This is a genomic window from Pantoea sp. T14 (assembly GCF_036663535.1).
GTDB lineage: Bacteria > Pseudomonadota > Gammaproteobacteria > Enterobacterales > Enterobacteriaceae > Pantoea > Pantoea phytostimulans.
Genome location: NZ_JAWUEB010000002.1, coordinates 1 through 56,843 on the forward strand (window position 1 = coordinate 1; position 56,843 = coordinate 56,843).

General features: G+C 51.8%; 57 protein-coding genes (1 of these 57 running past the window's edge). 28 read left to right on the forward strand and 29 right to left on the reverse strand.

Translation table 11 applies throughout. The annotated features are described in order from the left end of the window. Nucleotides 1-189 precede the first annotated feature (189 nt). Together SC127_RS00280 and SC127_RS00285 are read right to left on the reverse strand one after the other, a co-directional pair. Nucleotides 190-681 (reverse strand): Hcp family type VI secretion system effector, encoded by a 492-nt coding sequence (locus SC127_RS00280; protein ID WP_215845620.1) that lies wholly within the window; start codon nt 679-681, stop codon nt 190-192. A gap of 247 nt (nt 682-928) precedes the next feature. After that, nucleotides 929-1,450, reverse strand: coding sequence for a DUF2778 domain-containing protein (locus SC127_RS00285; RefSeq protein ID WP_243078971.1), 522 nt, complete (start codon nt 1,448-1,450; stop codon nt 929-931). 437 nt (nt 1,451-1,887) lie between these two features. Here SC127_RS00285 and SC127_RS00290 point away from each other — a divergent pair, with 437 nt between their 5' ends. Continuing rightward, on the forward strand, nt 1,888-2,925 hold the full coding sequence (locus tag SC127_RS00290; RefSeq protein ID WP_332624854.1) for a sensor domain-containing diguanylate cyclase: 1,038 nt from the start codon (nt 1,888-1,890) through the stop codon (nt 2,923-2,925). Between the two features lie 65 nt (nt 2,926-2,990). Here SC127_RS00290 and SC127_RS00295 read toward each other — a convergent pair whose 3' ends face one another. Further along, entirely contained in the window at nt 2,991-3,548 is a 558-nt protein-coding gene (locus tag SC127_RS00295; RefSeq protein ID WP_332624855.1) for an antibiotic biosynthesis monooxygenase, read from the reverse strand. Nucleotides 3,549-3,687: 139 nt separating this feature from the next. Here SC127_RS00295 and SC127_RS00300 point away from each other — a divergent pair, with 139 nt between their 5' ends. The 4 genes from SC127_RS00300 (at nt 3,688) to SC127_RS00315 (ending at nt 7,334) form a co-directional block, all read left to right on the forward strand. Continuing rightward, complete coding sequence (locus tag SC127_RS00300; RefSeq protein WP_332624856.1) at nt 3,688-4,596, forward strand: LysR substrate-binding domain-containing protein; 909 nt, start codon at nt 3,688-3,690, stop codon at nt 4,594-4,596. A gap of 1,039 nt (nt 4,597-5,635) precedes the next feature. Then, entirely contained in the window at nt 5,636-5,800 is a 165-nt protein-coding gene (locus tag SC127_RS00305; protein ID WP_215845624.1) for a general stress protein, read from the forward strand. Nucleotides 5,801-6,321: 521 nt separating this feature from the next. Then, nucleotides 6,322-6,807, forward strand: a complete 486-nt coding sequence (locus SC127_RS00310) for a YciE/YciF ferroxidase family protein (RefSeq protein ID WP_243078975.1) — start codon at nt 6,322-6,324, stop codon at nt 6,805-6,807. Between the two features lie 14 nt (nt 6,808-6,821). Further along, nucleotides 6,822-7,334, forward strand: a complete 513-nt coding sequence (locus tag SC127_RS00315; protein WP_215845626.1) for a ferritin-like domain-containing protein — start codon at nt 6,822-6,824, stop codon at nt 7,332-7,334. 47 nt (nt 7,335-7,381) lie between these two features. Here SC127_RS00315 and SC127_RS00320 read toward each other — a convergent pair whose 3' ends face one another. From SC127_RS00320 to SC127_RS00330, 3 genes are all read right to left on the reverse strand, one after another. After that, nucleotides 7,382-8,335, reverse strand: a complete 954-nt coding sequence (locus SC127_RS00320; RefSeq protein ID WP_332624857.1) for an aliphatic sulfonate ABC transporter substrate-binding protein — start codon at nt 8,333-8,335, stop codon at nt 7,382-7,384. A gap of 115 nt (nt 8,336-8,450) precedes the next feature. Continuing rightward, complete coding sequence (locus tag SC127_RS00325) at nt 8,451-10,109, reverse strand: alpha,alpha-trehalase (protein ID WP_215848219.1); 1,659 nt, start codon at nt 10,107-10,109, stop codon at nt 8,451-8,453. Nucleotides 10,110-10,538: 429 nt separating this feature from the next. Continuing rightward, a complete protein-coding gene (locus tag SC127_RS00330) occupies nt 10,539-11,393 on the reverse strand; it encodes an SDR family oxidoreductase (RefSeq protein ID WP_332624858.1) in 855 nt (284 codons plus the stop codon). 104 nt (nt 11,394-11,497) lie between these two features. Between SC127_RS00330 and SC127_RS00335 the strand changes: the two genes are divergently transcribed. Further along, on the forward strand, nt 11,498-11,866 hold the full coding sequence (locus SC127_RS00335; RefSeq protein ID WP_215845628.1) for a winged helix-turn-helix transcriptional regulator: 369 nt from the start codon (nt 11,498-11,500) through the stop codon (nt 11,864-11,866). Between the two features lie 101 nt (nt 11,867-11,967). On the opposite strand, the gene yghX is transcribed toward SC127_RS00335, so the two are convergent. After that, the gene (gene yghX, locus SC127_RS00340; RefSeq protein WP_215845629.1) at nt 11,968-12,855 is read right to left on the reverse strand and encodes a YghX family hydrolase; all 888 of its coding nucleotides are present in this window, start codon (nt 12,853-12,855) and stop codon (nt 11,968-11,970) included. A 788-nt stretch (nt 12,856-13,643) separates the two neighbouring features. On the opposite strand from yghX, the gene SC127_RS00345 reads away from it, so the two are divergent. From SC127_RS00345 to SC127_RS00375, 7 genes are all read left to right on the forward strand, one after another. After that, nucleotides 13,644-15,056: a cytochrome ubiquinol oxidase subunit I gene (locus tag SC127_RS00345; RefSeq protein ID WP_243078978.1), complete on the forward strand. Its 1,413-nt coding sequence runs from the start codon at nt 13,644-13,646 to the stop codon at nt 15,054-15,056. 1 nt (nt 15,057) lies between these two features. After that, nucleotides 15,058-16,062, forward strand: a complete 1,005-nt coding sequence (cydB, locus tag SC127_RS00350) for a cytochrome d ubiquinol oxidase subunit II (RefSeq protein WP_243078979.1) — start codon at nt 15,058-15,060, stop codon at nt 16,060-16,062. Between the two features lies 1 nt (nt 16,063). Next, complete coding sequence (locus SC127_RS00355; protein ID WP_243078980.1) at nt 16,064-16,231, forward strand: DUF2474 domain-containing protein; 168 nt, start codon at nt 16,064-16,066, stop codon at nt 16,229-16,231. Between the two features lie 178 nt (nt 16,232-16,409). Then, nucleotides 16,410-17,279, forward strand: a complete 870-nt coding sequence (locus SC127_RS00360) for a helix-turn-helix domain-containing protein (RefSeq protein WP_332624859.1) — start codon at nt 16,410-16,412, stop codon at nt 17,277-17,279. A gap of 184 nt (nt 17,280-17,463) precedes the next feature. Next, entirely contained in the window at nt 17,464-17,667 is a 204-nt protein-coding gene (locus SC127_RS00365; protein ID WP_215845634.1) for a hypothetical protein, read from the forward strand. A 424-nt stretch (nt 17,668-18,091) separates the two neighbouring features. After that, nucleotides 18,092-18,883, forward strand: a complete 792-nt coding sequence (locus SC127_RS00370) for a siderophore-interacting protein (protein WP_243078982.1) — start codon at nt 18,092-18,094, stop codon at nt 18,881-18,883. Between the two features lie 78 nt (nt 18,884-18,961). Beyond that, nucleotides 18,962-19,501 (forward strand): PadR family transcriptional regulator, encoded by a 540-nt coding sequence (locus SC127_RS00375; RefSeq protein WP_243078983.1) that lies wholly within the window; start codon nt 18,962-18,964, stop codon nt 19,499-19,501. Nucleotides 19,502-19,571: 70 nt separating this feature from the next. Here SC127_RS00375 and SC127_RS00380 read toward each other — a convergent pair whose 3' ends face one another. Continuing rightward, nucleotides 19,572-19,871, reverse strand: a complete 300-nt coding sequence (locus SC127_RS00380; protein WP_215845636.1) for a SelT/SelW/SelH family protein — start codon at nt 19,869-19,871, stop codon at nt 19,572-19,574. A gap of 246 nt (nt 19,872-20,117) precedes the next feature. Between SC127_RS00380 and SC127_RS00385 the strand changes: the two genes are divergently transcribed. The 6 genes from SC127_RS00385 to SC127_RS00410 all read left to right on the forward strand — a co-directional run bounded on the left by SC127_RS00385 (nt 20,118) and on the right by SC127_RS00410 (nt 26,738). Further along, nucleotides 20,118-22,490, forward strand: coding sequence for a TonB-dependent receptor domain-containing protein (locus SC127_RS00385; RefSeq protein ID WP_332624860.1), 2,373 nt, complete (start codon nt 20,118-20,120; stop codon nt 22,488-22,490). A gap of 52 nt (nt 22,491-22,542) precedes the next feature. Then, complete coding sequence (locus SC127_RS00390) at nt 22,543-23,574, forward strand: hemin-degrading factor (protein WP_332624861.1); 1,032 nt, start codon at nt 22,543-22,545, stop codon at nt 23,572-23,574. After that, complete coding sequence (locus SC127_RS00395; protein WP_332624862.1) at nt 23,571-24,389, forward strand: heme/hemin ABC transporter substrate-binding protein; 819 nt, start codon at nt 23,571-23,573, stop codon at nt 24,387-24,389. The genes SC127_RS00390 and SC127_RS00395 overlap by 4 nt, the downstream gene beginning before the upstream one ends. Further along, on the forward strand, nt 24,382-25,371 hold the full coding sequence (locus SC127_RS00400) for a FecCD family ABC transporter permease (RefSeq protein ID WP_332624863.1): 990 nt from the start codon (nt 24,382-24,384) through the stop codon (nt 25,369-25,371). Before SC127_RS00395 ends, SC127_RS00400 begins: the two co-directional genes overlap by 8 nt. After that, nucleotides 25,368-26,147, forward strand: coding sequence for a heme ABC transporter ATP-binding protein (locus SC127_RS00405; protein ID WP_332624864.1), 780 nt, complete (start codon nt 25,368-25,370; stop codon nt 26,145-26,147). The genes SC127_RS00400 and SC127_RS00405 overlap by 4 nt, the downstream gene beginning before the upstream one ends. A gap of 96 nt (nt 26,148-26,243) precedes the next feature. Continuing rightward, nucleotides 26,244-26,738: a CinA family protein gene (locus SC127_RS00410; protein ID WP_215845641.1), complete on the forward strand. Its 495-nt coding sequence runs from the start codon at nt 26,244-26,246 to the stop codon at nt 26,736-26,738. 91 nt (nt 26,739-26,829) lie between these two features. Here the strand turns inward: SC127_RS00410 and acuI are convergent, their stop codons facing one another. The 6 genes from acuI to SC127_RS00440 form a co-directional block, all read right to left on the reverse strand. Then, complete coding sequence (gene acuI, locus SC127_RS00415; protein ID WP_215845642.1) at nt 26,830-27,813, reverse strand: acrylyl-CoA reductase (NADPH); 984 nt, start codon at nt 27,811-27,813, stop codon at nt 26,830-26,832. Nucleotides 27,814-28,239: 426 nt separating this feature from the next. After that, a complete protein-coding gene (locus SC127_RS00420) occupies nt 28,240-29,550 on the reverse strand; it encodes an NAD(P)/FAD-dependent oxidoreductase (RefSeq protein ID WP_243078989.1) in 1,311 nt (436 codons plus the stop codon). Between the two features lie 17 nt (nt 29,551-29,567). Next, complete coding sequence (locus SC127_RS00425; RefSeq protein WP_243078990.1) at nt 29,568-30,317, reverse strand: amino acid ABC transporter ATP-binding protein; 750 nt, start codon at nt 30,315-30,317, stop codon at nt 29,568-29,570. Beyond that, a complete protein-coding gene (locus SC127_RS00430) occupies nt 30,314-31,120 on the reverse strand; it encodes an amino acid ABC transporter permease (RefSeq protein WP_243078991.1) in 807 nt (268 codons plus the stop codon). The genes SC127_RS00425 and SC127_RS00430 overlap by 4 nt, the downstream gene beginning before the upstream one ends. 2 nt (nt 31,121-31,122) lie before the next feature. Beyond that, on the reverse strand, nt 31,123-31,833 hold the full coding sequence (locus SC127_RS00435) for an amino acid ABC transporter permease (protein WP_243078992.1): 711 nt from the start codon (nt 31,831-31,833) through the stop codon (nt 31,123-31,125). A 9-nt stretch (nt 31,834-31,842) separates the two neighbouring features. Beyond that, a complete protein-coding gene (locus tag SC127_RS00440) occupies nt 31,843-32,667 on the reverse strand; it encodes a transporter substrate-binding domain-containing protein (protein WP_332624865.1) in 825 nt (274 codons plus the stop codon). A 241-nt stretch (nt 32,668-32,908) separates the two neighbouring features. Here SC127_RS00440 and SC127_RS00445 point away from each other — a divergent pair, with 241 nt between their 5' ends. From SC127_RS00445 to SC127_RS00460, 4 genes are all read left to right on the forward strand, one after another. After that, on the forward strand, nt 32,909-33,709 hold the full coding sequence (locus tag SC127_RS00445; RefSeq protein ID WP_243078994.1) for an IclR family transcriptional regulator: 801 nt from the start codon (nt 32,909-32,911) through the stop codon (nt 33,707-33,709). 155 nt (nt 33,710-33,864) lie between these two features. Beyond that, nucleotides 33,865-34,569, forward strand: a complete 705-nt coding sequence (locus tag SC127_RS00450) for an SDR family NAD(P)-dependent oxidoreductase (protein WP_243078995.1) — start codon at nt 33,865-33,867, stop codon at nt 34,567-34,569. Between the two features lie 15 nt (nt 34,570-34,584). Continuing rightward, nucleotides 34,585-35,913, forward strand: a complete 1,329-nt coding sequence (locus SC127_RS00455) for an NAD(P)/FAD-dependent oxidoreductase (protein WP_332624866.1) — start codon at nt 34,585-34,587, stop codon at nt 35,911-35,913. Between the two features lie 490 nt (nt 35,914-36,403). Further along, entirely contained in the window at nt 36,404-38,560 is a 2,157-nt protein-coding gene (locus SC127_RS00460; protein WP_332624867.1) for an ornithine decarboxylase, read from the forward strand. A gap of 159 nt (nt 38,561-38,719) precedes the next feature. Here the strand turns inward: SC127_RS00460 and mltC are convergent, their stop codons facing one another. The 3 genes from mltC to mutY are packed head-to-tail and all read right to left on the reverse strand — an operon-like array spanning nt 38,720 to nt 41,207. Continuing rightward, nucleotides 38,720-39,796 (reverse strand): membrane-bound lytic murein transglycosylase MltC, encoded by a 1,077-nt coding sequence (gene mltC, locus SC127_RS00465; RefSeq protein ID WP_243078998.1) that lies wholly within the window; start codon nt 39,794-39,796, stop codon nt 38,720-38,722. A 53-nt stretch (nt 39,797-39,849) separates the two neighbouring features. Further along, nucleotides 39,850-40,122, reverse strand: coding sequence for an oxidative damage protection protein (locus SC127_RS00470; protein WP_243078999.1), 273 nt, complete (start codon nt 40,120-40,122; stop codon nt 39,850-39,852). Next, nucleotides 40,122-41,207: an A/G-specific adenine glycosylase gene (gene mutY / locus SC127_RS00475; protein WP_243079000.1), complete on the reverse strand. Its 1,086-nt coding sequence runs from the start codon at nt 41,205-41,207 to the stop codon at nt 40,122-40,124. The genes SC127_RS00470 and mutY overlap by 1 nt, the downstream gene beginning before the upstream one ends. A 154-nt stretch (nt 41,208-41,361) precedes the next feature. On the opposite strand from mutY, the gene trmB reads away from it, so the two are divergent. From trmB to SC127_RS00490, 3 genes are all read left to right on the forward strand, one after another. After that, the gene (trmB, locus tag SC127_RS00480; RefSeq protein WP_243079001.1) at nt 41,362-42,081 is read left to right on the forward strand and encodes a tRNA (guanosine(46)-N7)-methyltransferase TrmB; all 720 of its coding nucleotides are present in this window, start codon (nt 41,362-41,364) and stop codon (nt 42,079-42,081) included. Beyond that, nucleotides 42,081-42,407, forward strand: coding sequence for a YggL family protein (locus SC127_RS00485; protein WP_215845650.1), 327 nt, complete (start codon nt 42,081-42,083; stop codon nt 42,405-42,407). The genes trmB and SC127_RS00485 overlap by 1 nt, the downstream gene beginning before the upstream one ends. 160 nt (nt 42,408-42,567) lie before the next feature. Continuing rightward, complete coding sequence (locus tag SC127_RS00490) at nt 42,568-43,284, forward strand: DUF2884 domain-containing protein (protein ID WP_215845651.1); 717 nt, start codon at nt 42,568-42,570, stop codon at nt 43,282-43,284. Between the two features lie 54 nt (nt 43,285-43,338). Here SC127_RS00490 and hemW read toward each other — a convergent pair whose 3' ends face one another. The 4 genes from hemW to SC127_RS00510 are packed head-to-tail and all read right to left on the reverse strand — an operon-like array spanning nt 43,339 to nt 46,359. Then, nucleotides 43,339-44,478, reverse strand: coding sequence for a radical SAM family heme chaperone HemW (gene hemW, locus SC127_RS00495; protein WP_215845652.1), 1,140 nt, complete (start codon nt 44,476-44,478; stop codon nt 43,339-43,341). Continuing rightward, nucleotides 44,471-45,064, reverse strand: a complete 594-nt coding sequence (locus SC127_RS00500) for an XTP/dITP diphosphatase (protein WP_215845653.1) — start codon at nt 45,062-45,064, stop codon at nt 44,471-44,473. The genes hemW and SC127_RS00500 overlap by 8 nt, the downstream gene beginning before the upstream one ends. Nucleotides 45,065-45,084: 20 nt before the next feature. Then, complete coding sequence (locus tag SC127_RS00505) at nt 45,085-45,639, reverse strand: YggT family protein (protein WP_215845654.1); 555 nt, start codon at nt 45,637-45,639, stop codon at nt 45,085-45,087. 12 nt (nt 45,640-45,651) lie between these two features. Beyond that, nucleotides 45,652-46,359 carry a YggS family pyridoxal phosphate-dependent enzyme gene (locus SC127_RS00510; protein WP_243079002.1) on the reverse strand — a complete coding sequence of 236 codons (708 nt, stop codon included), beginning with the start codon at nt 46,357-46,359 and terminating at the stop codon, nt 45,652-45,654. Nucleotides 46,360-46,373: 14 nt separating this feature from the next. Here SC127_RS00510 and SC127_RS00515 point away from each other — a divergent pair, with 14 nt between their 5' ends. Further along, nucleotides 46,374-47,378, forward strand: coding sequence for a type IV pilus twitching motility protein PilT (locus SC127_RS00515; RefSeq protein WP_332624868.1), 1,005 nt, complete (start codon nt 46,374-46,376; stop codon nt 47,376-47,378). Between the two features lie 73 nt (nt 47,379-47,451). Here SC127_RS00515 and ruvX read toward each other — a convergent pair whose 3' ends face one another. From ruvX to metK, 8 genes are all read right to left on the reverse strand, one after another. Next, nucleotides 47,452-47,871 (reverse strand): Holliday junction resolvase RuvX, encoded by a 420-nt coding sequence (gene ruvX / locus SC127_RS00520; protein WP_215845656.1) that lies wholly within the window; start codon nt 47,869-47,871, stop codon nt 47,452-47,454. Then, on the reverse strand, nt 47,871-48,434 hold the full coding sequence (locus SC127_RS00525) for a YqgE/AlgH family protein (protein WP_215845657.1): 564 nt from the start codon (nt 48,432-48,434) through the stop codon (nt 47,871-47,873). The genes ruvX and SC127_RS00525 overlap by 1 nt, the downstream gene beginning before the upstream one ends. 85 nt (nt 48,435-48,519) lie before the next feature. Beyond that, nucleotides 48,520-49,464 (reverse strand): glutathione synthase, encoded by a 945-nt coding sequence (gene gshB, locus SC127_RS00530; RefSeq protein ID WP_243079004.1) that lies wholly within the window; start codon nt 49,462-49,464, stop codon nt 48,520-48,522. 106 nt (nt 49,465-49,570) lie between these two features. Continuing rightward, entirely contained in the window at nt 49,571-50,302 is a 732-nt protein-coding gene (gene rsmE / locus SC127_RS00535; protein WP_215845658.1) for a 16S rRNA (uracil(1498)-N(3))-methyltransferase, read from the reverse strand. Nucleotides 50,303-50,377: 75 nt separating this feature from the next. Continuing rightward, the gene (gene endA, locus SC127_RS00540; RefSeq protein WP_243079006.1) at nt 50,378-51,085 is read right to left on the reverse strand and encodes a deoxyribonuclease I; all 708 of its coding nucleotides are present in this window, start codon (nt 51,083-51,085) and stop codon (nt 50,378-50,380) included. 77 nt (nt 51,086-51,162) lie between these two features. Next, nucleotides 51,163-51,675 carry a SprT family zinc-dependent metalloprotease gene (locus SC127_RS00545; RefSeq protein ID WP_215845659.1) on the reverse strand — a complete coding sequence of 171 codons (513 nt, stop codon included), beginning with the start codon at nt 51,673-51,675 and terminating at the stop codon, nt 51,163-51,165. An 83-nt stretch (nt 51,676-51,758) separates the two neighbouring features. Further along, on the reverse strand, nt 51,759-53,156 hold the full coding sequence (locus SC127_RS00550) for a sugar porter family MFS transporter (RefSeq protein ID WP_243079007.1): 1,398 nt from the start codon (nt 53,154-53,156) through the stop codon (nt 51,759-51,761). A 501-nt stretch (nt 53,157-53,657) separates the two neighbouring features. Continuing rightward, a complete protein-coding gene (metK, locus tag SC127_RS00555; protein WP_215845661.1) occupies nt 53,658-54,809 on the reverse strand; it encodes a methionine adenosyltransferase in 1,152 nt (383 codons plus the stop codon). Nucleotides 54,810-55,662: 853 nt separating this feature from the next. Here metK and speA point away from each other — a divergent pair. Beyond that, nucleotides 55,663-56,843 carry the 5' portion of a biosynthetic arginine decarboxylase gene (speA, locus tag SC127_RS00560; protein ID WP_215845662.1) on the forward strand. Its footprint extends 796 nt past the window's final position, so the window shows 1,181 of its 1,977 coding nt (coding positions 1-1,181); the start codon lies at nt 55,663-55,665; its stop codon lies beyond the right edge, outside the window.

Below are 56,843 nucleotides of genomic sequence, written 5' to 3' on the forward strand. Positions count from 1 at the left end.
GTTTTTGCGTTTTTGCGGGTCGAACCCGTTCATCGAACGTTCGATGATCTCGCCACATCCCTGTGGCTCGCCCTGCGTCTTAGCTGCTGGCTACAGCGCACAAAGCCGAGCTTAGTATGCTGTAGCCAGCTCAGATTTAATGGAATAAGCATCCCCCTCTAGCCCTGCTACAGCATAGGCATTTGCTAACTAAGCAGTAGGACGTTCATTCCATGCATCAGTGTACTGGATGTTGCCATCCACAATGCACCAGGTGATTTTTTCATACTGCATACTGACGCTTTCCGAGTGATTCATCTTATCGTTGCCAGACAATTTCACATTGGGTACACCACAGTGAACGCTAGTAATTTTCACATTTTCTAGTAGCACCGTGTAGTAACAGACCTCTTGCCCCGCATCGCTGATATTATAGAAGCGGATTTCAGCACTTTTTAATGTCTGCCCGGTAGCGGCGGCTTTATAAAGATACGGCGTTGAGCTATCAACTTCCTTTTCAATCCGCAATGGAGAGTGCTGGCGGGTGCCATTGATTTTTCCGGCTGCGGTGTCAACCGGTAGGCTGATGCCGTGACTTAATCCGATGATCTCAATGCTGCCTTCACGATCATGCACATCGACAGGACCTCTAATGTCTGCGCCGCCATCGTCTTTAAGCCACATATACGGAGGGATTGGCATTTAACTGCTCCTTATTTTTCGTATTAACTTCATTGTTAAAATGTAAATAATTAGGGTTATAGAAAACACAGAGATTATTGAGATATAAAAATACAGGTCGTAAAAGTTGTCAGCCCCTATTTCACCGTCGCCATAAAGGAATTTCGCAATGCGAGTGGCTAAATCTTGGTCAAACCATAATTCAGGGCTGCCCAGCATTCGTCCGACGATTAAAGAGATAGCGAAATAGAAAATAACTTTTGATGCTCTACGGACAAGTGTTGTTATTGCCACTGGCAATTACCTCAATCCATCCGCGCGCCATCAATGATTTCATGCAGGGAACCGGCATAGGTGTAGTCTGCATTAGTGCGTCACGAATCAGCGCGTAATCGGCGTTATGGACTAAGGTGATACATCCCTCCGATATACGCCCGGGGTGCAACCTGAACAATCCGCGTTTGACTCCCTCAATCCATGAGTGGTCGTCAATAGTCCAGTCATCCCTGAACAAAGCAAACCATTCGTCACGACCAAACTCAGCGCCGTTATAAATTCTGTTATAGAGATCTTGTGACTGCGCTTTTAACCGCGAGAAGATCCCTCCACCACCGCGCTCTACAATCCAGTATTTACCCGGTGGTATGGGTCCCTCATCAGGGATTGCTCCACACGCAGCGTTATTCATGTATACGCCTTTGCCGGAGAACGCCATGAAAACGCCAACGCCGTATAGGTTAAAAGGCACGTAATCTGCGCCGTTCAGAATCAGTGTTCCATTCAAAGCCATAGCTCATCCAATATCCATATAGTAACCATGCGTTACCATATCGATAATTGAACTTTAGAGCCATCAGTTATTAGAGTTATTTATCAAATGTGTTTAGGCTGCGCCTGCGTTGCAGGCTCGCAATAAGGATAAAGGTACTTTTTAAACGAAGCCGCCAGCGCCCTACACATCAATTCTTACGGACCCTTCTTGGTGACAACATGCCCGGCAATTTAATAAATGAATGAATAAAGGAATTTGTCGTAGTCAGAATTTATTAATCAGAACCGCCGATAAACGCAACAGTGGGCATTGCTCTGTGCTGATTTGCCTGTGGCTAACCGGCTAATATCCTGTTCGGTCTGCAATTATCCGCTGCTAATCGTGTTTTAATGCGCTCTCTTTACAGAAATAAACGGGCAGGCAAAATACCCTTTTTAATATTCAGCCTAATAGCCATGTCTGACGAAGCGCTGCACCAACAGATACAGAATCTGAAAAAGCACAATGCGCGGCTTAAGCGTATAGCGCATGACGCGCGCAACAAATTAAGCGCAGCGCTAGATGGCACCGGTTTATGTCTGTGGCAACTCGATATTCCCAGTGGAAAGTTAGTGATTTTTAATCGTCGCTGGGGCGCAATGCTTGGCTTTCAGCCTAAAGAGACCGATGCCAACTTTGAATCGTGGAAAGAGAGCCTTCACCCTGATGACGCCGCTGAGGTGTTAAAAGCCTTTTACGACCATATTGAAGGCATTGCGCCTTACTATGAGGCGTTGCATCGGATGATCGGTAAAAACGGAAAAGTCACTTGGGTATTGGATCGCGGCCGCATTAGCGAATGGGATGACGCAGGAAGACCTGTCAGAGTTACCGGCACGCATATCGACATGACGAAAGAGAAGCAATATGAAGAGCAACTCTCAACGTTGGCGCTGCACGATCCCCTCACGTTATTAACCAACCGTCATGCGCTGCAAACTCACTTTCGCGAACTGAAAGCGCAAGGTCAATTGTGCGTGGCTTTTATCGATTTAGACAATTTCAAACACGTCAACGATACCTTAGGACATCGCAGCGGCGATGAAGTATTGATTCAACTGAGTCAGCGCTTGCTTGAAGCGTGCCCTTCTGAAGTGGTGATTGGCCGATTAGGCGGTGATGAGTTTGTTCTGCTCATGCCTTATGCGCTGGATAATCCCTTGATACATCAAATGGCGTACGCCTGCCTGGATGCCGCGCTAACGCCATTCGACATGGCCAACGGCAGCGCCAATATCGGTGCTTCGGTTGGTGTTGCACAAGTTGACGCAAAAGAGAGCTTTGATGAAGCGTTAGCGCGCGCTGATGAAGCGATGTATCGCATTAAAAAGAATGGCAAACGCGGCGTCGCGCTGGGGAGTGTGACTACGCTGCGGCATTATCAGCAAGCGAAGCTGGAACAACCTGGCACGACGCCGAATATCTTGTGGTCGGACACCGGCACCGACGACTGATACGCTGTTTTTTTGAATGGCAGGATAAAGTGCCAGAAGCAGAAAGCCGCGTCCAGAAACCTCTCTTAGCGGCGTGGGATCAGCCAGTTTCTTAATAACCGCGTCAGCAGCGGCATCCACAGCCACACCACTAAAGCCACCACACACGCATCATCTAAAAAATGTCCCCACAACGTGCCGCGACTCATCGGCAGCAGCGCATCTACAAGCTGAGGAATCAGCAAGGTAGAAGGAAAGATAACGGCCAATGTCAGCAGGAATTGCTTCCATCTGGCGGGGCCGGGTTTCGCTTTGTCTACAGGCGTAAACCAAAACGCTGCACCGGGACGCACTTCAGTATGTTCAGGCGCGGCCAGCATGGCGGGCAGTGTGGCGATCAACGTTTTACGCTCAGCGGATTGCGTCCATTTAAACAGGTTGTCGAGGTTGTCAAAGCGAATCAATACCGTGTAAGTGTTTTCGCCATGCACCGGACGCAAGACGTTAACCCCTAAATGCCCTGGAAACTGCGCCGCCTGCGGCATGATCAGTTCTAGCCAGGCTTCATAATCGGACTGTTTACCGGGCTGCACGCTGTGAGTGATAACCAGCGTGACGTGATTAGCCTGTTGTGGATTGATCATGTCATTCTCCTGAATGCGCGACATCAGTGAAAAAGGTTTGCAGAGCGTCTGCCGTTGAATAAAAAATACGAGATAACACCGCTTATTGTTAGCGGAATGTTTTTGGGTTGTTGTTCAACAATTTTTGAGGAAAGGAAACATGCGGTTAAACCTTGAGGCGCTGCTGATTTTAGATGCGCTGGATCGCCACGGCACCTTTGCTGCTGCCGCGGCACGGCTGTTTAAAACTGCGTCTGCGCTGAGTTATACCGTACAAAAAATGGAGAGTGATCTGAAAATTACGTTGCTCGATCGTTCCGGGCATCGTGCGACTTTTACGCCGACTGGCCGCTTAATGCTAGATAAAGGGCGAGCATTGTTGCGTGCAGTCAATGAGCTGGAGCAGCAGGCGCGCTATGTCGAGAGCGGCTGGGAGAGCAATTTAGTGATCAGCGTTGATGCGTCGGTGCCGTTTTCGCTGCTCACACCGCTAGTTGATGAGTTTTATCAGCAACATCCGCATACGCAGCTGCAATTTCGCCACGACGTGCTGGCGGGCTGCTGGGAAGCGTTAAGCTATGGCGAAGCGGATATCGTCTTTGGCGCAGTACAAGAACCGGCGACGCGCAAAGATATTGGTTGCGTGGCGCTGGGTTGGCTGGATTATGTCTTCGCCGTTGCACCTGAACATCCCCTGGCGCAGGCACCGGAACCGCTGCTGCGTGAGCAGATCCGCCAGTATCGCGCGGTAACGGTGCATGATTCATCACGTCACAGCGCTGGTATTGATTTACGGGTACTGGATGAGCAAAAGACGCTCAGCGTCCATGATTTCTCTACAAAGCTGCAGGCGCAGCTGGCGGGGCTGGGATGTGGCTTTCTACCGTGCTATTTAGCTGAACCCTATTTGGCGGATGGCAGACTCGTGGCGCGTCAGTTAGATAGCGAATGCCGCCGTGATATGGCGTATCTGGCATGGAATGAGAATGCCAGCGGCAATGCGGCCCGCTGGTGGCGCGAGAAATTGCAGACGCTACCGGGATTACGCGACATTTATAGTGCGGCATAAAAAATGCGCACTGCGCTCCGTAAAGAGGAGTGCAGTGCGCAACAGGATTAAATGATTCGCTTTCGGCGCATCCTCGCCCTGATGATAGTGCAATACGTCACGTTGTAGCTCGGCATCGGCACGAGGCTCACTGATGCTGACGCAGACATTGAATTTGCCCTGCTTGCCTGGCTGAAGAGCAACAGGGATTACGTCACCGCTTTTACCAAAATATTCCCTTAGCGACATCGTCAAAATGGGCAGGCCGACGTGGGTGATTCACGGCAGCAAACACCCACTCGTTCCGTTCAAAGCCACAGGAAAACGTGTACACGAAATGATGGCCGGTTTAGATCTTAAAGTTTATGAGAATGGTCCGCCCGGATTCGCTGCTACGCATCCAGATCAGCTGAATAAGGCTCTGTTAGCCTTCTTACAGAAATACCCTTCTAAGAACTATTCCTAAAAGCACCCATCTGGGCGTTTTGTTTATTTATACTTGCCGCTTCGCTTATTCAAATCGATCTTTGGTCGATCTTTTCTTTTCACTATTCGCTTATTTAATTCATTCCGAGAAATAATTGATCATTTATTGATCATATTGCATTTTTTTGAACATTCGATAGCACGCTTACCGCTTCGCTTATAATTAACCTCTTGATCTGCGCTTTAATTACTAATTTATTGCTTCTTTTAGCTAAAAAGATCATTTGTTGATCAAATTAATCAAATTTTATGCGGAATAAGCGAAGCATGCCGCTTCGTTTATAGGAGTTTGTAGTGGACTTTTTGACGAAATGATCGATTAATACGAAACGGAAATGATCGGAAATTGAATGTAAATTTCCCCGATTCTTTTTTGTGATGTCATGACAAAATGATTTCATGGCTAAATCATTGATCATTATGTTAGGGCCGTAAATTAACCAAAATTTTGCATGGCTGAGTAAGCTAATCCGCTTGATCATGTAAATTTTATGGCTACATTTACTTTGTATTACCAGCCTGACGAAGTATTGTCTGTGATTGCTATATTATTAAACCTCATGAGGAATACAGGATGACTCAATATCGTGGTGGGGCAGGAAACTTTGCTGCAGACAAAGAGCGCGCAGCCGAAGCTGGCCGCAAGGGTGGCCAGAAGAGCGGCGGTAACTTTAAGAACGATCCTGAGCGCGCTATTGAAGCAGGTCGAAAAGGAGGTAAGATCAGCCGTCGCAGTTGAGTCTACATAACTCTTTTATTACAATAAGTTATGTAAATATCAAGGTGGCTATTTTTATATTTCCCTTCCCTTTCTGATAAAAGCCAGCTAATCCAATATGGCTGAGCGGCTTATTGCCTTCAGTCATAACTTATTTGAACCGGAATAGAACTCTATTCCGGTTTTTTTGTTTTTCAAAAAATAATCTGTACAGGAAAAAGTAATTGCGTACACATTTTATAAAAATAAAATCACGTCGGAAACTATTTATTTAGGCGTTATATGTATACGGTCTAACAAAAGTCTGTACAACTTTAGCCGATAAAGTCGAGGGTTACTGATTCAACAAAGTTAACTATTTAATGCCACTAACTCTATGGTGCAAAAAGAAAAATGCATTTTATATGCCAGTTTTGTTCACAATTCCAGCAGCAGCGACTCGCAAGATGGCGTTAATACGCTAGAGTTTTATTGAGTTCCCTTGATGACCATCAAGCGGCGTTAACAATTACCCTATCGAAACAAAATATGAGGCAAGAGTGATGACAGTTAAGACATTGAACGATCTCTTTATCCATGACCTCTCTGATATTTACAGCGCTGAAAAACAAATTACCCGCGCCTTACCTAAAATGGCGCGTGCAGCCACTGATGAAAAACTTATCGCCGCGTTTAATCAGCACCTCGAAGAGACACGAGGCCAAATAGAGCGGCTGGATGAAATCGTTGAAGTAACGCCAGAACTTAAAATTAGACGGATGAAATGTCATGCGCTGGAAGGCTTAGTCGAAGAAGCGCAGGAAATTATTGATTCTGTGGAAAAAGGTGAAGTGCGGGATCAAGGATTGATCGGTGCAGCACAGAAAGTGGAGCACTACGAAATTGCCACCTACGGTACGCTTTATGCGTTAGCGACTAAACTAGGTTATACCAAAGCTGCCGAGCTGCTGGCAGAGACGTTGAATGAAGAGAAACAAACGGATCAAAAGCTGACTGATGTCGCTGAGTCCATCACTGTGGCTTCCTGATAAGGAGAGAGACCATGTCTACATCCCCAGAAGAGCACTATCATGACTGGCTACGCGATGCGCATGCCATGGAAGAGCAAGCGGAAAGCATGCTCAATAAAATGGCCGATCGCCTTGAGCATTATCCTGAGTTGAGACAGCGTATTGTCCAACACATTGAGGAAACCAAACAACAGCAGAGCCTGCTCAAGCAGCTGCTGGATCGCCATGATATCCACAACTCCACCCTTAAAGATGCCATGGGCAAAATGGCTGCATTTGGCCAAGCCGTGGGCGGCATGACCACGCCAGATGAAGTGGTTAAAGGCGGTATCAGTGGCTATGTGTTTGAGAATTTCGAAATCGCTAGCTACACCAGCCTGATTGCCGCTGCAGAGCATGTCGGTGATGCGGAAGGCGTGACTATCCTGACGCAGATTCGTGAGCAGGAAATCGCGATGGCGGAATGGCTTTATACGCATCTGCCTGATGTGACGCAGCAGTTTTTACTGCGCTCGTCACAGTCGGGCGTAGAAGCGAAGAAATAAGTTTGAAAGGCTGGAGATGCGTTTAATCAGCATCCCCGGCAAATAGATTAAGGCGAGGCGGGCTGCCAGGTATTAACCGCTTGCGTGTCAATCGGTTTTGGCAGCAGCTTCGCCTGATAAAAAGCGTCAGCAATTTTTTGCTGTTCTGCCAGATCGGCTGATTTTACTGGCTCGATGTGATAACTACGCTGCGCATTGGCTTGTACTACGGTTGATATCGGTAATTTTCCCCACAGCGGTGACAGCAGTTTCGCTGCCTCAGCAGGATGCGCTTTCAGCCATTCAGCCTGGGTTTCCAACGCGTTATAGACAGTGTTTAACACGGCAGGATGCGCTTTAGCATACTCTGTCGATGCCAGATAATAGCGTTGATAACTCGCCAAACCTCTGCCGCTCGTCAATACCCGCACATGCTGTTCAGCCTTCGCGCTGGTCACATAAGGTTCCCAGGTTACCCAAGCTGCGACGCTGCCATTTTCCATTGCAGCCCGCCCATCAGCAGGCGTTAACCAAGCGGGGGAAACATCACTGAATGTCAATCCCGCTTTCTTCAGCGCAGCGATCAGCAAATAGTGGCTGCCTGCCGCCTTGGTGACAGCAATCTTTTTCCCTTTCAAATCCTGCAGTGTTTTAATCGATGAATCCGCCGGAACCAAAATCGCCTGCGCATCTGGTGAGGGTGTTTCGCGGGCGTAATACGTCAGATTAGCGCCTGCCGCCTGCGCAAAAACCGGTACGGTATCGGCGACATCAGCAGATAAATCAACGTTATTCAGATTGAGCGCTTCGAGTAGCGGTAAGCCGCTAGAGAATTCATGCCAGCTGACTTTTACCCCTTGGCTGGCAAGAGATTTATCCAGCTCGCCACGCTGTTTAATCAGCGTCAGCAAGGTAGATGATTTTTGATAACCGATACGTAAGGTTTGTTCTGCGGCGTGGAGTGGAAAGGAAAACAAGGCGGCGACCAACAGGGCGCCGCCAAGAGCGTTAAGGCGGGTCATGATGCATCCTTATGAGTTACTAAGCCTCAGGCGATAATAGGGGAGGGCCCTCTATCCACTAAACGCCGTTTTCTCATAAGCTTTGCCGCGCAGCAGATAACTCGCTGCGCAACGATTAATCCGCCATTAAGTGGCCGTACATCACCATCAAGCGGCGGGTAACGCCGTTGGTCCAGCCAAACCCATCTTGCAAAGGATATTCACCGCCGCCACCAGGACGTGCACGATCGCCGCTGATATCATATTTCTCAACCAGCTTATGGTGTAGCTGATAGAAATTATTGACGGTGTTTAGCCAGTTCACCGCTATTTCGCTGGCAAGGGTCTCTTCGCCATAGTTATTTAAGCCAACCACCGCCATCCACTGCATGGGAGCCCAACCGTTGGGTGCATCCCACTGCTCACCGCTGTCGACCATAGATGTTAATAATCCACCATTACTCAGTAGCAGCTGGCGCAGGGCGATAGATTGTAGATGCGCCTGATGCGGCGTAGCAAGGCCAACAAACAGCGGCACCACAGAAGCCGCGGTAAAAGCACCGAAGCGCGCACGTCGCCAGTCATAATCGCGGAACACGCCTGCGGTGCTGTCCCACAAGTAGCGGGTAATCGCACGCTTACGCGCCTCAGCTTTCTTCTGCCAGGCAAGTGCAGTTAACTCTTCACCTTTGGCGTGCGATAACGTAGCAATCATCAACTCAAGCTTGTAAAGAAACGCATTGAGGTCAATGGGAATAAATTGCGTGGTGCGAATGCTTGACAGACGTTTTGGATTACGCAGCCAGCGTGAAGAGTAATCCCAGCCAGATGCGGCACCAGCACGCAGGTCACGATAAACCTCACTTGCCGGACGTTTTGACTGACGCGCGGTTTCCACGTCTTCAATCCACGACTCGTCACGCGGCGTGTCGCGGTCATCCCAGTAACGATTCAACAATGAACCGTTTGGCATGCGCACCACATGACGATAAGCCTGGTTTGGCATCAGCTCACCCGCGCCATCCATCCAGAAGTGGTATTCCTTCATCAGCTGCTCAAGATAGCGCTTTGCGCCTCGCACACCATCTTCTTCAAACAGCTCAACCATGAGCGCAAACACCGGCGGCTGAGAACGGCTGAGATAATAGGTGCGGTTGCCGTTGGGAATATGGCCGTAATTGTCGATTAACCAGGCAAAGTTATCCGCCATGTGACGCAGTAAATCGTCACGACCCGATTCCGCCAGGCCCAGCATGGTGAAATAGGAATCCCAATAGTAAGTTTCACCGAAGCGTCCGCCTGGCACGACATAAGGTTTTGGCAGCGGCAGCAGTGAGGAATGCGGCATGTGTTGCTGCGGCATTTTGGTCAGCACCGGCCATAAATCATCAATGTGCTCGTTAAGCGTTTTGTCAGGGTTCGAGACATAAAAGCTCTCGTTAACGCCTGGCAAATAGAAGTGATCGGCCACGAAACGCGACAGGTCAAAGTCGCTGCTGCGTTTTTGACGGCGATAGCGCATCAGCACGTCGAGCGGATCATACTTTGGCGAACAGTCAGGAAAGGTTTTGCTATCTTCAAAAATGCGCGACATTTGAACATTTTCAAACAGTTCAAGGTAGCGATCTGCTGGCGTCAGCGCGTCTGGAGCCGGTAAGCCTTCGATCAGCTCGGGCTCTGGTTCAGAATCTTGCATGCCGTCCAATTTCAGTTCATGGGGATCGTATAGATACTCAACGTCCGCACCTGCACGAACTTCTTCGAATGCATTGAGTTGCTGGCGATTAGTATTAATAGCGGCCTCCAGAGCAGTCCGGTTTGCATAAAGAGAAAATTATAGACCTCTCAACCTGCCAAACAACAATGCAGATTGCCTATGAACGTAATAAAAATTGTCTATTAATCGGTTTTTTTGCATAAATTATAGCCATATCAACTAAATATGCGGTGGTTCACAAAAAACGCATTTCAGATGAATCTCTTAGGTAACTAAAGAAATCAGTTTAGTCTGACAAAAATGGGTATTTATTAACATTTAGACAAGTTTTACAGCCTAAAAAAGGGTGCATAACGTGGCATACGAAGCGACGAATGCAATAAATTAAGTGCTTAGGCCATGTCATTTATCAGTGTGTAATGAGGCCAATTGTTCAGCATGGGGAAAGCTGAAGAGGAATAACGCTATTAAGCACGATGTTCCCACGAAAGGGAACATCGCACTGACTCATTTTTTCATCGCTGCCCGAATCACATCTTGATAAGGGGTGGTTGCGCGACCAATCAGTTTACTCAGCGTATGAGAATCATCGAACAAACCGCCTTGCGCTGCGCCAGCGTCAGAATCCGCCAGCATATCAGCCAACCCTTCTGGCAAGCCTGCGTTTTTGAGTGCGTCAGCAAACTCCGCTTGTGGCAGATTGATGTAATCCACTTTCTCGCCGATTTGTGCCGCAATCTCTGCGGTGAACTGTGCCAGCGTATAATGATCATCGCCAGCCAGTTCATAAACCTTACCGGCCTGATCGTCGCGTAGCATGACTTCTGCGGCGGCCTCGGCATAATCCTGACGTGATGCCGACGCGATGCGGCCTCTATCTGCTGCGCCGATAAACGCATGGTGTGCCAGCGCCGGAGCAATACTTGCGGCGTAATTCTCGCTGTACCAACCGTTACGCAGCAGCGCGAACGGCACGCCTGAAGCCTGTAATAAGGCTTCGGTAGCGCGGTGCTCAATACCTAATCCCAGGGGCGATTTATCGGCATGCAGCAGGCTGGTGTAGGCAATGAATTTTACGCCTGCGGTTTTGGCCGCATCGATCACCGCTCTATGCTGAGCTTCACGCTGGCCGACTTCGCTGCCAGAGATGAGCAGCAGTTTTTCAACGCCCGCAAACGCGGCAACCAGCGTCTCTGGCTTATTGTAATCGGCTGCGCGCACCTGCACACCTTGCCTGGCGAGGTCAGCGGCTTTTTCCGGTGAGCGTACGGCGGCAATCAGCTGCCCGGCAGGAATCTTCTTCACTAATGCTTCAATCACTAAACGGCCTAATTGGCCAGTCGCGCCTGTTATTGCAATCATTTTGGTATTCCCTTTAATTTTGCTGTTGGTGAAAAACAGCCTACGAGATAAGCTAACTTTTAGTAAGTACTTACATAATTGTTAGTATCAAGAGAACAGATTAAATGTCTGAAAAACTAAGTGAAAAATTTAACCGTGGTGCGCTGTTAAACGTAAATTGCCCTTCCCGTGAGGTGTTAAAGCGCATTACCAGTCGCTGGAGCGTGCTGATTTTGCTGGCACTGAAAAAGGAAACGCTGCGGTTTAGCGAACTGCGGCGCACCGTGGGTGGCGTCAGTGAACGCATGTTGTCGCAGACGCTGCGTCATATGGAAGAGGATGGCTTTGTTGAGCGTATTGCTTACGAAGTGGTGCCGCCGCACGTGGAATATCGCCTTACGCCGCTGGGGCGTGAAGTCGAAGCGCAAGTCACCGGACTTGCCGATTGGCTGGAGGAGAATCTCAGTCGCATTCTGGCGCAGCGCGAGAATTAATTGACCGATAAGCGGATGCAATGTGAAGAGCAGGGCAGTGGTGAGAATCGATAAATGCGCGCTGCTTCCACAGCGCGCATGCGTGAAATCAAGCATGAGATTTAGTGCAGATACTTTTCAAACCACGCCAGCGTTCGGCTCCAGGCTAACTCCGCTGCGGCTTTGTCATAGCGTGGCGTTGAATCATTATGGAAACCGTGATTCACGCCGGGATAAATATACGCTTCATAGACTTTGTCATTCTGCTTTAAAGCGGCTTCATACGCAGGCCAGCCAGCATTGATATTCTTATCCAGCTCAGCGTAATGCAGCAGCAGCGGCGCTTTGATCCGTGGCACATCTTCAGCCTTGGGCTGACGACCATAAAACGGTACGGCGCAAGCTAAATCCGGGAAGGCCACCGCTGCCGCATTTGACACACCGCCGCCGTAGCAAAATCCGGTGATGCCGACTTTCCCGGTCGCTTCCTGATGGTGCATGAGAAAATCGATCGCGGCGAAAAAATCGTTCATCAATTTGGTGGGATCCACTTTGGCCTGCATTTCTCGGCCTTCATCGTCATTGCCTGGATAGCCGCCTAGCGAACTCAATCCATCCGGTGCCAGCGCAATATAGCCCGCTTTCGCCACACGGCGCGCCACGTCTTCTATATAGGGATTCAATCCCCGATTCTCATGCACCACAACCACCGCAGGCACTTTGCCTTTGGCATTGGCCGGTTTCACGAGATAGCCGCGCACCTCGCCATGACCTTGCGGCGAAGGGTAGTGAATGTATTCCGGTTTGATGTCGGGATCGGTGAATTCAACCTGACTGGCCAGCGCATAGTTAGGACTCATCATGCCGAGCAGCGTAGCGCCAGTCATGCCGCCAATCGCCAGCTTGCCTGCCATAGAAATGAATTCGCGTTTACTGATTCTGCCGTGTGCGTAGTAATCGTAGAGTTCGAGTAATTCCTGAGGGAAATCTTGTGCTGTTAGACGTGTCATAACAATTCCTTAACCCAGATTAACAGGAGGCGATGCCGCTTTAACAAAGCACAGCTTGTCAGCTGAGGCAACCGGGATGACTCATCGGGTTAAATGTAATTAACGTAACGGTAGGTGAAAATAACGTGATCGCTCACGCAAATTTTTTTATTGGCTATTTCCAGGTGGATTTATCTGCTACGCGCCAATAAGCTTCTTTACAAACTAATCTGTTAATTTAGTAAAGGAAATAAACTCAATTTATTAACATTAGCCGTTTGCTGAAAGCGTATGAATTGGCTCATTCCGCACCCCTTTATAATCGTGGCAAATTAACCTTAAGCACCTAAAAAAAGGCTAAGGCGCTGGTTGAAGTGGAAATCTGTCTAACGCATTAAAAAATAGGATTTTTGCATAACAAGCTCTACGATTAAGCCCCTGTTTTTGACAAGGTTTATACCAGAATAAACCGTAAAAACAGGATGTTGTCATGATTTTTATTCCTAAGCTTTTCTTTGCGAAAGCAGCGTTTTTGCTGCTATTTGATATAACATTTATGTCACATAAAGGTGTTTGAATTAACTTTTGCGCCTTGTTTTTAAATAGATAATTGCCGCGAAAAACAATGACCAAAATCAAAAAAGACTGTTATAGTTTTTGCTCTCCCGATTGTTTCTGTTTCTCTTAGGCGAAGTGTTCTACATTTCGCGGCGGAAATTTAATTAAGCGCAATGTGAAATATTTACATTGTGCTTAACTTGTTAATTATAAGTAAATATATGGTGTTCTATGTGGCAAAGAGGTAAGCAATGTTTGGATTAGATGCCTTTCATCTGGCCAGGATACAGTTCGCATTTACTGTTTCCTTCCATATTATCTTTCCCGCCATCACCATCGGCCTGGCCAGTTTTCTGGCAGTGCTCGAAGGTATGTGGCTGAAATCCCGTAATCAAACTTATCGCGATCTCTATCATTTCTGGTCCAAAGTCTTTGCCGTGAACTTCGGTATGGGCGTGGTATCCGGTTTGGTGATGGCGTATCAGTTCGGGACTAACTGGAGCGGCTTCTCGCAGTTCGCGGGCAGTATCACCGGTCCGTTACTGACCTATGAAGTATTAACCGCATTCTTCCTTGAAGCGGGCTTCCTTGGAGTGATGCTGTTTGGTTGGAACCGCGTGGGTCCGGGCCTGCACTTCTTTGCCACCTGCATGGTTGCACTCGGCACCATTATCTCCACTTTCTGGATATTGGCGTCTAATAGCTGGATGCACACGCCGCAGGGTTACATCATCGAAAACGGTATTGTGATCCCGCAAGACTGGTTCAAGATTGTCTTTAACCCATCGTTCCCGTATCGATTGTTGCACATGTCTACAGCGGCATTCCTTGCCAGCGCCTTCTTTGTTGGCTCTTCGGCTGCGTGGCATTTGCTGAAAGGAAATGATAATCCAGCCATTCGTAAAATGTTCTCGATGGCGCTGTGGATGGCGCTGATTGTGTCGCCAATTCAGGCGATGATCGGTGACGCGCACGGCTTGAATACGCTGGAGCATCAACCGGCAAAAATCGCTGCCATTGAAGGCCATTGGGAAAACCCGCCAGGCGAAGCCACGCCGCTGATCCTGTTTGGCATCCCGGATATGGAAGAAGAGCGCACCAAATATGCGCTGGAAGTGCCTTATCTTGGCAGCCTGATCCTGACGCACAGCCTGGACAAGCAGGTTCCGGCGCTGAAGACTTTCCCGAAAGAGGATCGTCCGAACTCCACCGTGATTTTCTGGTCGTTCCGCGTGATGGTCGCGATGGGGCTGCTGATGATTACGCTTGGTGTGGTCAGCCTGTGGTTGCGTTTTAAAGGTCGCTTGTATGAGTCGCGTCCCTTCCTGTGGTTCGCCCTGTTCATGGGGCCGAGTGGTCTGTTGGCTATTTTAGCCGGTTGGTTCACCACAGAAATTGGTCGTCAACCTTGGGTAGTTTACGGCGTGCAGCGCACCATTGATGCGGTCTCCGCGCATGGCGACCTGCATATGAGTATCAGCCTGCTGGCGTTCATCGTGGTCTACTGCTCGGTATTTGGTGTCGGCTATCACTACATGATGCGTCTGATTAAACAGGGTCCGATTACTGGCGAAGGTCACGTGGTTGAACACGGTGGTCCGGGTCAGAAGAAAACCCCTGCGCGTCCGCTGTCTGCAGCAACGCATAAGGAAGGAGACCACTAAGATGATCGATTTCTCTATTATCTGGTTCACGATTATCGTCTTCGCCACGCTGATGTACATCGTGATGGATGGCTTCGATCTCGGTATCGGCATTCTGTTCCCGTTCAACAAAGATCCGGTTGAGCGTGACATGATGGTGAACACCGTTGCACCGGTTTGGGATGGTAACGAAACCTGGCTAGTGTTGGGCGGCGCGGGCCTGTATGGCGCGTTTCCGCTGGCGTATTCGGTGATTGCCGATGCGTTGTCGATTCCATTGACTGCCATGTTGATTGGCCTGATTTTCCGGGGCGTGGCGTTTGAATTCCGCTTCAAGGCAACTGAAGAGCACCGCGCATTCTGGGATAAATCTTTTATCGCCGGTTCGCTGTTAGCCACCTTTAGTCAGGGCGTAGCAGTCGGTGCGATGCTGAACGGCATTCCGGTTGAAGGCCGCGCTTTCGCCGGTTCAGCAATGGATTGGTTCGCGCCATTCCCGCTGTTCTGTGGTGTGGGCTTAGTGGTGGCGTATGCGCTGCTGGGCTGCACGTGGTTGATCATGAAAACCGAGAACGAGCTGCATCGTAAGATGTCAGCACTGGCGACACCGCTGGTGATTACGCTGTTAGTGATTGTGGGCATTATCAGCTTGTGGACGCCATTCTCGCATGCCGATATCGCGCATCGCTGGTTCAGCCGTCCGAATCTGTTCTGGTTCCTGCCCGTTCCAGTACTGGTGCTGCTTTGTTCATGGGGCATCATGCGGGCTATCAAGCGTGAAGCGCACTATTCGCCGTTCCTGTTAACACTGGCGCTGGTTTTCCTGGGCTTCTCCGGTTTAGGCATCAGCATCTGGCCAAACATTATTCCGCCGTCGGTCTCCATCTGGGCGGCAGCATCACCGCCGCAAAGCCAGGCATTTATGCTGGTGGGTAGCCTGCTGATCATTCCAATGATCCTGGGTTACACCTTCTGGAGCTACTACGTGTTCCGCGGGAAAATCAAAGCAGACGAAGGATACCATTGATATGCAAACCGAGGTCAGCAGCACGAAAACCCACAATGAGACGAAAGCCCCATGGTGGAAACGTATAATGTGGCTGGTGATCATCTACGGCGCAAGCGTGCTGGCACTTGGTGTGGTGGCATCACTGTTTCGTATGATGATGACAGCGGCAGGTATGCGAAGTCATTAAACGAACTCTGCTGTAAAGGCTGGCTCTGCCAGCCTTTTTTAATTAGTACCCTAAGCAATTAATGCGATTTATGCTTGAGAAGCCTACGGTTTCTTTACCCTTCCTTACATTCTTTATACGTTTTTGTTATTCTTTTGTGACGAATCTCGCAGTACAACTCACTTCGACGTAAACCACCATGCTCAGCCTGACCCTTAAGAAACAGTACATCAACGATTTGGTGGACTGGATAGAGGCGAATCTGACCGACGATCTCAACATCGATCTGATTACCCTGAAATCTGGTTACTCTAAATGGCACATGCAGCGCATGTTCAAAGAGATGACCGGACAAACGCTGGCGGCTTATACGCGCAAGCGCCGTTTAACCCTGTCTGCAATGGCGCTGCGTTTAACCCGGATGCCGCTGATCGACATTGCGGTGCGCTTTGGTTTTGATAATCAGCAGAATTTCACTCGCGTATTCAAGAACCATTTCTCCGTCACGCCAGGTGCATTTCGCCGTATTCCCGATCTGCCGGTGAAGCATTTCCACGGTCGCATACCGGTGCGTTCACCCATTGAGCAGGCTGAATTGGTGATGCGTGAAGACGATCTGCAATTGTGTGGTGAAGTGGTGGAATGGGAATGTAAGTTTGGCGATTATATTCACGACAGCGAGCAGCGTGTTGCCGAGCAGGCGCGGCATTTTGTCCGTTTCGCTGGGCAATATGTCGAACGCGGTTGGCTCGGTTTTCAATACAGCCCGGGCAATTCTTCCGCTGAACAGCAACATATCAGTCTGTTTCAAGCCCTGGAAAGTCAGCATGCTGAAAAGCTGAGTTCGCAAGTCGTGAACTGGACGGCGAATCGCGGCCTGTATGCGATGATCCGCTGGAGTGGTACACCGGAACAGCTCACGCGTTTTATCTCCGATATTTATTACCTGCACCTGCCAGCACTGGGTGTGGCGCGCCGTCCGGGTAAAGATTTGCTGCGTTTAGATCTTAAAGCCTCCAAGCCAGATTGGCTGATCGGCGTGTTCGCCATTCCGGTAACAAAAGACTAAATGCATAATTCGTGCGGTAATCTGTGACTAACCGCACGATTTTATAAAAAAATCGCCGATTCTGGCGTAAAATTCTCTCTTGAAACCCTGACGTTGTGCATTCATCGGGCAACCATCCTTCAGGGCTGGAATATTCATCTGCAATTCAGGCCGCTTCCGGCTAAAAATGATAAAGACCTCAACTATGCGACTCTCAATGTTGTTCCTTGTTACGGCGCTTTCTGCCATCCCAGCTCTTGCTATGGCGCAGATGGCTGAACCTTTTAATCCGCCTGCTGGGCTGCACCCGCATTCGCAGGGTACTCAGCATGAAATTCTGGGTGATGGTCAGTTGCCGCAACACAGTCAGGGTAATCCCGCTACAGCAGGTTTTGCCGATACGTTTTAATCTGACAGAAAACGCGCGCGTACAAACGTGATATGTGCTTTAAGCTTCGCTTCAGGCACATACGCATGAACGGCTTTTACCTGAGTCCTGTTACGCGTTCATCTGTTATTAGCGAGCCGTAAATCAGGCTTTCTGACCCGCTTTTCTGTACTTTTTTTCTGTACTTCGACGCGCTTCTCCTCCTCTCTTTAAGCCGCCTCTTCCTGCGTCACTTCACACCTTTTATTGCGCTTCTCCCAATTCATAAAATATGTTTTAGGCGTGCCGATCGCATTTTTCGTCATTGTGGTTAAGATATATCATAGCTATCTTACTGGCGTTAGATGAGAATGATTTTGATTTCATAACCAGAAAATGGGTTGCGGTGGCTAGCGGTGTAATGCGCTGTGGTGCTGACAATCTGCATCGTGACAGGAGCTGACTTTTGCGAGATAACAAGAAAGAGATTCCAGGCCGTGCGCCACAGCGCGTGCGCAACGAATTACGTTTTCGCCACATCACCGTGACGAGTAAAACCAAGGTCGCCAATCATTTCTGGCGCATCGTTTTTAAGGGTAGCGATCTGGCTGGCTTTAACTCGCCCGGTTTTGATGATCACATCAAAATCTTTTTCCCTGAAGCGGGTAGCGGCGAGTTAGCGCTGCCGCAGATGACTGATGAAGGCATCGTATGGAAAGAGGGCGTGCGTCCTCCGGCGCGTGATTATACGCCGCTGGAGTTTGATGGTGAATCTTCCCTCACCATCGATTTTTATATTCATGAAAGCGGTGTCGCCAGCGATTGGGCAACGCGAGCAAACATTGGCGACACGCTAATCATGGGCGGCCCGCGTGGTTCGCTGGTGGTTCCAACGGATTACGCTTTCCAGCTTTATGTCTGTGACGAAACCGGTTTACCGGCTTTTAAGCGTCGTAAAAAAGATCTGCAGGCTGAAGCGCTGCATCTTTTCGCTTACACCGACGAGCAAACCGGGCGCGGTTATCTGCCGGATCTGGCCGAGGTGAATGTCAGCTGGCTCGGTAACGGCACCATGCAAAGTGAAAACCTGGGCACGCTGATCGCCGCGCTGGACAACATCGCTATTCCGCAGGATGAGTCTTTCATCTGGCTGACCGGTGAAGGCAATTTCGTCAAAACGCTCAGCGACTATTTCACTGTAGATCGCGGTATCGATCCCGCTTACGTACGTGCCGTTGCCTATTGGCACCAGAAGTAGCGCTCCCCGCCGCCTGTGTTGAATTTTGCCAGGCGGCAGACTACTATCAACCTCCTTTTCCCCATCTCCAGGCAGGCAATGAAACAGGACTCAGCATTCTCATGTCATCGCGACAGCGCACCGCGTTCAGGAAGCTGTGGCGGGCGTCGTAAACGTCGGGAAAAAATGCTGGATGCCAGTGATATTCGCCTGTTGATGCTGCACTTTCTTGGGCAGAATGCCGCGCACGGCTACGAACTGATTAAATCAGTTGAGGAACTGTCCAAAGGCGAATATTCCCCCAGTCCCGGCATTATTTATCCGAATCTGACGCTGCTGGAAGAGATGGACGCCATTCGCGTGGTTGATGCGCAGGCATCACGTAAAGCTTATGCGTTAAAGGCGGCCGGACGTGCATTGCTGGAAGAGAACCGCGAGCATATCGCTAGTCTGATTGAACGCTTAACGTCGCTGGCGATTTTGGTGAATAATCGTTCTATTCCTGATGTTGATCAGGCGATCCATCAGATGAAAGCGGCGTTAAATAGTCGTCTTTCGCAGGAAGATATTTCAGAAGAGACGTTGCAGAGCATCATTTCAACCCTCAACGAAGCGGCAAAAAAAATCACAACCAGCTGATTAACACGTCTGGTTGTGATCTCTCTGTTTTTAGCGCTGCACTAAGTAAATCTTCTCATTCACCTCAATGTTATGCGTTGGCGTCAGGCTTTTTCCTGTCAACGTGCCCCAGCGAGCGCTCTGGAAAACAGTAATCGCGCACCCGCTGTTTCAGCATTGAAGCATCGGGGAAGCCACCATCGCGCTTGCGCTCCCACAACAAAAAAGTATCGACCTTAATTTCAAATATCCCGCCAGTGCCTGGTTTCAGCGTCACCGACGCGAGATCGTCGGCAAACGTGTGCAGCAGCTCTTGCGCCATCCATGCTGAACGCATTAGCCAGTTACATTGCGTGCAGTAATGTATTTCGATGGTCGGTTTCGGCGTCATGGGGATTACCTCAATAAGATGTTGATTATTCACTTAGAAGTGCAGATTAACAAAATGTGCGCTGTAAGAACCCTCTTAATGTAAATGCTATTGATAATGATTACCACTTGCATTAGATTCTCGGCAAATAATTCATACCTAAAAATAAGTTCAATTTTTTTATGGCTTTATTGTGCGAAGCCATCTTTTGATACTGTCTGCAAGCGTGTGAGCGAATACTAACAATTAATCAGGACTTTCGCGCTCATGTCACTACTTTTTCAGGGAATTACGCCACAGCGGCTGTTTAAAACGGCGCTGATCGCCTCTGCAATTCATACAGCCTGCGGCTACGCCGCCAGCTCGGATCCTTCGGTTCTTGCACTTTCAGCCAGCAAAAGCAGCAGCAGCGAACCGGTAATGACCGTTAACGCACCCCAAGACGAAAAACGGGCGGGCAGCAAAACCTCGCTCTCTGCGGCAGAGCTGCGTCAGCGTGGCGCAAACGACTTTGGTTCTATCATGCGTTACGAACCGCTGATCAGCGCAACCGGCTCCAGCGGCGGTTCGTCTGCTGGAAAAAGTGGTTTCGACCGCGCGGGTTATACGGGTTACAACATTCGTGGGCTGGAAAGTAACCGTGTAGGTCTGGACGTAGATGGCATTCCGCTGCCGCAAGCCACCGGACGCAGCTATGTTGGACGCGCCGGCCTTGACAGCTTTGGCATCGGTCGTGATTACATTGATCCCTACATGTTTGGCCGCATCGACATTGAAAAGGGCGCAACGGCGGTCGATCAACCCAACACCTCAATCGGCGGCAATGTCTCTTTCCGCAACAAAACAGCGGATGATTACCTGCGTCCGGGTAAGGAAACCTACTTCGGTTACCAAAGCGATTATGACTCTTCGAACCGTAGCTGGCACAACGGCATTACCGCTGCGGCGGGCGATGACGAGCTGCGCGGTATTTTCGTTTACAGCCGTCGCGACGGGCAGGAAACCGAAAACAACAGCGGCGAGCTTGACGCTTACCCAGCGAACTGGCACTCCGATGCCTTTATGACTTCCGGCATCTGGCAACCCAATGATGAGCACAAACTCAGCGCGACGCTGGATTACTACCACAAAACCAATCATTCGCATTACGACAGTTGGGATACATCCGGTAATACCGTTTGGGGCACTGCGCAGCAGCAAAGTGACACGCGCCGTTTCGGCGCGAGCCTGAGTGATGAATACACGCCGTATAACAATGTTATCGACAGCCTGATCACGCGCGTTTACTGGCAGAAAACTGAAGCGCATGACAACACCTACATGCCGTCGAGCGCCAGCGCCTATCAAACGGTTTACTCCGATTACAACAGCGATACTTATGGCTTTGACACGCGGCTGGCGAAGAGTATAGGTCGTCATGAACTGAGCGGCGGCCTTAACGCACGCCTGATTGACACCGAACGTCCGTTCCGCCAATCGCCTACGCCAAGTGTTTATAGTGTGATCATGCAGCCGCAGGCCAACAGCCGTAGCTACACGGTGGGCGGTTACGTACAGGATAAGATCAACGTTGACTTCGACAGTCATAATTTCGCGGTGATTCCGGGCGTACGTGTGATGTACCAGAACACCAAGCCGCGAGATGTCTCCACCTTGACCACCAACAGCAGCGCGCTCGACTCCTCAGACGTGTCAGCGCTGTACGGATCTGCGAACACCGATACACAGGTTCTGCCGTCAATTGCTTTCCAATATGATCTGACACCAACGCTAATGACCTATCTGCAATATAGCCGTGGCGCGCAGTTCCCGAATGACACCCAGCTGTATGGTTCGTGGAACCTGGGTTCCAGCTATGCCGGCACAGCGCAATATGCGTTGATAGGTAATCCCGATCTTAAAACCGAAACCAGCAATAACTACGAATGGGGCGTGAAAGGTCTGTTGACCGAAGGCGTCAGCATTAACGCGGCTGCCTTCTATAACGACTATAAAAACTTCATTGCCTTTACCCGTTACACCCGTTCAGGCAATCCCGATAAATTCGTTAATGTACCGAGCAACATCTACACCACTTATGAAGCTGAGAACCGCGATAAGGCATACATTTACGGTGCAGAAATCAGTAGCAAAATTAACTTCGGCACCTGGTTCCAGCAGGTCGATGGTCTGAGCGCCAATCTGGCCTTCGGTTACACCCAAGGCGCAGCGAAGTCGAGCTACCTTGGCGACCGTTATGTCGATCTGGAGAGCGTAGCGCCGATGAAAGCCATCGTTGGCCTGGCGTGGGATGACGTTGATCGCGGTTATGGTGCGGCAGTCACCGCTACTTTCGTGAAAGGCAAGAAAGCGACAGCGACGAACCGGGAAAGCTTCACCAATACGGGTAACGCCATAACGGATTCCAGCACTGATTATATGCGTGTGCCGGGTTATGGCATGGTGGATATGACCGCGTACTGGAACGTCACTAAAAACGTTAAGTTGAGCGGCGGCCTCTATAACCTCACCGATCGTAAATATTGGGATTACCTCAGCAGCCGTGAGTTGACCAGTGATTCACAACAGGATCGCAACGATCAATCGCTGGCGGTGATGCCAGGCCGCACCTTCCAACTGGGTGTTAACGTCGACTTCTGATAATAATTTAGCCCTGCGATAAAGCAGGGCACATTCATGGGAACAACGCGCAATGAACCAGACTTACCAACACTATTTAGCCCTGAAGGGTGAACAGCCGAAGAAGTATGCCCGCGATCTGGCAGCGCTGATGGGCATCAGCGAAGCACAGCTCTGCGAAGCGCGTATCGGGCACGACGCGCAGGCGATAAAAAGTGATTTCCCGGCGCTGCTGGCTGCGCTGGAAGCGGTCGGTGAAACCAAAAGCATCACCCGCAATGAATATGCGGTACATGAGCATCTCGGAGAATATAAAAATCTGCATTTAGGCGGTCACGGTGGTTTGGTTCTTAATCCACGCGCGTTGGATTTGCGCCTGTTTCCGTCGCAGTGGCAGAGCGCGTTCGCATTGCGTGAGCAAACTGCGCATGGCGAACGCCAAAGCATTCAGATCTTTGATCGCCACGGCGATGCCGTGTTGAAAGTCTATATGACTGACAACAGCGACAAAGCCGCGTGGCAGGCATTGATCGCGAATTTTGCTCAAGAAAATAGCGCACCGATTAGTGTTCAGCCGTTTACGGTTGCGGAACGCAATCGCAACGTTGATGCAGCAGCTATCGACAACGAATGGCGCGCGATGACTGACGTGCATCAATTCTTTGGCCTGTTGAAGCGTCACAACGTCTCGCGCCAGCAGGCATTCCGCGCTGCGGGTGACGATCTCGCCTGGCAAGTCAGCAATGATGCGCTGGCGAAAGTGCTGAATCTGACGTTGCAGGATGCCAATGAAATCATGATTTTTGTCGGCAATCGCGGCTGTACTCAGATCTTTACCGGCGTTGTAGAAAAACTGATGCCAATGGAAAACTGGATCAACATCTTCAATCCACAATTTACGCTGCACCTGATGGAAAACCACATTAGCGAAAGCTGGGTAACACGCAAACCCAGCGGCGATGGTTTTGTCACAAGTCTGGAACTGTTCGCCGCCGACGGCACGCAAATTGCGCAGCTGTATGGTCAGCGCAGCGAAGGCACGCCGGAGCAGGCGCGCTGGCGTGAGCAAGTCAACTCGCTGCGTGCGGCAGGAGACGCCGCATGAAATCGCTGTTATTGATGGTGCTGGTGGCGCTTCCCTCGTTTGCGACGGAGCGGGTGGTGTCGATTGGCGGTGACGTCACACAAATCGTTTATGCGCTGGATGCTCAGCAAAATCTGATCGCCCGCGACAGCACCAGCCAGCAACCGGCGCAGGCGAATAGATTGCCCAACATCGGCTATATGCGCCAGCTCAACGCCGAGGGCATTCTGGCGCTGAAACCGACGTTGGTGTTAAGCAGTGAGCTGGCTAAGCCTTCGCTGGTGTTGCAGCAAGTGGAGCAAGCGGGTGTGAAAGTGGTGGAGATAACCGGCGAAAACAGCGTGCAAGCTATTCCGAAAAAGATTGCTGCCATTGGCAAAGCGCTGAATCGTGAAGCTCAGGCACAAACCCTGGAAGCGCAGGTTGAGAAGCAGCTGGCGCAACTTCCGCAACAGACATTACCGGTCAAAGTGTTGTTTATCATGGCGAACAGCGGCATGAAATCACTGGCGGCGGGTAATCAAACTGCTGCAGATAGTGCCATTCGCAGTGCAGGCTTGGTGAACGCCATGGCTTCAGTACCGCATTATCAGGCGCTGTCACAGGAAGGCGTGGTCGCTGCTGCGCCCGATTTAGTGGTGATTGGGGATGACGGCCTGAAAGCGTTCGGCAACGAAGAGAAACTGTGGCAGCTGCCGGGGCTGGCACTAACGCCCGCCGGGCAGCACCACAACCTGCTGGTGATCGATACCATGGCGCTGCTGGGTTTTGGTCTGGATACGCCGCAGGCTATTGTCAAATTGCGCCGTGCGGCAGAAGCCATCCGGCATGATTAATCTGCGCTGGCTGCTCTTGATGCTGATCAGCATGTTGGTGGCGATGGTGATTGCGGCGAATCTCGGTGCCATGTCGCTGTCGCTGCGTACGCTGTGGCAAGCGCCGCTCAACGATATCAGCTGGCAAATCTGGCTGAACATTCGTTTGCCGCGCGTGTTGCTGGCGGTGCTGTTGGGTATGGCGCTGGCGGTATCGGGTGCAGTGATGCAAGGGCTGTTTCGCAATCCGTTGGCCGATCCCGGATTGCTTGGCATCAGCAGCGGCGCGGGTTTAGCGGTGGCGCTAGCCATCGTCATCCCGCTGGCGCTGCCAGCAATGTTAGCGATGTGGCTCCCGACAGTCGCTGCGTTTCTTGGCAGCCTGTTGGTGACGCTGCTGATCTTCAGCTTTAGTCGTCTGGCGCGCGGCAATTTGTCGCGGTTGCTGCTGGTCGGCATTGCCATTAATGCCTTGTGTGGTGCAGCGGTCGGCGTGCTTTCATGGCTGAGCAACGATCAGCAACTGCGTCAGCTTTCGCTATGGGGCATGGGAAGTTTAAGTCAGGCGCAGTGGCCTTCGTTGTTGGTTTGTGCGCTGTTGATTGTGCCAGCGCTGCTGCTGCTGCAGACGCGTGCGCGTCGCCTCAACTTGCTGCAACTGGGTGAAGAAGATGCGCATTACATGGGTATTGATGTCAAACGCACCCAGCGCCAACTGCTGGTGCTCAGCGCGTTACTGGTTGGCACCGCCGTATCGGTCAGCGGGATTATCGGTTTTGTTGGCTTAGTGGTGCCACATGTGATGCGTTTTTGCCTGGGCAACGATCACCGCTGGATGTTGCCGGGCTCGGCGCTGGCAGGCGGTATTCTGTTGCTGCTGGCGGATACGCTGGCGCGCACGGTGGTGATCCCCGCTGAAATGCCGGTGGGATTACTGACCAGCCTGATTGGTGGCCCCTGGTTTCTCTGGTTGATCCTGCGCCAGCAGCGAGGAATGGAATGATGAAGCAGCTTCAGGCTAGTGGACTGCATTTTGCGCGCGGCTCACGGATGTTGATCGATAATCTGGATGTCACGCTTAACGCCGGTGAAATGGTGGCGCTGATCGGCCCCAATGGCGCGGGGAAATCAACGTTGTTACGCCTGTTAACCGGTTTCCTGCCCCCGGATCGTGGGGAATGCCGCCTTGACGATCGCCCGTTAGATCAGTGGCCGCGTGAGCAGCTGGCACGACGACGCGCGGTAATGCGTCAGCAAAACACCATGACCTTTTCGCAATCGGCGGCGTCAGTGGTGGCAATGGGTCGCGCGCCCTGGCCATCAACGCAGTCGGCTGCGATTGTTGCAGAGGTGATGATGTTGACCGGGTGTGATGCGCTGGCGCAGCGCGATTATCGTCAGCTTTCCGGCGGGGAGCAGCAGCGCGTGCAGTTGGCGCGCGTGCTGGCGCAGCTGTGGCAGGATGGCGCGCCGCGAGGCTGGCTTTTTCTCGATGAGCCGACTTCGGCCTTGGATCTGTTCTGGCAGCAGCAGACGCTGCGCTTGCTGCATAAACTCACGCGCAAAAGTGACTTTAGCGTCTGCGCCGTGCTGCACGATCTCAATCTGGCTTCGCTGTGGGCCGATCGTATTTTGCTGCTGCATCAGGGCAAATTAGTGGCGCAGGGCACACCGCAGCAGGTGATGACGGAAGCAACCCTGATGCGCTGGTATCAGGCTGAATTGCAGGTAACGCCACATGCTGAAAGTGGACGACCACATATTCAGCTGCGGGTTTAGGCCGTTTCGCTTATAAAACATTACCTTGTCTTAGCTGCCAACTGTTTTTTTTCAGCCATACTTTTCTCTAAACAGTCAATAAACAGGGAGAAAACGATGGCGAATACGCTAAACGAGGCTGCTGAAAAGTTAGGTAAAATTTTATTATCTTCTGGTCTGCATCTTGCCACCGCAGAATCTTGTACTGCCGGTCTCATCAGCATGACGCTGGCGGCGGTTGAGAACAGCGGCAACTTTTATACCAGCGGTTTTGTCACCTATAGCGAGAGCGCAAAAGTGCGTTTGCTGGGTGTGAGCGAAAGGGTGCTTGAACAATACACCGCGGTGAGTGAACACACCGTACGCGAGATGGCGCAGGGGGCGTGCGATCGGTCCAAAGAGCCCGTTAGTTTGGCCATCAGCGGCTATGCAGGACCTGACGGCGGCGAAGATGGCACGCCCGCAGGCACCATTTGGGTCGGTTGGAAACTGGCGAACGGCGACATCTACGCGGAATGTCAGCAATTTGACGGCGAACCAAAAGAGGTGATGGAGCAGGGCGCGCTGTTTGCTATCAACGGTTTAATCAAACGCCTTCAACCTTCCCGCTGAAGCCAGAAAAATGCGCCACATTCAGGCGCATTTTTACGAAACCATTATTGCTGTGAAGGGTTAACAGCAATATGTGGGCAACCGCAAAGCCTCAGCGGCAATCGACAATCAACCGACCGCGCACTTTACCTTCCAGCAGATCGTGCGCGCCTTGTCGCGCTTCACTCAACGGAATGACGTGGGTAAATTTGCTGAGCTGCGTGGTGTCGAGGATTTCGCCAAGGCGTTGCCACGCCTGCTGGCGCAGCGCTTTAGGGCACATTACGCTGTCAACGCCCGCTAAGGTGACGCCGCGCAAGATAAACGGCGCCACGCTGGTGGGCAGATCCAGACCTTGCGCCATGCCGCAAGCGGCGACCACGCCGTCGCGCTGAGTTGCGGCTAGCACATTGCTTAAGGTATGGCTGCCGACGCTATCAATCGCCGCCGCCCAGCGCTCTTTAGCCAGCGGTTTGCCGGGCTCTGCCAGTTCAGCGCGATCGATAACTGACGATGCGCCGAGTGTAGTGATCAAATACTCTTCGTCGCTGGCGCGACCGCTGGACGCGATGACGTTAAAACCGAGTCGAGCCAGCAAGTTGACGCTGAAGCTGCCCACGCCGCCGCTGGCACCTGTCACCAATACCGGGCCATGATCGGGTTTAACGCCCTGTTTCTCCAGCGCCAGCACGCACAGCATTGCGGTAAAACCTGCGGTGCCGATCGCCATGGTTTGCAAAGGGCTTAGCGTGCTCGGCAGCGGCACTAACCAGTCGCCGGATACGCTGGCTTTTTGCGCCAGCCCGCCCCAATATTTTTCTCCAACGCCCCAACCGGTGAGTAACGCAACGTCATCGTGTTGCCAGTCGGGATGGCGGCTTGAGGTTACACGACCAACAAAATCGATGCCGGGTACCATCGGGAATTGACGCACGATAGGGCCTTTATTGCAGATAGCTAAGGCGTCTTTGTAGTTCAGAGTGGAGTAGCTAACGTCGAGTGTGACGTCTTGATCGGGCAGTTGTGATTCGGGGAGATCTTTCAGCAGTGAACGGTAACCTTGTTCGTCATTTTCAATGACCAGTGCCTTAAACATGCAGCCTCCGGCAGGTTTGGAAAGAGATCATCGAGTTTACGCTTCCATGGCGGATTTCGGTAGGGATTGGCGTCGTTAATCTCAGCGTCGCGCCTTTAACGTGAGGCGTCGTCTGTCCCCCATCCCAACCTTCCCCCGTTTTGACGGGGGAAGGAGACGCTGCCACATGCCGCTTCCTCACTAACATATAGCAGCATCTTCCTCCTCCACGTGTGGGTAAGGAGACGCTGCCACAAGCCGCTTCCTTACTAACATATAGCAGCATCTTCCTCCCCCACATGTGGGTAAGGAGGCACCGCCACAAGCCGCTTCCTTACTAACATATAGCAGCATCTTCCTCCCCCACGTGTGGGGGAGGACCGAGGTGGGGGACAGCCAGCACCAACTCACCTCACAGCCCGCACTCACCCAAACTCGCCAACTAACCTAATCTCGTACCTTATCAATCGCATCGCGCAGTCGATACCATCCGCTGACCAGCGGAACAAACCATGGCTTACCGTTATAAAGTGGAATAGGCCGGAAGTTGCTGCGTTCAAACGATAAGGGCCGCGGTTCGGTGCCAAGCAGTTTCTGTGCGGCGCGAAAGCCCAGCCAGCTCATCAGCGCCACGCCATTGCCGTTACAACCCACGGCGAAGCGCGCATTGTCCATTTCACCGGCGTAAGCCGTTTTATCACGCGTCATTCCTACAAACCCGCTCCACGCGTGGCTGATACGATAGGGTGCGAGTTCCGGCCAGATCGCCAGCATGCGTTGGCGAATGCGAATCGCCGCCGTTTTCTCATCGCAATCCATTATGCCGGGGCGCGACCCAAACAGCAGGCGCGTGCCGTCCGGGGAAGGGCGCGTATAAATGAGATCGCGGCGACTGTCGGTGATCATTCTGCCGCTGGGAATCAATCTTTCCAGTAACTCTCGCGGCAAAGGCTCAGTAGCAATTTGATAACTCTTCACCGGCACAATGCGTTTCGCCAGATTTGGCGTGGCGTCCTTTTCGGTATAGCCGTTGGTCAGGAAAATCACCGATTCGGCCTGAACGGTGCCGCGTTCGGTATACACCACTTTGCCGCCGCCTTCTGTTTTCACACTTTTTACTCGCGCATGTGAAAACAGCTGCGCGCCGTGCTGACGCGCCAGCGCCCGCAGCGCCCGATTGTACTTGCCAGGATGCACGCCGCCATATTCATCCACCAGAATGCCGCCGTGATAAAAGCGTGAGCCGATGATCGCCGCCTGATTTTCCTGATCCACTTTGTGTACCGTCACGCCCGTCACGCGGTGCAGGATATCGCCCATTTCATACAGGCTGGCAAGCTGCTTCTGCGTATGCGCGCCGAAGTAGCGTCCGCCGATAAACAGGTCAGCATCCAGCTGCTCACTGCGCACTAACGTCTGAATAAACGCGAACGACGCGATGGAGTCGGCAATCATGTGCTGAAACAGGTCGGGTGGAATGCCTTTTATCGCGCCGCCAACCACCAATTTTTGCCCGCTGCTGATCATGCCGCCGGTGCGCGTGCTGCCGCCGCTGCCGAGTTCATTAGCCTCCAGCAGCACCACGTTTTTTCCGTGACGCGCCAGCTCAACGGCTGCATTTAAACCGGCGAAGCCGGAGCCAACTATAACGACGTCTGCGCGGGCAGGCAGCGCATCCAGACAGGTTTCCGGTGGCGCAGCGTCCCACCAATAGGGCGTGGTTTTGAAATCTTCAGTAAAAATGGCCTGATCGGACATGATCTCTCTCTTCACTGTTACAACACCTGACCGAGGAACTCGCGGGTGCGTGCATCCTGCGGATCGTCAAAGAGCTGCGCCGGTGGCGCCATCTCCACAATTTTGCCGGCATCGGTAAAGCAAACCCGATGCGAGACTTCGCGGGCGAAACGCATTTCGTGCGTCACCAGCAGGCAGGTCAGCCCTTCATCCACCAGTTCGCGAATAGTATTCAGCACCTCTTTCACGGTTTCTGGATCGAGTGCGGCTGTCACTTCATCGAACAGAATGATTTCCGGCTGCATCGCCAGCGCACGCGCAATCGCGACGCGTTGTTGCTGTCCGCCTGAAAGCTCACCGGGATAGCGGCTCTCTTTACCGCTTAGCCGCACTTTTTCAAGCAGACGAATCGCGCGCTCGCGCACCGCTTCACGCTCATGTTTCAATACTTGCATCGGTGCCATCATCACGTTGTCGAGTACCGTGCGATGCGGAAAAAGGTTGTACTGCTGAAACACCATCGCCACTTGATGACGCAGCGGGCGCATCGCTTTTTCGCTGTTGATCTCATGAACGCGATGTTCACCCACGCGCACAAAGCCTTCATCAATCGGCAGCAAACCATTTATGCAGCGCAGAATGGTGGATTTACCCGAGCCGGAAGGCCCGATAATGCAGACCGCTTCGCCTTTGGCGACCTCCAGCGAAATGCCTTTCAACACCTCGGTTTTGCCGAAAGATTTATAAATGGTGTCCAGTTCAATCAGGGACGAAACGCGATCGATCATAGGGCATCCCCTTTGGTGTTGTTTTCCAGTCGACGCGCCAGCAGGGCGATCGGGTAGCAATAGCAGAAGAACATCAGCAGCACGGTGACGTAGAAATAAACCAGCGTGCTTTCGCTTTCGGTTGCCAGCGTGGTGCGCAGCAGCGTAACGACCTCTTGCACGCCAGTGACGGTAGCCAGCGCAGTGGAAATGGCCAGCAGCGCATACAGGTTCATCCATCCGGGAATGATGCGGCGCAGCGCCTGCGGTAAAATCACGATGCGATAAATCTGCCACTGGCTATAACCAAACGAGCGTGCAGACTCCCATTGTCCGCTGTGCACCGAGTTCACCGCACCACGGATCACTTCGGCGAAGTTAGCGGCAGTAGGCAAACTCAAGCCAATAATGGCTTTGAACAGCGGCGAAAAAGTGAAGTGAATACCCAGCAATTCCACGCGATAAGGCAGCAGATAAAGCATTGAAAACAGCAGCACCAACCACGGCGCGTTACGCAGAAAGTTCATCACCGCACGCGCGGGCAGGCTTAACCAGCGCCGTTTCGCCATCATCGCCAGCCCAAGAAACAGACCGAGCACGGTGGCGAACGCCATGCTGACGATGCTGATAAAGATGTTAAGCACGAAGCCGCCGCTCAGCGGCCAGCCCTGCATCGATCCGGTCAGCAGCAGCGGCAGTTTCTGCCAAACCTGATGCCATTCGCCGCCGGGATCGTTGAAGATGCTAAACAGCAAACCCAGCAGCGTCAGGATGAAAAAGGCCTGCTTGGTCTGGGTTTTGCGTTTTTGGTAAAGCATGTCCATGTTTAGCCTCCATATCCTGGGTAGGCGAGGCGACGTTCAACCCAGCCAATCAGCCACACCAGCGCACTCACCAGCACCACGTAAATCACCAGTACCAACAGCATCACTTCCAGCGTGCGGAAGGTGTCGTTATAAATCTGTCCGGCGGCGTACATCAGTTCCGGTACGGTAATCACCGACGCTTGCGAGGTGGTTTTAAACAGATTGGTTAACACATTGGTCAGCGGCGGCAGGCAGATGCGTGATGCAATGGGAACCTGTACATGACGAAACAGGCCCCAGCGCGAGTAGCCGAGTGAACGCGCCGCTTCCAGTGTGGCTTTAGGAATAGCATCGAATCCTGATCGAAAGGCTTCTATGCACAACGCGCCACCAAACAGGCTGAGTGAAAGGGCAGCTGACATAAAGGCGCTGACCAGCGGCACCTGCAAGCCGGTTAGCGGATCCTCCTGCGTAAAACCGATCTGCGTCAGCGTGAAATAAAAGAACAGCATTTGCAGCAGCGGCGGCGTATTGCGGAACAGCTCAACAAACAGCTCAATGGCGGCATCCAGCCACGGCAGCTTTAACGTCAGCGCCAGCGTGCCTGCCAGACCAATGAGGATCGCCAGCAGTGAGCAAAGCGCTGCCAGCTCCAGCGTTTGTATCACCCCCTGAAATAGCCACTGCTGATACACCGGATCCAGCAGCCAGGAATAGTCGAGTCCAAACATAGTCAGGCCTTAGTTCGCCGCTGTGCGAGCCGCTTCTGCACGTTTTTCAAGGTACGGCGATTTCGGCATGTCGAACGCTTTTTCCCATTCGATGAGCTTGTTTTCGCCTTCGGCTTTCACGATCGCTTTGTTCACTGCGGCCAGGAAAGCGGTGTCATTTTTGCGCACGCCACCCGCCATTGGGGTGAACTCATAGGGCTTTACGGCAATTTTGTAATCAGTCCAGCCCGCCTCATGGGTTTTGTTTTGCAGCGTCATGTCGTCAAACACCATCGCAATGCAACGGTTGTCCTGCAATGCACGATAGGCTTCTGGCAGTGCGGTAAAGTTCACCAGTTGCAGACCATACTTCTGGGTCACGGTTTTATTGAAGTAAGAGCCTTGAATGCCGCAGATTTTCTGGCCTTTCAGCTGTTCCCACTGGGTGAATTTCGCAGTTTTACGCGCCAGGATAGAAGGGCCCGCGGCGGAGACATACTCTTCACTGAAGTCGATCTCTTTGGCACGCTCAGGCGTCACGCCCAGCGTGGCCATGATCATGTCGATCTGACCCGCGTTTAAAAACTGGATGCGGTTCGACGCGTTGACCGGCACCAATTTGACTTTGTCCGGTGAACCCAACAATTCGTTGGCGATATAGCGCGCCAGGCTGATTTCAAAGCCCACGGTTTTGCCGTCGTTATCCATGTAGCCGTAAGGGGGATAATCATTTTTCACGCCGACGGTAAGCACACCCCGACTTTTGATATCAGAAAGCGTGTAGGCATAGGTAATGGCGGGAGCAGCCAGCAGCAACAGTGACGTGGCCAGAAAACGCATACGATGTTTTGTCATTTTCTTATCCTTCGGTAGTGATGGTTTGCAGGTTTTATGATGTTTTTTATAGGGATACGCGTTGTTTTTGCACTGCGTCACTGTCGTCTTAAAGACAATTTAGGGTTCGCAGATGGGCAAAAAGTGCGACTCACTTGTCAATCGAATATGAAATCTGATAGATATTTAGTCAACAAAAAACCATATATTGAAATCTTATAATTAAAAGTTTCACATTATGGAACTTATTGGGGCGGATAGGATGAGCGATAGCGCAGGAAAAAATGGCGTGCAGTTACTTGATCGGGCAGTCACGCTGCTCGATTTTGTCGCAGATGCGGGCAGTGAAGGCTTAACGCTGAAATCGTTATGCGAATTATCGGGACTGAATAAAGTGACTTGCCATCGCATTTTGAATTCGCTGGTAGAGCATCAGTTGCTGCACAAAATTCAGGGCGACAAGTGTTATCGGCTGGGCACCAAATTACTCATTTTCGGGGCGAAGGCTGCGCGTGGCCCGGGATTGCGCCGTCAGTTTCAGCCAGCGCTGGAGCGATTGCGCAAGCAGACCGGCGAAACGGCCATGTTAATGGCACGCGATCGTGATGATTCGGTCTGTATTGATCGCTACGACAGTGAATATCAAATGCAAACGCTGACCGGCTCGGTGGGCGGTTCGGTGCCGCTGGGATTAGGGCCGGGAAGCCTGGCGATTTTATCGTTTCTCGACACTGAACAGCAGCAGGAGATGTTGCAGCGAAATCAGGCGCGGCTCGAGAGCTGGCCAATGCTGACACCGCCACGTTTAGCGCGTTGGATTGCGGAGACAGCAGAACAGGGTTACGCGTTGGATACAGGCGAACTGATACCGGGTATTGCCGGTATCGCAGTGCCAATCCGCGTGGCAGGGGCGGGCGTAGTCGGTTCGCTCGGCCTGACTTTTTTGTCCCCACGGCTTAATGATGACGTTTGTCAGCGCTATGTAGCGCTGCTTAAACAGGAAGTGGCAGAAATTGAGCCGCTGCTAAGTCCACTCGATACGCGGTTACGTGCGTCGATGTAGGCGAGGATTTTGCATGATCTTTCTCAGAGGATTGTGCTGGCTTTTCCCCATCCCGGCCTTTTCCCGTGAAGCGGGGGAAGGCGATGCTGCCATATGCACGTTCAGAGCGAGCCCAAGGCAGCGTCTTCCTCATAACAAACATCAGGAGCTAAAACATGTCTATTTCTGGCAAGAAAGTCGCACTCATCAGCGGTGCCAGCCGCGGTATTGGGGCAGCGATTGCCGCTAACTTACTGGCCAACGGCTGGGCGGTGAGTTTGGGGTGCCGCTCGCCAAACGATGTACCGATTACCGACGCAGAAAGTCAGCTGATCTGCGCTTTTGACGCCTTTAATCCCGACAGCGAAAAAGCCTGGGTCAGCGCGACTATCGAGAAATTTGGCCGCATCGATGCCGTGGTTCACAACGCCGGTATGATGTTGCCCGTTTCAATCCTTGAAGCCAGTGATGATGAGTTTGACCGTACTTTTGACGTCAACGTTAAATCGCCTATGCGCTTGAGTCGCCTGGTCTGGCCGCATCTGCAAGCCAGCGGCGCCGGACGCATCGTGATGTTGGTGTCGCTGTCGGGCAAACGCGTTAAAGCAGAGCGCTCCAGCCTCTACTCAATGAGTAAATTTGCCGCCTTAGCGCTGGCCCACGGATTACGCAAAATTGGCGATGTCGATAGCATCCGCTGCACGGCGATTTGTCCTGGTTTTGTCGCCACCGATATGGGAACAGCACTCACTGAAATCTCAGCCGAAAAAATGACGCAGCCGGAAGATATCGCGCATCTGGTGCGTACTGTGCTTGAGCTGCCGAGCACCACCAGCATCGCCGAAATTCCCGTTAACTGGACGGTAGAAGATAGCTACTAACTGACGAGGTCAATCATGGGTCCAGGCGTTGATGCGGTGGCTTCATCAGATAACTTTCCAACGGAAACCGATGTCGTCATCGTCGGAGGTGGGATCATTGGCGTTGCTACGGCGCTGTCGCTGGTTCAGCGCGGCACTCGTGTGGTGCTGCTGGAAAAAGGCACCGTAGCGGCAGAACAATCAAGTCGTAACTGGGGTTGGTGTCGTCGCACAGGCCGTGATCTGCGTGAATTGCCGCTGATCAATCTCAGTATGCAGTTATGGGAAAACATGAACGCCACGCTGGGGCGTGAAACTGGCTTTCGCCGTAACGGCATCGTTTATGGGACGCGTACCGAAGCGCAATATGCGCGCCATCAACGCTGGATTGCCGAAGCTAAACAGCACGATATTCACAGTGAATTACTCTCTTCGTCACAATTACGCGAGCATCTGCCGCAGTTACAAGGCGAGTTCATTGGCGGATTGTTTACCGCGCTGGATGGTCGCGCAGAACCGCAAAAAGCGGCACCGGCGATGGTGTTGAAAGCAATGGAGCATGGCCTGAATCTGCAACAACATTGTGCAGTACGCACCATTGAACGCACCAATGGACGCGTCAATGCGGTGATCACCGAACATGGTGCGATACGCTGTCAGCAAGTGGTCACGGCGGGTGGTGCCTGGACGCGATTGCTGCTGCAAGGGCTGGATGTCACGCTTCCGCAGCTTAAGGTTTTATCTACCGTGTTGCGCACCCGGCCAGTGGATTTCGATCCAGGCGTTTGCGCCAGTTTTGGTAGCGTAGCGTTACGCAAACGGCTGGACGGGGGGTTAACCGTTGCCAGTTCTGCCACCAATACCGCTGATATCACGACCGATTCGCTGCGTTTCAGCCCACTGTTTATGCCGGCGTACTGGGTTGAGCGCCAGGCGCTGAAGCTGCGTTTAGGCAAACGCTTTGTCGATGAATTAGTTAACTGGCGGCCTGGCGTGGAAGATAAGCGATCGGTGTATGAGGCGGTTCGCGTGCTGGAGCCGCAAATCGATCCAGCTATTGTTCAGCGGATGCGGGAGGCTCTCGGCAAGGTGTTGCCGCCGCTGGCCAATTTGCCGGTAGCACAAAGTTGGGGCGGTTTGATCGATACTCTGCCTGATGCGATCCCCGTGATCTCTGCGGTAGATGAAGTGAAAGGACTTTACGTCGCTACCGGATTTTCTGGTCACGGCTTTGGTATTGCGCCAGGCGCTGGGCAGCTCATGGCTGATCTCGTATTAGGCAGCACGCCCTCGGTAGATCCTCATCCTTTCCGCTTATCACGCTTTAGTGACGGTGAACGGATTCGGGCGCAACACTGGTTGTAGCACGTAACTGCACCTTATGCGCGGCTGCATAAATTTGCATAAGGTGCAGATATTTAAGCGTTTTACTCTCTGGTTATTTTAATAAAATATTATTTATCAACGACTTGTGTGTTTATCATTTTGACTGATTAATTATCGCTGGCGGGTTGTCGCTGTTTAAAAAAAGTGACATCATGACCGCCAATTTTTGACACCCATTTCCATCTTTACAGAGGACGCCGCCATGGCCGGTACAATGCGCATTTGCACTTGTTCCCGTTCGCTACTGCGAAAGCGCGCGCTGTTTCCCTCGATCATTTCAGTGACACACTCCTCGCTCACCATGCGGTGAGGCCAGCCTGACGCACGCTGTTGGACATGCGTAAGGGCAGAGCTCATCTGACTTTACTGATGTCTATCGGTTTAATCCGTCTGACGTTATTCGCCGGGGAATCATCCCCATTGCTGTGCCTTTGGCACCCACTCATCCTTGACGCTAGGGATTTGTGCTATGACACCACTAAAAATTGCTGCCAGCGCCGCTGTGGCGCCTAACTTGACTCTCAACACCGCGCGCGACGTGGTAACGCTGGACAACACTGATTTTACCGACGTGGCGGCTGTCGTCGTCTCTTTGGCTGATACGCGCAGTGGCGTGCTGGCACTGTTACGCCACACCGGTTTCAATTTGCCGGTCTTCGTGACCAATGCCTTTGAAGAAGAAGTGCTGCATTTGCCTGGCGTCACTGGCGAATTAAACGGCGAGCCCGAAGAGTGGGCTGCGCTGGAAGCCGCTGCGCAGGCCTATGAATCTGAGCTGCTGCCGCCATTTTTTGAAACCCTGACCAAATATGTCGACATGCAAAACAGTACTTTTGCCTGTCCGGGACATCAGGGCGGGGCGTTCTTTAAAAAGCATCCGGCAGGACGGCAGTTTTATGATTTCTATGGCGAAAACGTATTTCGTTCAGACATGTGCAACGCCGATGTAAAACTGGGCGACCTGCTGATTCATGAAGGCTCAGCGAAAGACGCGCAGAAGTATGCGGCCAAAGTCTTTAACGCGGATAAAACCTATTTCGTACTGAACGGCACGTCAAGTGCCAACAAAGTGGTGACCAACGCGCTGCTGACGCGGGGTGATTTGGTGCTGTTTGATCGTAATAATCACAAATCTAATCATCATGGTGCGCTGATTCAGGCGGGTGCTACACCGGTTTATCTGGAGGCAGCCCGCAATCCGTTTGGCTTTATCGGCGGCATTGATGCGCACTGTTTTGATGAGGATTATCTGCGTCAGCAAATCCAGAAAGTTGCCCCGCAGCGTGCCAGCGATGCACGTCCGTTTAGACTTGCCATTATTCAGCTCGGTACTTACGACGGTACGGTTTATAACGCGCGTCAGGTGGTGGATCGCATCGGCCATCTCTGCGACTACATCCTGTTTGATTCAGCGTGGCTGGGCTACGAACAGTTTATTCCGCTAATGGAAGGGTGTTCACCGCTGACGCTGGAATTGAACGAAAACGATCCCGGCATTTTTGTCACGCAGTCAGTGCATAAGCAGCTGGCGGGCTTTTCGCAGACCTCGCAGATTCACAAAAAAGATAACCATATTCGTGGGCAAAAGCGTTTTTGTCCGCACAAACGCCTGAACAACGCGTTCATGCTGCACGCCTCGACCAGCCCATTTTATCCGCTGTTCGCCGCACTGGATATCAATGCCAGAATGCATCAGGGCGATGCAGGTCGTCGCATGTGGGATGAGTGCGTGATGATCGGTATTGAGGCGCGTAAAGCGATCTTTGAGCGCTGTGAAATGATTCTGCCGTTCGTACCGGAAACCGTAAAAGGTAAAGCCTGGCAAGATGCACCTACAGAAGAGATCGCTCGCGATCTGCACTATTTTAGCTTCGAACCTGGCGCGAAATGGCACGGTTTTGCCGGTTACGATCGCGATCAATACCGTGTTGATCCCTGCAAATTACTGCTGACCACGCCAGGTATTGATGCAGCGAGCGGCGAATATGCAGCGTTCGGCATACCCGCAACCATTCTGGCTAACTACCTGCGCGAGAATGGTATCGTGCCAGAAAAGTGCGATCTTAACTCAATTCTGTTCCTGCTGACGCCTGCGGAAAGCCCAGAGAAAATGGCGCATTTGGTGACGATGCTGGCACAATTCGAGCAGCATGTGAAAGAGGATGCGCCACTGGCTGAAGTGCTACCAACTATCTATCGCAAGAATGCTAAACGTTATGCTGGATACACGCTACGCCGCTTGTGTCAGGAGATGCATGATCTCTATGTCAGTCATGATGTGAAAGGTTTGCAGCGCATGATGTTCCGTGAGGAGGGTCTGCCAGCGGTGAAAGTGAATCCGCAGGATGCGCATCAGGCGTACATTCGCGGTGACGTTGAACTGGTGCCGATTGCCAAAGCCGAAGGGCGAATTGCTGCTGAAGGTGCGTTGCCGTATCCGCCGGGCGTGCTGTGTGTTGTGCCGGGTGAAGTTTGGGGCGGAGCGGTACAGCGTTATTTCCTGGCTCTGGAAGAGGGCGTGAATTTGTTGCCAGGCTTCTCACCTGAATTGCAGGGGGTTTACACTGAAGAAGATAGTACTGGAAACAAATACTTAGTCGCAAATATGATGGTGGCTGGCCGCTAGGACGAGCCTGGGCTGCGGCGGGTTGTGGCCCGCCAGCCTTTTGTTATTGCCGTAACCGGGTGAGCTCGTTTCGTTCGCCCGGCAATTAGGCAGTTTCATTTTTCCCACGGCCTGACGAACGAAACGTCTGTTGTCTCTCGGGCTCGAGCCCGAGAGTGATTAAAACTGCCGGTAGCTGCGTTGCGCAGTGCTCACCTTGGTCAGATAACGACGCGATTCAGAGCTGGGATGCTGCTTGGTCAGCGTCTGATAAACCTCGTTCGGCGACATACCATTGATGATATTGAACGCACGATCCTTATCACTGGAAAAGACCCGTAATACGCTGCCTGCACCGCCGTTATAGGCGGTAATAACCGCATAGCGACGTGACAACGGATCCTGAATTCCGCCTAAATAACTCTTCTGCAGAATCGAGATATAAGCCGTTCCCGCATCAATGTTGTTCTCGGGATCAAGCAAATAGCTGCGGCTCGGTTTGCCCCATTTGCCCTTCATGCGGAACACATCAACGCCGGCGGTATGCTGCACAACCTGCATCAAACCCAGCGCATCAGAGTGGCTAACCGCATAGGGGTTGAAACTCGATTCAGTTTGCATGATCGCTAAAATCAGTGAGGCATCCACGCCATACTCTTCAGCAGATTTGCGCACCATCGGCAAATATTTATGCGCACGTTTGTCGAGGTGGTTCGGCACCATCGGAATGGTAATCGAGTAAATCACATGCAGGCCCGAAGTGCGGCGCTTCAGCTTATTTTGGATCAAATAGTCAGCAAAGTTTTCAGCGCGACCTTGCCAGCGAATGGCCTGTCCCGTGTTATCCAGCACCTGACCATACAGCAGCGGCTCTTTGCTGATCACGATATCGTTGGCATCTGAATAGAGGTCAACGTTGCCAGGATCTTCACCAATCAACAGCGTGGTAACGATCGCCTGGCGCAAACTGGCCATGGGATCGGTGCCTGCGATGGTTTCAATCGTGATGCTACCGCTTTCAAAGTTGATGTGACTGCGGGTGTAATAGTTGTCGCTGTACTTGACGTAATCTTTCGGTCCGGCGATCAGAACCTCATTAATACCCCAAATGTTTTCGATGTTATGGGCGAATTGCCCCATCAAAATGTCAAACCCGTTGGTGTCTTTAACCCATTCTTCGTGAGACTGCTGTTTTTTTCCGGAGCAGGAAGCCAAAAGTGGTGCAATCACCAGCAGGGCTATCAATCTTTTATTCATTGGAAATATATGCCTGACCTGGATAACGGCCTCAACGAGGAGGCCAAAAATGTTTACGCTTCTGGCGGCGTGTAGCCTTCAATGTGCACGTCTTTGCCTTCAAACAGGAAATTAACCATCTCCTTTTCCAGCACTTTGCGGTCTTCTGGGTTCATCATGCTGAGCTTTTTCTCGTTGATTAGCATGGTCTGCTTGGCCATCCATTTCTGCCAGGCTTCTTTGGAAATCTCGTTGTAAATGCGTTTACCCAGATCGCCAGGGTAGAGCTGAAAGTCTTGGCCTTCAGCGTCGCGTTGTAAAAAGGTACAAAAAATAGTGCGGCTCATTATTCTTCCTCATTGATCTCACAACTGTGCAAAGCCAGTTGCTGGGGATGGCGCAACTCGTGCAAAAGTCGCTCGACAGGTGCGGCTAATCCCACTGCCGGTGGCTGCGCTAAGTTATACCAGAGACCGTCCGCTTCATCCATCGCCGACCCGACAGAAGGCCATGCCAGCCACATTGGCACGATGTCCAAATGGAAGTGGCTAAAGGTATGGCGAAACGCGGTCAGCTGCTGCGGTTTTGCGTGAATACCCCGCGCGATTAACCAGTCAATCAGCGCCTCTTCGGTGGTGAATTGCGGGAAGCAAAACAGGCCGCCCCATAATCCCACTGGCGGACGCTGCTCTAGCCAGACGTCATCGCCATGCTGGATCATCAGGAACCAGCCGCTGCGCTCTGGCAGGGTTTGTTTCGGCTTTTTACCGGGATAGCTCGACCAGCTGCTGTCGGCATAAGCCATACAACCACTGTTAAGCGGACAAATTTCGCATTTCGGTTTTGAGCGGGTGCAAACGATGGCGCCGAGATCCATCATCGCCTGATTGAACTCACTGACGCCTTCAGCAGGCGTAACGGTTTCGCTGATCTGCCATAAGCGCTTTTCGACCTCTTTTTTGCCCGGCCATCCCGCCACCGCGTAGCACCGTGCCAGCACGCGCTTCACGTTGCCATCGAGGATGGGGAAATGTTGTCCAAGCGACAACGACAACACCGCGCCTGCCGTTGAACGGCCTACGCCAGGCAGCGCCGCGACATCATCAAAATTGCGTGGAAATACGCCTTTGTGCACATCAACAATCTGTTTCGCCGCTTTGTGCAGGTTGCGCGCACGCGCGTAGTAGCCTAAACCGGTCCACAGATGCAGCACTTCATCTAACGGCGCAGCGGCTAAATCGCTGACCGTAGGAAAACGTGCCATAAAGCGTTCGAAATAGGGAATAACAGTAGCAACCTGGGTTTGCTGTAACATCACTTCGGACAGCCACACCTTATAAGGTGTTTTCTCCAGCTGCCACGGCAGGGTTTTGCGGCCAAAGCGCTGATACCAATCCAGCACCTGTTGCGCGAACTGCGGCGCTTGCATCATAAGAAGGAAATTTTCCGTGGTTACTCTACACTCAGGCAGGAATTCCAGCACATGCGCATCTGAGTGTAAACCGGAAGATGGCAAAGGCTTGCTTCTGCTTATGAACTTTGCATAATGCCCGTTTCCCAGAACAGGCTAACCAGCAGGCTTCGACATGATTAATGACGTCATCACCCCAGAATTTGATGAGAATGGACGCCCATTGCGCCGCATTCGCAGTTTTGTACGCCGCCAGGGCCGCCTGACCAAAGGCCAGCAGATGGCGCTCGATAATTACTGGCCGGAGATGGGCGTGGAATACCAGCCGGAGCCCATCGATCTGCTGCAACTCTTTGGTCGTGAAGCACCGATTACCCTGGAAATTGGTTTTGGCATGGGCGCTTCTCTGGTGACTATGGCGCAAAACACACCACATCAGAACTTCCTGGGTATAGAAGTTCATGCGCCGGGCGTAGGCGCATGTCTGGGTGCAGCAAAAGAGGCGGGCGTAGAGAATCTGCGCGTGATGTGCCATGACGCGGTGGAAGTGCTGGAGAAAATGATCCCAGATAATTCGCTGCGTATGGTGCAACTTTTTTTCCCCGATCCATGGCACAAAGCGCGCCACAACAAGCGTCGCATTGTACAAGTGCCGTTTGCCGAGCTGGTTATGCGTAAGCTGAAGCTGGGCGGCGTGTTCCACATGGCGACTGACTGGGAAGCCTACGCGGTTCATATGCTGGAAATCATGAACAGCATCGACGGTTATAAGAATCAGTCCGAAAGTCAGGATTACGTGCCGCGTCCTGAGACGCGTCCATTGACTAAATTTGAGCAACGCGGGCAGCGTTTAGGCCATGGCGTATGGGATTTAATGTTTGAGAGGGTGAAATAATGGCCACACAACGCAGCCGCCGTTTACGTAAAAAAATGCATATCGATGAATTTCAGGAACTCGGTTTTTCTGTTGCTTGGCGCTTTGCCGAAGGCACGTCTGAAACTGAAATCGATGAAACGCTGAATCAGTTTATTAATGAAGCGATTGATCCAAATGGCCTGGCGTTTGACGGCAGTGGTTATCTGGCGTGGGAAGGGCTGGTTTGCCTGCAGAAAGACGGTAAATGCACCGATGAGCACCGTGAACTGGTGCGCAAATGGTTACAGGATCGCAACCTGCACGATGTGCAAGTGACTGAACTCTTCGATATCTGGTGGGACTAAGTTCTATATCTGCCTGGCTTACTGGCGACTTGAGCATCGTGCAGGGCTCGCATTCTCACGTATTTATGTACGCGCCGAATGCGCTGCGCTGGTCGGCATCCAATTCGCTGCGACGCACGGCAGACCTGTCGTTATAGTTTCAGTGAGATCGGGAGAGTTTATGGTTCGTAAAACGGTTCTTGCTGCGCTGCTGCTGGCGGCAACACAGGCTCAGGCTGCCTATGAGTGCAGCGTGAAACCTCAAGATGATGTCGTCATTAAGCCGCAGAGCGTGCAGGTGGTGGGGACTAACGGCAATCTGGAAATCACGCCGCAGGGTGACATAACATTCAATGGTCAGCCAGTGACAGTGGATAATGCCAGCCGCCAGAAAGCAATTGATTACCAGAATGGTTTACGCCGTGATCTGCCTTGGATCGATAGTGGCGCAACGTCACGACTTGAAAAGAGCCGCGTGGCGTTGGATCGCGTCATTGTTGAGAAACTGGGTGCGAACAGCAACGTGCGTAATCGCCTGACTACGCTCAATAGTCAGCTGAAGCAGCAGATGAACCGCATTATTGAACATCGTGCCGATGGTTTAACCTTCCATCATCAGGCGATTGATCAAGTACGTGCAGACGGCGAACAACTGGTGCAAACCACGTTAGGCGGCGTGATGCAGGACAGCCTGAACGAGATGGGCAGTAAGCAGGCCGTCAACGGCAGCAATCCGTTGCAGGCGATTATGGGAAATCTTGGTGGGCTTCAGCAGTCAATTCAGGCTGAGTGGAGTAATCAGGAGCAGGATTTCAAGAACTTCGGCCATGAAGTATGTAATCGCGTTATTACGCTAGAGGATCAGCGTAAGGGCTTGGTTAGCGGTCTGAAAAAATAAATAAAAGCCTCAGCCTGAAAGTTCGGACTGAGGCTTCATTATTTCTTTTCGCCGCTATTCTTCGGCTAAAAACAGTTCTAATAGCGAATTCAGAAACAATTTTCCTTTCTCACTGATCTGCCAGTGCTCTTCAGTCTCAATCACATAGCCTGCCGCAATGGCTGCGTCTATCTGTGGACGAATGACCTCTTCCGCTAAGCCGGTATAAAGCGAAAATTCATGGCGTGGTGCCGCTTCCAGCAAACGGAAACGATTCATGAAAAATTCGAACGGCTTTTCGGCATCGGCAACCTCGTACTGCTTATCCAGATAAGTGCCTTTCATGAAACCGCGTGGATGCTTGGTTTTCACCGTGCGCACAATGCGGCCATCGGGTTGGGTTAACTTGCCGTGTGCACCGCACCCGATACCGAGGTAATCACCAAAACGCCAATAATTGAGATTGTGTTCACAGCGATAACCCGGTTTGGCGTAAGCCGAGGTTTCATATTGCTGATAACCGGCTGCGGTCAGGAGTTGATCTCCCTGCTCGAAGATATCCCACAGCGCATCGTCATCGGGCAGTACCGGCGGACGCGAACTAAACAGTGTGTTTGGCTCGATGGTCAACTGATACCACGACAGATGCGGCGGATTCAGCGCAATTGCCTGACGCAGATCGTCGAGCGCTTCCTCAAGCGTTTGGTCAGGCAAGCCGTGCATTAAATCAAGATTGAAGCTGCGCAGTCCCAGTCCTTCAGCGAGATGAGCGGCGCGCTTCGCCTCTTCTGGACCGTGAATGCGCCCCAGACGTTGAAGCTTCTGCGGGCTAAAGCTCTGCACCCCGATGGAAATGCGGTTGATACCGGCGCGCTGGTAAGCACTGAAACGATCGGCTTCTACCGTGCCTGGATTCGCTTCCATGGTGATTTCAGCGCCAGCCGCCAGCGTCAGACGCTCACGTACGCCGTCCATCAGCATCTGCATCGCGTTGCTGCTTAACAAGCTTGGCGTGCCGCCACCGATAAAAATGGTACGGACTTCTCGTCCATTTATCAGCGGCAGATCGTTATCCAGATCGTTGAGTAAATGCTGTACATACTCAACGTGCGGCATCTCATCTTTCAACGCATGGGAATTGAAATCACAGTAGGGACATTTCTGTACGCACCATGGAATGTGGATATAGAGACTGAGTGGCGGCAAATTAGGCATTACGCATCGCTTCCAGCAACAGCGTCAATGCTTTACCCCGATGAGAAACCGCGCCTTTTTCCGCTTTGCTCAGCTCAGCGGCGGTTTTACCTAAAGCCGGAACGGCGAAAATGGGATCGTACCCGAAGCCACCGACACCCGCTGAAGCACGCGTGATTTCACCTTCCCAACTGCCGTGAAACACCAGCGGTGTAGGATCTTCAGCATGGCGCAGATAAACCAGCACGCAATGGAATTGCGCCTGACGCTGATCGTCGGGAACATTTTCCATCGCTGCGAGCAGCTTCTCAAGGTTCTGCTGATCGCTGGCCTCTTCGCCAGCGTAGCGGGCCGAATAGATGCCCGGCGCGCCGCCAAGCGCATCTACCGCCAAACCCGAGTCATCGGCAATGGCGGGTAAACCAGTAATTTGCGCCGCATGACGCGCTTTGAGAATGGCGTTTTCGATAAAGGTCAGACCGGTTTCTTCAGCGGATTCCACGCCAAGCTCGGTTTGCGCCACGATATCCAGGCCAAAGGCGGACAGCAGGTCCGCCAGTTCACGTACTTTGCCGGGATTACCGGTAGCGAGCACAACTTTTTGCATAACAGTTCCAGTTAATTCGATTACAGCAAATACCAGAGACCTGGGAACAGGTCCATGCCGAGGAAGTTCAGGGCATACAACACCAGAATCACGATCATCGCTGAGAAGTCGATGCCGCCCATAGCAGGCAGAATACGGCGAATGGGCGCCATCAAGGGTTCGGTCAGTTGAATCAGCACCTGATCGACAGGGCCGCGGCCTTGGCTAATCCAGCTCATGAGAGAGCGAATGATAATGACCCAGAACACCAGATAACCGGCAGATTTCACCAGCGACAGCAGGCCAACCAGCAGGTTGGTAGGATCAAGCGAGAATACGCCCACTTGAATCAATAGCAGGATCGGATATTTGAGTGTAGTCAGCACAAAAGCCAGCAGCAGCGAAGCGGTATCAATCGGCCCTAACGCAGGAATGATACGGCGTAACGGCTTGATAATAGGCTGAGTAATCTTGACGACAAACTGCGCCAGCGGGTTGTAAAAATCACAGCGGGACCACTGCATCCAGATGCGCAGCAGCAGCACCATGACGTAGAGATCGATCAGCGTTTTGACTAAAAACGTCATTGTTAACATGAAGTTCCTCAATTATTGTTGTGGTTTGCTCGCGTAATCTCGCGCGCCAAAGATTGCAGTGCCGATGCGCACCATGGTGCTGCCTGCGGCAATAGCGGCTTCCATATCATCACTCATCCCCAAAGAGAGTGTGTCGACATCGGCATAATGCTGTTTCAACTGCTGGAACGCGTCGGCCATCTGCTGGCATACCGCCAACTGCCGATCGTAATCACTTTCTGGTGCGGGAATGGCCATCAATCCACGCAATCGCAGCTGCGGCAATTCTGCTATTTGCTGCGCCAGCTCGGAAAGGGCCTCCAGCATGATGCCAGATTTGCTGTTCTCGTCACTGATATTTACCTGAATTAACACATTAAGCGGCGGCAACGTTAACGGACGCTGGTCATTCAGGCGCTGCGCAATACGCTGGCGATCAACGGTATGACACCAGGCAAAGTTTTCCGCCACCAAACGACTTTTATTGGACTGCAACGGACCGATGAAGTGCCATTCCAAATGAGGATGTGCGGCCAGTGCCTGAACCTTTTCAACCCCTTCCTGCACGTAATTTTCCCCAAAGGGAATTTGCCCGGCTGCGGCGGCTTCTTCGACGGCGCTCGCAGGTTTAGTTTTGCTTACTGCAAGTAAGGTGATTTCTTCTGGCGCTCTGCCGCAACGCGCGGCAGCGGCAGCGATACGCTGCCGCACTTGCTGTAGGTTGTGCTGGATTGAGGTCATAGTCAGGAGAAATTATGGATCTGGATGAAATGGTGGGCCTTAGTGTAAAGCATAACGCCGCCGATCTGCACCTTTGCAACGGACATTTGCCTTACTGGCGACGGCAGGGCAGGTTGGAAGCGATACCCGACTGGCCGAAAGTCAGCGCGGCGTGGATGGATACGTTTATTGAGCAATGGCTGGACGATCCGCAGCGGCGGCAGCTTGAAGCCGAAGGTCAGCTTGATTTCGCCTTGAGTTTGCCGGGTGGACAGCGACTGCGTGCCAATCTCTTCCGCCAGCGGCAAGGTTTGTCTTTGGCATTACGCACTATTGCCAACCAGTGTCCAACGCTGGCGAGCTTGCGCTTACCCGCTATTGTGCCCTTGCTGTTGGAAAAAGAGGAGGGGCTGATTTTGATCACTGGCGCGACCGGCAGCGGCAAATCCACTACGCTGGCAGCAATGGTCGATGCGCTCAACAGACAGCAGGCGCGGCACATCATCACGCTAGAAGATCCCATTGAGTTTATTCATAACAGCCAGCAATCACTGATTCAGCAGCGAGAAATTGGTGTGCATTGCACTGCTTTTAACCAGGGGATTAAAGCGGCATTACGCGAAGATCCTGATGTGATTTTATTGGGCGAACTGCGCGACAGCGACACGATTCGACAGGCGCTGACAGCAGCAGAGACTGGGCATCTGGTGCTGGCAACGTTGCATACGCGCGGCGCTGCGCAGGCGGTTGATCGGTTGGTCGATCTCTTTTCCGCTGAGGAGAAAAATCTGGTGCGTTCGCAACTGGCGGGCAGTCTTAAAGCGGTGATCGCTCAGCGATTAGTGCCCTCACTCGAAGGTCAACGCATTGGCTTGTTTGAAGTCCTGATAGCAACGCCCGCAGTGGCGAATTTAATCAGGGAAGGCAAGATGCATCAAATTCCTGGTGTTCTCCAAACCGGCGCGCAAGCGGGTATGCAGACCTTTGAGCAGAGTTTACTGGCACGAAAGGCGGAAGGGCTCATTAAGGACACACCGTGACGTGCCGCGCTTCATTGCTTAGTAAGCGCGGGGTGCGGGTCATGGATAAGTTAGGTGATGATGAATAACGTGCTTAGTAGTGCGTTTCAAACCAGTCTTGCAGAATGATCGCCGCTGATTGCGAATCGACTGAACCTTTGTTTAGCGCACGATAACCGCCGCGTTCAAACAAGCCAGCACGTGCTTCTACCGTACTCAGACGTTCATCTTGCAGCTCAACACGAACGCCAAAGCGGCCATGCAGCCGATTAGCAAACTTACGTGCTCGCGCGGTTAACTCTTGCTCGGTGCCGTCCATATTCAGCGGCAATCCGACAACCACAAAATCGGGCTGCCACTCTTTCAACAGCTTTTCGATTTGTAGCCAGTCTGGCGTGCCATCCTGCGCTTTAAGCGCTGCGAGCGGGCGGGCGCTACCGGTGAGTTGCTGACCTATCGCCACGCCAATGCTCTTGGTGCCGAAATCAAAACCTAACAGTGTTTGATTTGACATCAGGCGTGTCCGGCGTCGCTGGCCATGTTGTGAATATCAACGCCAATACTGCGCGCTGCTTCACGCCATCGCTCAGAAATGGGCGTTTTAAACAAAATATTGCTATTGGCGGGCGTGGTCAGCCAGGCATTCTCCATGAGTTCGTTCTCCAGTTGGTCTTTTTCCCAGGCACAGTAACCCAGTGCTACCAACACGTTTTCTGGCTGTGATTGTGTACCAATCGCTTCCAGCACATCACGCGAGGTGGTGATAATGGTGGTATCAGAGATGCGAATACTGGAGGTAAAAATGCGTTGTGCAGAGTGCAGGATAAAGCCGCGATCTTCCGCTAACGGACCGCCGGTAAACACCGGTTTGTCCAACTTAATAGCAGGATCGCGATCTTCAGAAGAGATCTTGAGCTTTTTAAGAATGCCTTCCACCGTCAGGTTTTCCATGGGCTTGTTGACGATCAGTCCCATCGCCCCTTCTTCATTGTGTTCACACACGTAAACCACAGAACGTTTAAAGAAAGGGTCTTGCAGCGAAGGCATGGCAATCAAAAAATGATGCTGTAAATTCATTCTCACTCGATGTACCAAAAATAACCGGCGCGCAGTTGCCGCGCCGGTGTTGGGTTGATCACGGAGCAGAGCTCCGACGTCATGCTCAGCCCAGACGCTTCTCGATAGCATCCATCAACATGCCGGTGATGGAGATCGGGAATGCTGCTTCAATTTCACGCACGCATGTTGGGCTGGTCACGTTCACTTCAGTCAGTTTATCACCGATGATGTCCAAGCCTACAAAAATCAGCCCTTTTGCTTTCAGCGTTGGACCCACGCGACGGGCAATCTCCCAATCGCTTTCGCTTAACGGACGCGCTTCGCCACGTCCGCCAGCGGCGAGATTACCGCGGGTTTCACCCCCTTGTGGGATGCGCGCCAGGCAATAAGGCACAGGCTCACCGTCGATGACCAGAACGCGTTTGTCGCCTTCTTTAATCGCCGGGATAAAGTTTTGTGCCATGCAGAAGTAACTTCCGTGGTTAGTCAGGGCTTCAACAATCACTGAAAAGTTAGGATCATCTTTTTTCACACGGAAAATTGACGCGCCACCCATGCCATCCAGCGGCTTCATGATGATGTCACCGTGCTCTTGCCAGAACGCGCGCAGCTTCTCTTTATTGCGAGTTACCAGCGTATCTGGCGTGAACTCCGCGAACCATGCGGTATACAGCTTTTCGTTACAGTCACGCAGGCTTTGCGGCTTGTTCACGATCAGCGTACCCAACTCTTCTGCGCGCTCCAGAATATAGGTCGCGTAAATGAATTCCGTATCAAACGGCGGATCTTTACGCATCAGTACAACATTCAGCTCAGAGAGTTCAATCTCTTGCTCGCTGCCGAACTCATACCACTTGTCATAGTTTTGGTCGACGCTCAGCAGACGCGTGCGAGCATAGGAGACGCCGCCACGCAGCGAGAGATCGCCCATCTCCATGTAGTGAATTTCATAACCACGACGCTGTGCTTCCAGCAACATGGCGAAGCTGGTGTCTTTTTTAATGTTGATGGACGAGATGGGGTCCATCACGATGCCAAGCTTAATCATTATTATCTCCTCAATGAGGCGGCATTTACCGTCTCGTTCCATGCGTCAGCGTTGGGCTGAACAGTCAGGACGCCGTGTGTGCTGCGTGCGTCTTAGAAATTATCGCTTAACCCAGGTCACCAAACCTCACCTGAAGTGCCGTAATGGCCGTCAGCGCGGTTGTTTCGGTGCGTAACACCCGTGGGCCAAGCAGAATGTCAGTAAAATCGTGTTGCGCTGTCATTGCGATCTCTTCTGCGGAAAGGCCGCCTTCTGGGCCAATCAACAAGCGTACTCGCTTAACCGGTTGCGGCAACGTGTTGATGCTGTGGCTGGCGCGTGGATGAAGGTTAAGTTTCAATCCTTCGTCTGCTTCTGCACACCAGGCTTCCAGCGTCATGGCTTCGCGAATTTCCGGCACGCGGTTGCGACCACACTGCTCGCAAGCCGCAATCGCAATTTTCTGCCACTGCTGAATCTTCTTCGCCAGCCTTTCAGCATCCAGCTTTACGCCGCAGCGTTCGGAAAACAAGGGCGTGATGACATTAACGCCGAGCTCAATCGATTTCTGAATGGTGAATTCCATCTTTTCACCGCGTGACATCACCTGGCCCAAATGCATAAACAGCGGTGATTCACGATCATCGGGTTGGCTCTCTAAAACAGTTACTTTTACACGCTTTTTATCAACATGCGTGATCTCTGCTGCAAAAGTCAGATTAGTGCCATCAAACAGTTCAAGGCGTTGACCGCTGGTCATGCGCAGCACGCGGCCTACATGATTGGATGCGTCTTCATCCAGCGTAATTTCACTGCCTACACTAAGCGGTTCGGCCTGATAAATGCGAGGTATGCGCATAAGGTTCCTGAGAACTGAACGCCGCGCTGTATTACGCGGCGGAATAGAAGAAACAACTAGTTTAGGGCAGGGATTTTAGCGCTGGCAAGCCTGCTGCACATAAGGATTGTGATTACCCTGTATGCGAGCGATGCGTTTGTCACGTTCACACTCCCATGGCGTAACGGGATAAAGCTTGTTCCATACGGTAAACAGCTGGGTTTGCTGACGAGAAAGGCGCAGATGATATTGATCGCGCATATAGAAATAGGTCCGCGCAATAGCCCCCCGCGCGCGCGCTGGCGGCTCGGCAATCTTATTTTTGAAATCGACTTTCATACCGCATTGTCCATAAGGCTGCTCACCGCCGTTCCATTGGCTGTATGCCAGATTCCCGCGATCACCATTTACTTCACCCACCGCAGGTTGCAGGTTGTGCAGATCGGTTTCGATTCGGCGATATTCAGCATCTTTACTGCAATTCTTGCGTCCACCGTTTTGCCAACACTGGCGCTGATGACCAAACTCCCACGCTGGCATGACGTGTTCCCATTCAATCCGCTTGGCGCGATTCGCATTTTTACGAACCTTGTAGCCACAGCTGTTGAGATCGGGGACGCCTTTTTTCCCCTGCCAGTTGATTTTACAGCCACAGTAAAACGTTCCTGGCGCATCAGCATTGATTTGCGCCGCATAGGCTTTGGCCTGCTGGAAGTTGTTTTGATGATAGTTATTCAGGCTTAGGGCGCTGGCAACAAACGGGGCAAATAACAGCGAAACAGCAACAATAATTTTGCGAGACATATTCCAACAATCTACGTAGAGCCAAAAAAGGGCGGCAGGGTAACAGAATGAGGAATCACGCGGAATGAGAATCCTGGTCAGGATGGCAAATAGTCGCCTGGCTTTAACAGACTGCCGCAGCTCACGCAGCGATATTCGCTTTCTCCACGCACGACGCGATTATGACGACGCACAGTGAGATGATGCTGCTGGCACTGACAGCGGTAGTTGAAGGTGCGACTGCGCACCGATTCCACCTCAAAGCGGTGAGTACGCTGGGCAGGCACGCCAAGCACGCTTTCCATCATCCATTTCCACTCTTTGCCATGGGGCGCAACGCGACCAAAATGTTTCCACACCAGCAGATGAGCCAGCTCATGCGGCACCACTTCATCAATAAAGGCTTGTTGATTCTCTAACAGCAAAACGGGATTGAGACGGATTTCCCACTTTTCTAGCCAGGCGGTGCCAGCTGCGGTGCCACGCTGTTGATAAATCAGTTTGGGTTCGGGATAGCTGCGCGCTAATTTTTGATTAGCCAACTCAAGCGAGTGGCGCAGCGAGCGCATCACGGCTTGCTGTAGCGCGATGGGAAGACGAGGTGTTTTCATGGGGCCAAGAATAAGCGGGCGCGGGCGGGAACTCAATATTGGAAAAGAAAACGGCGGGACTTCCCGCCGTTGTTGCTTGCTAATTAGTTCTGAGAACCAATATCACGCAGCTTTTTGCCTTTCATCAGGTTGCGTTCGATGTGTTCCAGCGAGATGTTCTTGGTCTCCGGAATCAGCATCACCGTCAGCAGGATGAAGAACAGGTTCAGCAGGGCATAGACCCAGAAGGTCGACGCGTTGCCCAAGGTGTTCAGCATCGTGAGGAAGGTAGCGCCCACAATCATGTTCGCAATCCAGTTGGTGGTGGTGGACACGGTGATACCGAAATCGCGGCCTTTCAGCGGTTGAATTTCAGAACACAGTACCCAGATCAGCGGACCGGCAGACATTGCAAAACCAACGATAAACATCAGCAGCATGCCAATGGCGAAGTACTGCGCGCCCTGAGAATCAATGCCAATATGCAGCATCGTACCCAAAATGCCCATGCCTGCCGCCATCACCATAAAGCCCAGAATCAGCGTTGGCTTACGGCCCCAACGATCCACCAGACCAATCGCGATGAAGGTCGCCAGCACATTGACCAGACCTACAATCACTGTGCCCCACATCTGCTCAGTGGTGTTAGAGAAACCCGCAATCTCAAAGATTTTCGGTGCGTAATACATGATGACGTTCATACCGGTGAACTGTTGCATCACCTGTAACAGAATGCCGAGGAACACCGCACGACGGAAGTTGCTGTTTTCTTTAAACAGACCCCAGCCAGATTGCTTGATTTTCAGGCTTTCGCGGATTTCATCCAGTTCACGCTTTGCTTGCTCGCTGGTGTCACGCAGACGATCCAGTACACGCTGCGCATCGCGGAAGTTACCTTTAGCCGCTAGCCAGCGCGGGCTGTTTGGCAGGAAGAAAACGCCGATCAGCAGCAGCAGGGCTGGAATGGTGATTACACCCAGCATCCAACGCCAGTTGCCGGTAAAGCTGAATGCGGTATCAGACAAATACGCGCCAAGAATACCAATGGTAATCATCAGCTGGTACAGCGAGATCATACTGCCGCGAATCTTTTCTGGCGCAATTTCGGAAAGATAAAGCGGGGCAGTGTAAGAAGCGATGCCCACCGCCAGGCCCAGCAGCACGCGTGCCCAAATCAGCATTTCAGGGTTCGGCGACATTGCCGACCACAAAGAACCGATAACGAACAGAATCGCACCCGCCATCAGGCTTTTCTTACGGCCCAGACGCGAAGACATCCAGCCGCTACCAATAGCACCCACAGCCGCACCGAACATCATGGAACTGACGATCCACTCTTGTTGGTGTGCCGTAACGTTAAAGTCTTTAGCGATAAACGGCAGTGCACCGGCAATAACGCCGATATCCAGACCGAACAGCAGGCCAGCGAGAGCCGCCAGAAAGCAGACAAATAAGGTCATCGCCTTATTTGAAGTTCTGCTTTTTTGTGTATTGCCAGGCATTGTTGCCTCCAAGTTTATCCATCGTTGTTTTTATCAATGTTAAAAAACCTTTTGCCGGAAAAAAGTGAGGGCGATCACATCAGTGTAATCGCTTACACACGCTGAAACCCTGAAATTCAGCATTTATAACCCGGAAAGGTCAAGTAACCAGAGAGGTATAGCACTCTTTAAGTTTCTGACAATGCTCTTATTATCGGCAATCAGATGACGCTGAAAATAACGCATTTTTATTACAATAACTACGCCGTTTAATTCCTAAATTGCAGATAACTAAAGCGTTTCAAATTGTAATCGTTAACATTTTGTTGTCAGGATTGGCGAAAGAAGTGTAGTTGAGATAACGAAAAAAGCTGTCTGAAGAGATTTGAAAGCAGCGTAAGCCGTTTTTTTGACTCGTAACTTTGTAGCATTAGGGATGAGAGGGCGATCGGTTAGCAAAAAACAGGCAATAAAAAACCCTGCTTCATCAACAGGGTTTTCGGATGGGACCCGAGAGAAAAATTACAGGCCCGCAGCGTCGCGCAGTTGAGCAGCTTTGTCTGTTTTTTCCCATGGGAAGTGCTCACGACCAAAGTGACCATAAGCTGCGGTCTCTTTGTAGATCGGGTGCAGCAGATCCAGCATCTGAATCAAACCGTATGGACGCAGGTCGAAGAACTCACGCACCAGCAAAGTCAGCTGTTCGGTAGAGATTTTCTCGGTACCAAACGTTTCAACCATGATGGAGGTCGGTTCAGCGACGCCAATTGCGTAAGAAACCTGGATTTCACAACGATCCGCCAAACCCGCAGCCACGATGTTTTTAGCCACATAGCGCGCAGCATAAGCCGCTGAACGGTCAACTTTTGATGGATCTTTACCTGAGAACGCACCGCCGCCATGACGTGCCATGCCGCCGTAGGTATCAACGATGATTTTACGACCCGTCAGGCCACAGTCGCCCATTGGGCCACCGATAACGAAACGACCCGTTGGGTTGATGTGATATTTGGTTGAAGCATTCAGCCATTCTGCTGGCAGAACCGGTTTGATGATCTCTTCCATTACCGCTTCTTTCAGATCTTGCTGGCTAACATCTTCAGCGTGCTGAGTTGACAGGACAACAGCATCGATACCGACGATTTTGCCGTCATCGTACTGGAAAGTGACCTGGCTTTTCGCATCTGGACGCAACCACGGCAGTGAACCATTTTTACGGACTTCAGCCTGACGCTGCACCAAACGGTGTGCATAAGTCACTGGCGCAGGCATCAGCACGTCAGTTTCGTTGGTTGCGTAGCCAAACATCAAGCCCTGATCGCCCGCGCCTTGTTCCAGCGGATCGGTGCGGTCAACGCCTTGGTTGATATCAGGTGATTGCTTGCCAATCGCGCTTAAAACGGCGCAAGAGTTGGCATCAAAGCCCATATCGGAATGAACATAGCCGATTTCACGAACGGTGTTACGGGTGATCTCTTCGATATCAACCCAGGCGCTGGTAGTGATTTCACCCCCAACCAGAACCATACCGGTTTTAACGTAAGTTTCGCAGGCCACGCGCGCTTTAGGATCCTGCTCGAGGATCGCATCAAGTACGGCATCAGAAATTTGGTCAGCGATTTTATCAGGATGTCCTTCTGATACAGACTCGGACGTAAAAAGGTGTTTAGCCATTCTGTTCTTTACCTTACAAATGGTTTGAATTCGACTGCATAGCGTAAGTGAGGCTGAACCTGACTTAACGCCCCTTCAGGCAAAGCCGCGAGCAGTTTAGGAAGTATCAGCACATCAGGCTAACATCGCCTGGAGTTTAACCTGTTTAGATGGAAAACCATCTGGACGTCTATTTTAGGTTACAGAATGCGCGAATTACCAGCCCTTTTTCTGTTTCAGCATTTTACGCAACGGCAAAACTGGAAGATTTTCCTGACAGTACACGCAATAACCAAATAATCTTTTTGCTATTTTTGACCACAAACTGTATAAAACGCCGCTGCTTTTAGGCAGCAAAAAGGATGACGTCACCACGCGTCGCGCCCGTCAGAACAGTGAGGCTTCTGGCGTTCACCCAGGTTGTTTTCCATGTGTCTTTGGCATATGTGGAGGTGATTCAAGTAATGAACCACGCTTTCTTTCCTTTCGGTTCTCTGCGCTGTTGCGCCGCGCTGGCTTTCTCCTGTTTCCCATCATTTTCAGTGTCCTGCCGACATTGTGTTCGTAGCGGTCATTCTACCAACACGAGTACCCGTTAATCTGTACTGCTATCCTTACGTTTTTGTTCCTTCTCTGTGCTTATGCAGATGAACGACGCACGTTATCCGTGGTCCTTTTTATACGTTTCTCTTTTAAACGTTTTCTATTTAAACGGACAGGCCAAGGTGTTTTACACTTACTTTCATGCGTTAATCGCGCTGACGGCAACGTCAGGTGAACAGGACATTGCGTCACATGTGGCAACGAATTTCTAACTTAGCGGCAGTTAAGCCGATTAACAGTTTCATCTTTCAACGGAAAATTGAGGTTCGTGATGTCTGACGACATGAAGAATATCAAGGGTTCGTCAGCTGGCGAACAAGGTGCACTCCGCTCAATGCAGGAGGTAGCAATGAACGATCAAGATGCCAGCAAAATGCTGCGTACTTATAACATCGCCTGGTGGGGCAATAACTATTACGACGTCAACGAACTGGGCCATATCAGTGTGTGCCCGGATCCGGATCTGCCGGACGTACGCGTCGATTTAGCCAACCTGGTGAAAGAGCGCGAAGCGCAAGGCCAACGCCTGCCCGCGCTGTTCTGTTTCCCGCAGATTCTGCAGCATCGCCTGCGTTCAATTAACGCCGCCTTTAAACGCGCGCGTGAATCTTACGGTTACAAGGGCGATTACTTTCTGGTTTATCCGATCAAAGTTAACCAGCACAAACGCGTCATTGAGTCGCTGATCCACTCCGGCGAACCGCTGGGACTGGAAGCGGGATCCAAAGCGGAGCTGATGGCGGTGCTGGCACATGCGGGCCAAACCCGTTCCGTGATCGTCTGTAACGGCTATAAAGATCGTGAATATATTCGTCTGGCACTGATTGGCGAAAAGATGGGGCACAAAGTATATCTGGTGCTCGAGAAAATGACCGAAGTGCGTCTGGTGCTGGAGGAAGCGGAGCGTCTGAACGTGGTTCCGCGTCTGGGCATCCGCGCACGACTGGCGTCTCAGGGTTCCGGTAAATGGCAGTCGAGCGGCGGTGAAAAATCGAAGTTTGGTCTGTCGGCAACCCAGGTGCTGAAACTGGTTGAGATCATGCGTAACGCAGGTCGTATCGACAGCCTGCAGCTGCTGCATTTCCATCTCGGTTCACAGATGTCGAATATTCGCGATATCGCGACCGGCGTGCGTGAATCGGCGCGTTTCTATGTTGAGCTGGCGAAGCTAGGCGTCAACATTAAGTGCTTTGACGTCGGCGGTGGTTTGGGCGTCGATTATGAAGGCACGCGTTCGCAGTCAGATTGTTCAGTGAACTATGGCCTGAACGAATACGCCAACAACGTGATTTGGGCGATTGGCGATGCGTGCGACGAACACGGTTTGGAACATCCAACGGTGATCACCGAATCGGGTCGTGCCGTCACTGCGCATCATACGGTGCTGGTGTCGAATATTATCGGTGTCGAACGCAACGAGTTCAGCGAGCCTGAAACGCCAGCAGCAGATGC

Coding starts and splice junctions, on each gene's coding strand:
- SC127_RS00335 (WP_215845628.1), top strand. CDS start 11,498: ATGTCTGAAAAACTAAGTGAAAAATTTAACCGTGGTGCGCTGTTAAAC.
- SC127_RS00380 (WP_215845636.1), bottom strand. CDS start 19,871: ATGACGCCGAAACCGACCATCGAAATACATTACTGCACGCAATGTAAC.
- SC127_RS00490 (WP_215845651.1), top strand. CDS start 42,568: ATGGTTCGTAAAACGGTTCTTGCTGCGCTGCTGCTGGCGGCAACACAG.
- hemW (WP_215845652.1), bottom strand. CDS start 44,478: ATGCCTAATTTGCCGCCACTCAGTCTCTATATCCACATTCCATGGTGC.
- cydB (WP_243078979.1), top strand. CDS start 15,058: ATGATCGATTTCTCTATTATCTGGTTCACGATTATCGTCTTCGCCACG.
- SC127_RS00410 (WP_215845641.1), top strand. CDS start 26,244: ATGGCGAATACGCTAAACGAGGCTGCTGAAAAGTTAGGTAAAATTTTA.
- SC127_RS00295 (WP_332624855.1), bottom strand. CDS start 3,548: ATGATCAATCCACAACAGGCTAATCACGTCACGCTGGTTATCACTCAC.
- SC127_RS00515 (WP_332624868.1), top strand. CDS start 46,374: ATGGATCTGGATGAAATGGTGGGCCTTAGTGTAAAGCATAACGCCGCC.
- SC127_RS00445 (WP_243078994.1), top strand. CDS start 32,909: ATGAGCGATAGCGCAGGAAAAAATGGCGTGCAGTTACTTGATCGGGCA.
- SC127_RS00320 (WP_332624857.1), bottom strand. CDS start 8,335: ATGACCCGCCTTAACGCTCTTGGCGGCGCCCTGTTGGTCGCCGCCTTG.
- SC127_RS00300 (WP_332624856.1), top strand. CDS start 3,688: ATGCGGTTAAACCTTGAGGCGCTGCTGATTTTAGATGCGCTGGATCGC.
- SC127_RS00425 (WP_243078990.1), bottom strand. CDS start 30,317: ATGATCGATCGCGTTTCGTCCCTGATTGAACTGGACACCATTTATAAA.
- SC127_RS00550 (WP_243079007.1), bottom strand. CDS start 53,156: ATGCCTGGCAATACACAAAAAAGCAGAACTTCAAATAAGGCGATGACC.
- SC127_RS00355 (WP_243078980.1), top strand. CDS start 16,064: ATGCAAACCGAGGTCAGCAGCACGAAAACCCACAATGAGACGAAAGCC.
- SC127_RS00500 (WP_215845653.1), bottom strand. CDS start 45,064: ATGCAAAAAGTTGTGCTCGCTACCGGTAATCCCGGCAAAGTACGTGAA.
- SC127_RS00315 (WP_215845626.1), top strand. CDS start 6,822: ATGTCTACATCCCCAGAAGAGCACTATCATGACTGGCTACGCGATGCG.
- gshB (WP_243079004.1), bottom strand. CDS start 49,464: ATGATTAAGCTTGGCATCGTGATGGACCCCATCTCGTCCATCAACATT.
- SC127_RS00345 (WP_243078978.1), top strand. CDS start 13,644: ATGTTTGGATTAGATGCCTTTCATCTGGCCAGGATACAGTTCGCATTT.
- SC127_RS00485 (WP_215845650.1), top strand. CDS start 42,081: ATGGCCACACAACGCAGCCGCCGTTTACGTAAAAAAATGCATATCGAT.
- acuI (WP_215845642.1), bottom strand. CDS start 27,813: ATGTTTAAGGCACTGGTCATTGAAAATGACGAACAAGGTTACCGTTCA.
- SC127_RS00310 (WP_243078975.1), top strand. CDS start 6,322: ATGACAGTTAAGACATTGAACGATCTCTTTATCCATGACCTCTCTGAT.
- SC127_RS00365 (WP_215845634.1), top strand. CDS start 17,464: ATGCGACTCTCAATGTTGTTCCTTGTTACGGCGCTTTCTGCCATCCCA.
- SC127_RS00470 (WP_243078999.1), bottom strand. CDS start 40,122: ATGAGCCGCACTATTTTTTGTACCTTTTTACAACGCGACGCTGAAGGC.
- SC127_RS00510 (WP_243079002.1), bottom strand. CDS start 46,359: ATGACCTCAATCCAGCACAACCTACAGCAAGTGCGGCAGCGTATCGCT.
- trmB (WP_243079001.1), top strand. CDS start 41,362: ATGATTAATGACGTCATCACCCCAGAATTTGATGAGAATGGACGCCCA.
- SC127_RS00330 (WP_332624858.1), bottom strand. CDS start 11,393: ATGATTGCAATAACAGGCGCGACTGGCCAATTAGGCCGTTTAGTGATT.
- SC127_RS00390 (WP_332624861.1), top strand. CDS start 22,543: ATGAACCAGACTTACCAACACTATTTAGCCCTGAAGGGTGAACAGCCG.
- SC127_RS00385 (WP_332624860.1), top strand. CDS start 20,118: ATGTCACTACTTTTTCAGGGAATTACGCCACAGCGGCTGTTTAAAACG.
- SC127_RS00450 (WP_243078995.1), top strand. CDS start 33,865: ATGTCTATTTCTGGCAAGAAAGTCGCACTCATCAGCGGTGCCAGCCGC.
- SC127_RS00360 (WP_332624859.1), top strand. CDS start 16,410: ATGCTCAGCCTGACCCTTAAGAAACAGTACATCAACGATTTGGTGGAC.
- SC127_RS00280 (WP_215845620.1), bottom strand. CDS start 681: ATGCCAATCCCTCCGTATATGTGGCTTAAAGACGATGGCGGCGCAGAC.
- SC127_RS00455 (WP_332624866.1), top strand. CDS start 34,585: ATGGGTCCAGGCGTTGATGCGGTGGCTTCATCAGATAACTTTCCAACG.
- SC127_RS00430 (WP_243078991.1), bottom strand. CDS start 31,120: ATGGACATGCTTTACCAAAAACGCAAAACCCAGACCAAGCAGGCCTTT.
- SC127_RS00460 (WP_332624867.1), top strand. CDS start 36,404: ATGACACCACTAAAAATTGCTGCCAGCGCCGCTGTGGCGCCTAACTTG.
- SC127_RS00375 (WP_243078983.1), top strand. CDS start 18,962: ATGAAACAGGACTCAGCATTCTCATGTCATCGCGACAGCGCACCGCGT.
- mltC (WP_243078998.1), bottom strand. CDS start 39,796: ATGAATAAAAGATTGATAGCCCTGCTGGTGATTGCACCACTTTTGGCT.
- SC127_RS00545 (WP_215845659.1), bottom strand. CDS start 51,675: ATGAAAACACCTCGTCTTCCCATCGCGCTACAGCAAGCCGTGATGCGC.
- metK (WP_215845661.1), bottom strand. CDS start 54,809: ATGGCTAAACACCTTTTTACGTCCGAGTCTGTATCAGAAGGACATCCT.
- ruvX (WP_215845656.1), bottom strand. CDS start 47,871: ATGTCAAATCAAACACTGTTAGGTTTTGATTTCGGCACCAAGAGCATT.
- SC127_RS00505 (WP_215845654.1), bottom strand. CDS start 45,639: ATGTTAACAATGACGTTTTTAGTCAAAACGCTGATCGATCTCTACGTC.
- endA (WP_243079006.1), bottom strand. CDS start 51,085: ATGTCTCGCAAAATTATTGTTGCTGTTTCGCTGTTATTTGCCCCGTTT.
- SC127_RS00305 (WP_215845624.1), top strand. CDS start 5,636: ATGACTCAATATCGTGGTGGGGCAGGAAACTTTGCTGCAGACAAAGAG.
- SC127_RS00440 (WP_332624865.1), bottom strand. CDS start 32,667: ATGACAAAACATCGTATGCGTTTTCTGGCCACGTCACTGTTGCTGCTG.
- SC127_RS00290 (WP_332624854.1), top strand. CDS start 1,888: ATGTCTGACGAAGCGCTGCACCAACAGATACAGAATCTGAAAAAGCAC.
- yghX (WP_215845629.1), bottom strand. CDS start 12,855: ATGACACGTCTAACAGCACAAGATTTCCCTCAGGAATTACTCGAACTC.
- mutY (WP_243079000.1), bottom strand. CDS start 41,207: ATGATGCAAGCGCCGCAGTTCGCGCAACAGGTGCTGGATTGGTATCAG.
- rsmE (WP_215845658.1), bottom strand. CDS start 50,302: ATGCGCATACCTCGCATTTATCAGGCCGAACCGCTTAGTGTAGGCAGT.
- SC127_RS00395 (WP_332624862.1), top strand. CDS start 23,571: ATGAAATCGCTGTTATTGATGGTGCTGGTGGCGCTTCCCTCGTTTGCG.
- SC127_RS00285 (WP_243078971.1), bottom strand. CDS start 1,450: ATGGCTTTGAATGGAACACTGATTCTGAACGGCGCAGATTACGTGCCT.
- SC127_RS00420 (WP_243078989.1), bottom strand. CDS start 29,550: ATGTCCGATCAGGCCATTTTTACTGAAGATTTCAAAACCACGCCCTAT.
- SC127_RS00435 (WP_243078992.1), bottom strand. CDS start 31,833: ATGTTTGGACTCGACTATTCCTGGCTGCTGGATCCGGTGTATCAGCAG.
- SC127_RS00405 (WP_332624864.1), top strand. CDS start 25,368: ATGATGAAGCAGCTTCAGGCTAGTGGACTGCATTTTGCGCGCGGCTCA.
- SC127_RS00525 (WP_215845657.1), bottom strand. CDS start 48,434: ATGAATTTACAGCATCATTTTTTGATTGCCATGCCTTCGCTGCAAGAC.
- SC127_RS00400 (WP_332624863.1), top strand. CDS start 24,382: ATGATTAATCTGCGCTGGCTGCTCTTGATGCTGATCAGCATGTTGGTG.